Raw genomic sequence first — 57,671 nt, forward strand, 5'->3', positions numbered from 1 at the left:
CAAACAAAAGCGGCAACAAGCAAAAATAGCCTACCTGGAAAGGAAACTCCAACAGCTCAAAAAAGAGATTGCGTGAGATTAGTTATATGGAAGAGATATGCTTTGTCTATGCTTCATTTAAGCTTTAAATATTTTTTAACTGTATGTTCAGGGAGGATTTTCGATGCCATTGGAAAAGTAGGTCCATAACTTTGGATTCCGGTGGGGATTGTGGGCTGCACCCATTTGGTATTAATTCTATCTGGCTTTTTCAAGCGTATAGACTTTAGTTGTTTATTGGACGATATCAATACGAACATTTTTCAAGGTAAAAGATGATGCGTTTTATAAGATAGGGAGAACAGAAGGTGTGGCAGAAGGCGAGGCGAAAGGTGAGGCGAAAGGTGAGGCCAAAAAACAAAAGCAAACGGCCATCAGGATGAAAGAACTTGGATTTGCTACAGAATTAATTTCTCAAGTGTTAAATACTCCTATTCCTGAAGTAGAGATACTTATAAGTGAAGCCGGAGTTTAGTAGAAGAAAGGATTAAAAAATTGGTAAAAGCGGCTGTCCAGGAATTTTTTAATCTTTATCCAAATTTTATGGTTTGAGTGTGATAATCCAAACATATAAACTATTGGGGGTTTACTTGCTCCCTTTTTTATTTTAACTTGATATTTACCCGAACAAGAGTAAAAAAATCATATTTTTGTACCCTACAGAATATGAAGATCTACTCTACATTGCAAATTGGTGAATTTCATCTAAACCATTGCGAAGATTACCTTATTATCGAAGATCCCGGGAAAGATAAAAAGCTCCTGGCTGTTATGGATGGTTGCACAATGGGCCGCGATAGTTACTTCGTTTCTACCCTAGTAGGAAAAATATTAAAGAAGATCTGCAAAACCAGGAATTATAAAGAACTTTACAGACTTTCGCCAATCTTCCCCACAATGGAAGATTATCTGAAATCTATCATTGAGGAATTATTCTTTGAATTGAAAAATATCCGGCAACAACTACTCCTGGAACAAAAAGACCTTTTAACAACGCTAATTATTCTTTTAACAGATAGTAGCAGTCAACAGGGGATTGTATTAGTTATCGGGGATGGCCTGGTCAATATCAATGGAGTAATTGCAGAATTTGATCAGGATAATAAACCTGATTACCTTGGTTTTCATCTGAATGAAGACTTTGAAAAATGGTATGCCTCCTTATCTCAGAAAATATCGTTTCATGAAATCAAAGATATCAGTATAGCAACTGATGGTATTACCATGTTTAAAAAATTCAGGAATGATGTTACTGATCCTGAAATAGATCCGATCAAATTTTTGGTAAAAGATAAAACAGGAACTGATGATGAAGAAATGCTTGATCTGAAATTGAAAAAGCTGGAACATAAATATGGCTATAGGCCAACGGACGATATTGCTGTAATAAGATTAATTAACGAACATGCCATTTGAAAAGCTCGATAATCCTGCGTGGTGGGCACTTACCGGCCCTCAACAACAATTTGCCACAGGTACAGCACATATAAAACGCTACCAGCGTGATATATTATCTTTTGTGGCTTATGACCATTCAATGCCTGATATAGCCAATGAATTGGATAGCTTACTGGAAGCAGGAGAAACTTTTTATATCATAGGAGAGTTACCTCCTCTCCCATCCTCCTGTACACTGGTAAAAGAATTACCTTGTGTACAGATGATTCTTCAGGAACCTGTTGTTATTGTGGAAAATGCCGTAGCTATTTCCCCGCTTACAGCCTCTCACAGTATTGATATGTTTAACCTGATCAACAAAGTGCAACCCGGCTTGTACGTACCAGATACGCGCCGGTTGGGCGATTACTATGGAGTCTGGCAGGAAGATAAGCTAGTCGCAATGGCAGGTGAACGGATCCAGCCGGAACATTTAACAGAAATAAGCGCGGTTGTTACTGACCCTGATTATACCGGAAGGAAATATGCACAGCAGTTAGTCACCCATCTCTGCAATGCCAATCTTAACAAGGGAAATATTCCTTTCTTGCATGTATTACAAAGCAATGAACGGGCTATCAAAGTCTATGAATATCTTGGTTTTAAAAAGAGAAGAACGATTAGTTTCTGGCAACTGAAGAAAACAGAATAGTGCTTAAGATTGGGATTAGAACATACATAAAGCTCCCTTTGAACAAATCTTGAGCACCTGTTTGTGCTCTAAGAATGTTCAAGGAGTGTTCAAGGTGTGTTCTATGTGTGTTTCAACTATAGACTCACTACGAACCTGCTATCAACTCTCCTTAACCTCATCCCTTTAATCTCTGAAGGGTCTTGTTTGAATATATTACTCAGGAACTTTTCCATTATAGCCGGGTTTAATTATGAATAAAATAACAACCAATGTTATTGCAATATAAGCTTTCATTAATTATGATATACGGTAACAGATTATAAAATTTAGTTCATTAATTTGGGCGGATTAATAACCCACACTATGAAATTTCTACTTTTATCTATCTGCCTGATGGCATCGGGCATTTTATCACACCCTTCATCTCCTGCAGCCAAAAATTATACTATGTTTGGCAGAGGTATCTATCCAGGTAATGATACCACTTATAAAATTTTAAGGGAATCAGGTTTTACCACAGTTGTTTTATCAAGTTTTTACATCAAATCTAATGGGGACGTTTTTTCGGGCGATGATGGCAGAACCCCGATCATTCATGATGGTAAATATGTTGGTAATAAAGAATGGCTCAAACGTGTAGCTTCTTTAAAAAACCAGCCTTCTTCCGTTACACGTATTGAAATCTTATTAGAAGGCAGATGGATTAACCAGCCACCTAACACATACGATTTCATAAAAGACTGGTCAGATCCTGCTGCGGTTATTCCTGGAATAGTAACCGGTATTGGTAATAACAGTACCCTGTATAAGATATGTAAAATATTTAAGGAAGAGATAGGCGTGGACGCAGTTAATATCGACGATGAATCCGTATATGATAGCAAATCAATAATAGCACTGGGGAAGGTAGTCGGCAGACTGAACATGCATTTGTCGCTTTGTCCGTATACAAAGTATAGCTATTGGAATGAAATTATTAAGGGATCTGAAAAAGGCCTTGTAGATGCGATTTATGTACAATGCTATGACGGAGGTACAGGTAATTCTCCCGGAGACTGGAATAACCATCTGAAAACTCATATTCCCATTTACCCTATTTTTCTTTGTCGCGGTGCATTTAGCACATGCGCCACTAATCATAACAGTAAATCAGTTGAAGAGATCAAAGCTGAAATGATTACATTTAAAAAGGATTATCCTGGTATGACAGGAGGAGCGATATGGCAGATTGCTGATGTAAGCAGTTATGTTATCAGGGGCTGTGCTGTTCAGGATCCTGCATCAGGCTCTGCCAGATCAGTTACTGAATATCTTAGCCAGCTGAGAAATAGTTTGAAGGCAGGTTTGTAATATATATCCAGCATATACTGGTTTCTAATGAAGTCAGTATATGCTGGTGTTATTTAACTCTCTATTTTATTTCATCATCTTCTCAAAGAAATCAGCACTTGCATGATAACCTTTTATCCAGGTTTTATGCAGTAAGAAATCGTGAATCTCGTCAGGGATGATCAGTTCTTCGTAATACACTTTTCTCTCCCGGATCTTCTCCACCATATTCACGGTTTCGCTAAAAGGTACATTGCGGTCATCATCCCCATGAATAAACAGCACAGGCGATTTCCAGCCATCCACAAAATGTACTGGCGAAGAGGCAAGAGCTGTCGTAGCAAAAGCTGCTCTTGCAGACGGATCATAATCGGCGATCCAGTTTTTCATTTCTTCATTCCAGTTATGTACACCGTGTATATCTACCCCACAGGCAAATACATCCGAATTCCGGGATAAGCCCATCGCTGTCAGATACCCGCCATAAGAGCCACCCCATAAGCCTATACGCCGGGCATTTACGTCTGCTCTGCTGCGCAGGTATAAACCCGCACCAATTACATCATTGTATTCACTGCAACCATTTGCACCATAATGCAGGGCCTCGCGGAATTCCATGCCATAACCTATGCCACTGCGGTAATTCACAGCCAATACGATGTACCCTTTGGATGCATAATACTGGTTCATCGCATAGTCATTGGAATAGTACCCCATATAATGGAAGCCCAGAATCATTTGCCTTCTTGATCCGCCGTGCATAAACAACAGAGCTGGATACTTCCCTCCTTTCTGGTAACCGGGTGGTAAAAACAACTGTCCATATATCTGCATCCCATCTTTGGCAGGAAAGGAAATCAGTTGTGGTACAACAAGTGATTCCTTTGGAAATACAGAAGGGAATAAGGAAGCTGCAATCTTTTCGGTGACACTATCCTTTTTAAGCAACACTGGCCAGCCAGGAGTGGTAGCGGAGGATTGAATAACGGCTATGCCTGCCTCTGTATTTACAGGAGACCATTCAATACCACTGCCTTTTGATAACTGTACCGGTTTGCCGTTGCTTACAGCTACCTTCCAGATATGGCGGCGATGACTATCGTTAATATTGGTATTATACACTACAGATTTACCATCCATTGAAAGCACCATATTTTCCACCTCACCTTCTCCTGGCGTCAACAAACGCGCAGCAGCGCCGGAAAAGATATCTTTTGCATACAAGTGTTGCCAGCCATCTTTTTCCCAGGGAAATACCAGTTGATTATCGGCAGTCCATAACAGCAGATTGTAAGTATCAGGAACTGCTGTATACAGAATACTTCCCACGCCTTCAGACGCTTTCCATAACTCTTTTGCCTGTGCATTTTCCGTGTTTAGCAAACGTATACTCCATGGTAGGCCTTTCCGGCGCTCAGTAAAAGGTAGTAAGTCTTTCCTGTTTGGTACACGGATATAAGCCAACCATTTCCCGTCCGGACTCCACACAGGTTGCATATCAATATCAACAGAAGGGTCCGGGTATTGTACGGATGTATGTGTGATGTCAAAAATACCAAGGAAAGCATGATCTCCCCGGTTGCTGATAAAGGCAAGCTGTTTACCGTCGGGCGACCAGCGAAGATCAGAGATATTACCTCTTGCTTCAAACAACTGAGTTGCCTTCACTGTATCTGTAAGTGAGGCCTTCCATACTTTTCCCTTTGAAACAAATACTACCACCTTATTATCGGGAGAACCCAGGGCATTATCACCTGCAGCAATTTTCCGCAATCCGGAACCATCCGTATTCACTACCCATATGGATTGTCCTGTTTTTTCCTGCAATAAGGCCGGATTAGCAGCTTCTCCTGAACCATTGGCAGGATTACCCTCTGTAAATAAAACACGACCGCCATCGGCCGTAAATGAAAGATTTGTAATATCCAGACCATCATCCGTACTATGATGAGTAACCTGTCGCGGCGTAAACGCAGGAGCATCAGCTATAAAAACATTCCTGGCCCCTTTATCATTAAAGACCCAGCTGATATGTTTACCATCAGGCGAACTTTTCAACTCAGTAGGGAAAGGGACGGAGAGCAGATTTTCAATGGTTACCTGTCCATACGATGTATGGAAAGCTGCAAGGGTGGCTAAAACAGCAATCATTTTTTTCATGTGATTAAATTACTAAAACCACCCGATATTATTTATACTTTATTTATACTTTTTGAATGCTTGATAAATTCAGTTTATATGACTATGGTTGATAGAATCTTTACGGAGATTGCCTAACTATTTCCTATTGCTTTCCAAATACATTTTTCACTGCCTCCAGATAGCCGTATCCAAACATAGTGCAAGGCATCAGGTAACTGGTTTCTGTCCACTCGTTCCAACTATTAATAGTGATTAATGGTGCCTGGTTGGGATGGGCATCCACAAACTTTTTTGCCTCCATAAGTGCATTTTCAAAATTCTTTGGTGTATTATTTTTTACAATACCCGGTTGCAAACCATAAGTGCGGGGGCTGGCATCCCAACCTACTGACACATGGGGATAGTATTTGGCAGCATAGCTGTTGGAAACAGTCTTCCACTCTTTTATCACATCATTTAAAATAACATTATAATCCCTGTCCACATTGGTAAAATGTACAAACTGATAATGGGTGAGCGAATTAAAGCCAAGCTTCTCAACCACATCCTTTTGTGTACCTATGTTGTCCCCCGGTATTGCGGACAATCCTTTGTCTGTTTCTTTCCTCATAGAAAGCTGCAGCTCCAGACCTTTAAATCCCGCTTTAACCGTTTGTTCTCTAAACCATTTAAAGGCATCTTTGGTTTGCTCAACCCCTCCTAAACCCTGGACAAGCTTAACGAGGTCATAGATCATTAAAACCGGTTTGTCATCAATTTTATAATAAGAAGGTTGTTTGAAATACTTCTCAATCCAACGTATGGCAACCCTTTCAAATTCCTTCCGGTCAATATCGGCCCGCCAAATGAGTGACTGATTTTTCCTGGAAAAAGCATCGTCGGAATTACGTTTATCCCATGTCGTGTTTACATCGTGGTTGGCCCACATCAGGTAAAATTTCACCCGGTTGTTGTTCCTTGCCTTCAGATAGCCATCATTTAACTGACCTTCCAGGAAAGGCATCCCGTCATACCAGTACCAGTCGAAAATAAACACATTTACCCCATGATCAGCTGCTGCATTAATTTCCATCTCGGCCACATATGGATCTGCTTCATTGATATATCCCCATAATGGGTAACGGGGCTGTTCATGCCCTGGAAATTTAGGTTTATTGCTGATCACAGTTTGCCACTCGCCAATACCATCGGGCCAAAAGATCTTTGCCCAGTCATCAGGGTGGTAAGATGGCCAAACAAAAGCAGCAACATCATATCTTTTTGTTTGGATGTTTTTTGTTGCTTGAGCAAAAAGAAATCCGGTAGTATACAGAAGCACCACAGTACATAATAAAAAACGTTTGTTCATGTTAAATCCATTACTTATTGTTAACAAAATATTTGCCTTATTACACAAAGGGAAGACCAGATGCCTTATGGAAAGGATATAAATTTACTCATGGGAAATAACGCTACGGATTTCAGTTTTTAATAACAAAAGCCCGGTTTTTTATTGGGTTAACAACATTGAACTCGACTAAAAACTAATACGGAAATTGTCATTCCTCCTAATTATTGGAACAGAAAATATTTACGTATTTCTTCTGAGTTACCGGAAATGTATGATTCTGCTGAACGGCTATATGGGCTATATGGATAGCTGCAAGGGTGGCTAAAACAGCAATCATTTTTTTCATGTGACTAAATTACTAAAACCACCCGATATTTTCTATACCTTTTGAATGCTTGATAAATTCATTTTATATATCTATATCCATGGTTGATGAGCAGACTCCTTTCAGAATCCTCACGGAGAAAATCCTTGCCTTGGATTAATGCTTTCCAATATCAAGATGCGTTCGGAACTCTGGCTTTATAGCTTGTAATCCTGCTGAGCGCACATATAAAAACCGCAGTCAATGCCTGCGGCTGATGGATAAAAATGTATTATTCATTAGATAGAACTACTTTATTCTCATATTATTTTAAAGATTCCATTTTGTCAATGTTACTCGTTTTTATCACATTAACTGCGAGAAAACCCTTTTTTATTGAGAAACAAAAGAACCAAACATTCTTCATCCCAGTAATGTTAACTAATTCAATATCTATTAGTTCTGTGAGCAATTCACTTTTGCCTTTCTTACTCAGATGTTTAATATCATCTGGTTCTAATTTCTCACCCCATAATTTTACGGCGTCTAATAAACGCTCCGCGTAAACTTGACTAATGTAAGTTCCACCTCTGAAAAGCATAAGAAATGTATATAGCTCCATAAGAATTTAATTAATTACTGCCTTTAGCTTTACTATGATTTTCTCCCGTATATCCATTTCTCTTTCTCGCATTTAACCGATTTTCATTTACATTTATAGCTAAATGTAATTTCATCCAATAGATCATACCAGCAAAAATCTTTCCAGTGGCTTGTAAATTGTATTAATTCCTTTTTCCAATCCTTTCTTATACATAGCCAGATATTTTTCAGATAGACTGGGATTATCTTCATAGTGTAATCGATACAATTCAAATTTACTATCATTGATCAACTCTTTAGCAAAGTCTTTATCCAAGTCGCATTTATCAGATTTTGCTCCTTTAATACCTAGTTCTATAATTTTTTCATAGCAATAAATAGCAAGATCATTTTGCCCTGATGATCTTCTAAGCGATCCCATTGTAGATAATACCAATAAACAATTAGAATCAAGTTTAAATGATTTAACGATATATCGTTCAGCCGTTTTTAGTTTTCTCCATTTTAATAACTCTCTTGGAGTTCCATCTTCTTCAAAACGACTTTCATCAAGGTACGTCTGAGCAATATGCGCTAGTAGAAGTGGATCATCATTATAATCCAATTTTTGAATTAATTTTCTTGCTTTAAGAGAGTCAACACTAACAATTTCACTGTATTTTTCTATGATTTCATCTCTATTCATATATTTAGTTTTTCTTTTGATCAGCTGCTGCTTGCTCCCTGGCACTTCTGGCATCTGCTGCTTCATGATCATTCTTTTTTGCCTTGCTGGCATTTTTATCATGTGAGCCTCTTACATCCTTATTACTATTTCCTATTTTGGTTTTCCCTTGCTGAGTAGCATACCTAACACACAACACGTAGCAGGGCCTTTCAATTATAGAATTAACAGGTCTATCGTTTAAATCCATAATAACCGACGAACTTACCATCTTTACTTCTTTTAATCCACCCAATTCTTCTTTTAGTTATCACTAAAGAATCATACCCTGCATAAGGTACAGTCAGATATTTGTAACCCCTAGGCGAATAATCAGGTCCGGTAAGAGTGGTTAATTTGCGGGTATCAAGATATTGCTGCGGAAATATGAAAATTCCTTTACCAGTAGAAAATTCAGGGCTCGTATGCTCTTCTCTCTTAGGAGAAAAAAAGCCATTTTCTGTAGCCCAATCGTAGACACTTATATTTACAGGATAATTAGTCAAAACGCCTGTAAGTTTGTATTTACCTATCCATTTCTCTGCTTCATCTATATCTTCAAAAACGCCACTTGCAAAACGACCATTCGCGCCATTAAAAATCCATATATTTTTCACCATAATAGTATGTTCTTCTTAAATTTAGCCTGTAGATGAATCAAAACACACAGGACATGAAGATCAGGTATATAACATTATTGCTCGCGGTTACCATCTTTTACAAAACGGCTTATTCCCAATCAGCCATTCAAAAATTCGACGACAGAACATTAGAATACCTTGCAGACCACAGAACACCCAACCAGACAAAAGTATGGCTCTTTATTTCAAATACAAACGACTATGTGAATGTAGCCATTCCCGTGGGTGTATTCGTTACCGGCCTTATTAAAAACGACCCGGATATGAAGCAGAATGCGTTGTATATAGCCAGCAGTACTGCCACTACAGCACTGTTGAATATCCTTATTAAGAAGCTGGTTAAACGGCAGCGGCCATTCATTACAAATGTACACCTGACCGCAGTTTACCAACCAGGATCATACTCCTTCCCTTCCGGACATACCTCCTCAGCATTCAGCTCAGCTACCGCGCTGTCAAGAGCGTATCCCAAATGGTATATTATTGCACCTTCTCTCCTTTGGTCAAGTGCTGTAGGGTACTCCCGAATGTACCTGGGTGTGCATAATCCATCTGATGTTGCAGCAGGTGCATTGCTGGGTGCAGGTACTGCCTTTGGGCTTGGGTTTCTTAGGCCGTGATGATTATAACATGTTCATTTGGTTCCTGGCAGTCTCATTTGGGTAGAATATATATCGGGAAAATATACTCTTTTTAGGCTAATCTGGTAGTCATTCCCCTGTCTCTCTCAATCTCGCTTATTTACTGAAAATATCGCGCAAACCCCTCTAGGGGACTTAAAGTTCGTTAATTCCTACAATTCTACCTTAATATTAAAATCGAATCATCTAATTGATTATCAATTAATTTAAATCATACACATTTATAGTAAACATAATATAAAGAGTATTTTTTACAATTTCGGAATCCAATTCCGAAATTGTAAATTTGCTTTATGATCATCAGAACAGCTACAGAAGAAGTAAAATTGTTGGCCAAGCAATTTAAGGCTATAGCCATTGTGGGTCCGCGGCAATCAGGTAAAACTACATTAGCAAGGCATGTTTTTGCAAATAAGCCTTATGTTTCTTTAGAAAACCCTGATATCCGGCAATTTGCAATGGATGATCCACGTGGCTTTCTGGAGCAATATCCTACAGGGGCAATATTTGATGAAGCTCAACGTGTACCGGAACTATTCTCTTATTTACAACAAGTATTGGATGAAAGTTCAGAAAAGGGCCAGTTCATATTAACAGGGTCCAATAATTTTTTGCTACAAGAAAATATTTCTCAAAGTTTGGCAGGAAGGATTGCTTATTTATATTTACTCCCATTTTCTGTAGAAGAGGCAGAGAAAGCAATAGGACGACCTCAGACAATTGAAGATGTAATGTATCAGGGAGGTTACCCGCCAATCTATGATAACCAGGTGGCTCCTGAGAGATGGTTGCCAAATTATATAAGAACTTATATTGAAAGAGATGTAAGGCAGATTAAGAATATAAGTAATCTGAATGTTTTCGAAAGATTTTTAAAACTCTGTGCCGGAAGGACAGGACAATTGCTGAATATGAATAGCCTGGCTATAGAAGCCGGTATTGATAGCAAGACCATAGCATCATGGTTAAGTGTGTTGGAAAGCAGTTTTATCATTCATTTGCTGAAACCTCACCATCAGAATTTTAATAAGCGCCTTGTAAAAATGCCCAAATTATATTTTTATGATACTGGACTTGCATGCTCATTACTCGGTATTACCAAAGCAACTCAACTTACCCTGCATCCACTTAAAGGTAACTTATTCGAGAATTTTGTAGTTGGAGAATTAGTAAAAGAGCGTTTTAACAAAAACCTGCCTCTCAATTTATACTTTTGGCGCGATAGTACAGGTAATGAAGTTGATATTATAATTGATGAAGGAACAGCTTTATTTCCTGTGGAAATAAAGGCAGGTAAAACAATTACAAGTGACTATTTTAAAAATTTCCAATTCTGGAATAAAATTACAGGCACCACAGAAGGGGCCGTTATTTATGCAGGAGACGCATTGCAAAAAAGAAGTAACGGTATTACAGTAGTTCCCTGGAATAACACCAAATTGCTGTTGCAGGAAAAAGGATGACATTTTTCCTTACAATTTGAAATTGTGTCACAGGTTGTGACACTTCACCATGATTCTGACAATAAATAAAAAAACTGATCCGGTCAAAATCAACAAAACTGATTCTATTAAATATCCCCAATTTTATCCATTTTTACATTTAGTAAAACACCCAACAAATGGAGCAACCCTGGATCAAACATCCAACAATTCTAAAAGGTCAGACCGTTGATCTGTTACCCTTGGAAAAAATACATTTTGAAGAGTTATATCTTGCTGCGGTTGATAAAAAACTATGGGAACTTATACCAATAGACTGTTCAGAGCCCGAAAAATTCAGCGCTGCATATACTAAGGCTTTGACAGAGAGGGAAAAAGGAAATCATTACCCTTTTATAATCTATCACAAGCAAACTGAGGAAATTATCGGCTCTACAAGATTCTTTGAGATTTTTCCTGATGATAAAAAACTAGAAATTGGCTGGACCTGGGTAATAAGAAAATATTGGAATACAGCTGTAAATCTTGAATGTAAACTCTTATTACTGACTCATTGTTTTGAGGTTCTAAAAACAAGACGGGTTCAGATAAAAACGGATCAGAATAATTTACGCTCCAGAAAAGCAATAGAAAAAATCGGCGGACAATTTGAAGGAATACTGAGAAAAGACAAGATCAAAGATGATGGCACTTCAAGAAGTGCTGCTTATTACAGTATCTTAGATGATGAATGGGAAGCTGCTAAAGAAAAAATCCAAACGCTGCTTGATCAAAAAAACAAAGCCTGAAAGTATACAACTCAAACATCATTTAATTCTTCAACGCTTCCCTGATTAATGTTATCAGCTGTTTTAACGGTTCTTCTGCGTTCTTATGCGTGCAGGCGTACCAGCGACGTTTACGCAAACTGGTGTCAAGCGGAATAACAGCGAGGTCTTTACTCCGGGTATATTGTTTAACAGCCCAGTTAGCCATAACGGTAATGCCCATGTTTGCTTTTACCATTTCGATAATGGCTTCGGTAAGTGGTAAAGTCATCACTTGTTTGGGTTGTAAAAGACCGCCGGGTACTGGTCCGTCGTTGTTGCCAAAACTATAGAGGATAAGGGTTTCTTCGCTGATATCAGCAGCTTTAACTTTTTTCCTGCGGGCAAAGGCATGCTGAGGGGAAGTAACCACCATTAGTTCATCATCGAATAATACATCGTAGCGGAAAGGACTGCCAGTTACCTGTTTGCTCACGATGGCGAGGTCGAGCTTTCCTTCCTCCAGATACTGCATGGGGCGCTGGGTTGCCTGTACTATGATTTCCACTTTTATTCCAGGGTATTTTTGCTTGAACTTATGCAGGATGGCAGGTAACCAGTTATAACAGGTATAACATTCCGTGCTGATTCGCACGGTTTGATGGCGCCCGTCTTTCAAATGTGTTAGTTCCATCTGGAGACTTTCCATTAACGGTAACACAGTTTCCGCTCGTTGTAATACCTTTCCACCGGCTTCGGTAAGCACCATTTTTTTTCCCATGCGGTGAAACAATTTGAGTCCCAACGATGCTTCCAGATCCCTTATCTGGTGACTAAGGGCTGATTGTGTAAGGTGAAGTTTTTCGGATGCTTTGGTAACCGATCCTTCAGCAATTACCTGATTGATGATTTGTAAATGTTGCAAAGTAATCATGAATAAACCTCATTATATCATCAAAATTAAATCATTTTCTTCATATGTGATAGTGACCTAAATTTGTATTGTCATTAAAAACATACCCTTTATGAAAGTTCAAAGATTAGGCTGGGCTGGTGTAAAAGTAACAACCGGCGATTTATGCATCCTGATAGACCCTGTAGAAAATTTTGCTAACATTAAAACTTTCGTTCTTGATATTCCCGATGCCGATTACCGTTTCAGTCATCTGGGTCAGGCCGACTATATCCTGCTCACCCATCTGCACACGGACCATTATGATGCCGGTTTAATCCGCCGCATACTAAAACCCGGGGGTAAACTTATCAGCTCTGTAATGGTGGCAAACAAACTACTGGAAGATGGCTTTGATAATGTATTGGCATTGGAAACTGACCAAACCTATAATGCCGGTGCTGCATCTTTTACTCCTGTATTTGCAATGGACGGCATTGGCGATAAACAGGTATCGTGGGTAGTGTCCGATGCTGAGCACCGTATTTTACATGGCGGCGATACCATCTGGCACAACCAATTCTGGAGCATAGGCGAAAAATTCTCTCCTTTTGATGTGGTCTTCTTACCGGTAAACGGTGCCGTAATGCATTTCAAAAAACCTTTCAGCCCTGTGCCAGCCACATTAACTCCTTTACAGGCTGTAGCGGCTGCAAATATTCTAAGTGCCGGGGTACTGGTACCCATTCACTACGGATTTACGAAGACAGGGGTATATGAAGAATTCCCCAATGTGGTGGGGGTTCTGCAAAGTAATGCGGAACAATTAAATGTGCCATTGAAATTGTTGCAGGCAGGTGAAGGATTGGATTTGAATTAATTGCTAATTGTTCAGGGATGCCGGTCTCCATTCCGGCATCCTCTTTTCTATATCTATCCCCTTGGTATTTTCAGAGGTTTTAGGTGTTGTACCCTGAAAATCATTATATTTCGAATAACAAGAACTATCATAACCTCCCCCCTTCTCTGGATTCCCTTCCATACCACTTATGCATCATTTTATGCATTTCATGTGGCTTTTTTGCGACACTCATGCATGTTTCCGGAATAGAACATTGAATAGTGATTAATATCGCAATAACGATCAGTTATTCATCATTAAATCAAACTATAATGGGACACAGCTCTTATCATGCTGCCAGCAGTATTTAAAATAACGGCCTGAGTCCATTGGAAAACGCCCCAAATATATTGATTATTATAACGTTGAGTAAACGCCATCCCTTTCACAATTTTTAAATTGTATACATTTTGTATACACCTGTTTTATTGGTTTTAATGCCTGATCATCTTCCTTTACGAAACAATCAGCACAAAGAGATCAGGGACCTGTCCACCGGATTTTTACTTACCCGGTAGGCACTACTATGCCCGAATGAGCAATACATTTCCTGAAATTCTTATAAACCTGTCAAATGAGTTATACGCTATCCTACGAACTTAAAATGGATTTTGCCAATGATCTTGATAAAGATCCAAAGAACCATTTTCAAACATTCATGCGAGGTGAAAATACCAGTTCCAGTTTTGAATTATATAAATCCGTATGCAAGTGGCTGATCGCACAGGCTGGTACTTTTAAATTTATTGATGCTGAAATTGGCGATTTAAAAATAAAATCGGATACCCCAAATGAAGAAATAACGTTTGATCTGACAGATGCTGCAAAGGCGAAATGGACAACAGAGAAAGCTAATGTATTACTCAAATTTGCTGATTTCATAAAAGATCCTACAAGAGTAATAGGAACCAGAGAGATTTTCAAGCCAGATCGTTTTAAGGAATTGAAGGAGATTTTAGATAAACAAGGAGGGATGCCATCCCCAGATCCTTATCTTTTGGCGGCTGAGTTTTTGAAAGTTTATGAATATAATGATGCGCTTCAAAAACTATTCGATAAAACGGTGTCTGAGGAAACACTCAAAGAACGTATTGCCGAATTCCTGAATCTTCCTCCAACAATAATCCACTATGAGCTTAAACGCAATCTCATTATATGCCTCATCAATCCTTTTTTTACCCGTGCCAAAGAAAAATCCGCTGATGGCGCCAGGATCAATCTGCTCAGATCAAAAATAGGATTGCCGGTACTCACAACGCCTTATACTAGCAATTTCGACACTAATCTTACCGACGTAAAGAACCACTTGATCTCTATGGCTTGCCCGGCTTCCGGCGCTTCTACCATACCCCTGGATTTGTTTACATCGAAGGAACTTTTATTCTTTAAGGAGATTGAAAAAGTAATCAGCCCGGCACTAGCTGAATTTAAAATTTTCCTGATGGCCCATACTTATCAGGACGAACTGCTACAGATTAATAGAAACAACTTTGGTACATATGTGGCAGAATCTATAAATAACAATGTAAATGTGTTGTCCGGACTGGTTACTAAAATAATGGACAACATTGAAGTGAGCGTTAACTCTGCATCAGGACCGGCAACTACTTATTACCTCTATTCATTTTATAACCTTAGATCATACCTGAATAAACTGGCTTATGGTAAACAGATCCGCGATAATACAATGTTATGCCAGTATAATACATTAGACATACCCCTCATCTCCCAGGATGGTGATAAGTTATTTTTCTACAATACCGGAAATCATATTTATTTCTATCAAACAGGTACAAATATAGCCAAATTTGATACCCCTATTGCCAAATCACGGCTGGCTAAAAACTTTAACTATCAAATGTTTCAGCCAGGATACACAAGTGAACAATCGGCTATATTAACAGATTGGATGCAGTTCCGTTTTGAATCCAGCAAGTCGAAAGTTGAGTTTGACAGAGGAATGAATATTGTATTCAGCCGCAATTATTACCCTTTCTATGCATATTCCAGCACTGAGAATAAAATATTTTCGCATATCATTTTCCCACTGACATCCGGTTCAGGAAATTCAATGGGAAGGTGCCAGCAGATTGATGAGGCAAATTTTAAGTGGCGTTTTTCCGGCAATATCGATAATCTTATAATAGAAGCAAATACAGTATTACGGAGTCAAAATATTCTTGAACCGATAACATTTACAGATTTTCATCTTGCTGCCTATATAGGAATCGAAAAGAAAGAAAATGAAGCTAATTCTAAGGCCTCATTAACAAGAAACGGTGAAAATTTCATACTTGACGAGTTTGACGAGTTTATCACCCTGCAGTATACTGACGGAAATCTGGAACGCTATTACTTATGTAATCTGCCCTATGTACCCATTCATGGGCTAAGAAAAAAGGAAGTAGCCGAAGGTGACAGGCTTAAAAATTTTCAGTTTTTATATTACCGGTTAGCTAAACTTTCCGATAAGGATCCGGATCTTATTTCCTACATGATTGAAAAACCGTCAGGAGATAAGAAAAAGTATGTTAACCTGCCCGTTGCATTACAATATCCAAATAATTATGCAACTATTAAACACTACAAAGACACAGTTGGTGTTATAAAAAATAAAGGAAACTTCCTTGGAACCAGCAGGAATATGCGTGAAAGCGCAGGTTCAGTGATGGCTGGTATTGTTCCATTTTATAAATTCCCGGTTACAGGCAACCCAAGCAACTTAAGTGCGAACGAGTTTTGTAAAAGCGTGCTGAAATACAGCAATGAGGCACTGACCAGCTGGCAAAGGATAAAATCTGCAGGTCTGGCGGGTAAACCAGTAGAAACAGAACAGGAATGGTGTCATTTACTCGGACATGGGGATGGTGGTGACGAACGCGTCGGAAATTTTGTTTGCGGAAGTTACGATTGTAATACCGAACAACTGGCAATAGAAACCGGTCAGCGGCTTACCACACAAGCGAGTGCAAACAGAAATCTGTATATGCTGAAATCCTCTGCCTATCTCTTAGATGATCGCTCAATGAAAGTGATTGAACCCCAAAAAACATATTTAGGCACAACTATTTTGTCCGTACTTAAAAAAGCATATAACGGTGTTATTCCGGTGGCCTCAAAGGAACAAAATGAAGAAGATGTAAAAAATACTGCCCTAAATGCACCTGTAGTTTCATTTATACGCTACAAAATCTTTAAAAGAACTAAAAATAAAGATAACACCTATACCCCTTTTGTAAAAGTATTCGATTATGTTTTCGAGGGACAAAGTGAATTCTTCGATGTCAACCAATTCAATATTATTTCAAAGACCGTATCCTATGTATTAAATAAGGAAGCATTCTGGAAAGACTTTTATAATTTCTTTTATTAACCCTGTGGATTAACCAACTATAAAATGCCGAATACTGATACAATAGTTTCATTTGCCGAAATTGCCCGACAAATACAATCGAAACAGGATATCGATATATCCGAAAGCCTGATAGGCACCCACGCATTGAATAGCTTTCAGCGGGAACTGCTCATAAAAGACGGTACTTTACAAAACTGTGAATCCCTCTACCAGAGCGATGATTGCATATACCTATCCGGGACTGTTAAGAATCTACTTTCGTACCCGGATGTGAAAGTCAACATACTGATATTTGATACCGGCAAAACCGGTAAAATAAAAAGGAATGTATTGGGATTTTTTAATTTCCCTTCATTCCTTACCCCGGACCTTCTCCTGCAACAATTTACTTCGGTAAAAAATGTACAGGATATTTTTGCCAGTGGAAAATCCTCTTTCCTTACTGCCAAGTTCAGTGATGCCCTCAAACCTGTTCTGCTTTATTCATCAACAGACAGTCTACCGGCTTTTACGAATTATCCTGAAGAGCTCAATAAAATTATGCCCTGGGCAAAAGTAAAAGCTGGCATCACCTGTAAGATTGATGCAAGTCTTGATACAAGCATTGCATCTATAGTTAGTATGTTATCCATACCCACATCGATGGGCATGGAGCTAAACATTCTCAGGGATCAAAACAAATTATCTCTGGCCTACCCCTTAGATGTTTCCAAAAAATTCGGCCCGTTCAGCCTTGGTATTAAAGACTTTCGTGTAATCTATAATTTGTCTCAACTTGGCAAAACAATCCCCTTTGCCGGTGTATCTGGTCATATTGATTTCGGAATCGGATCGTCGGATGTATTTGCCTACGTGGATATCACGAAGAAAGAATTCCGCTTCCGGGCGGAAGACATTCATTTTTCACTGGATTCACTGGATTCATTTACCAACGACTTTGCTGGTGGATCAATAAGTGATTTAATGCCTGGTTCCATTGCTGATTACGGTACCTTTTTCGCTACATATTTCCAGGCGGTTATTTCATTGAAAGACGGTCATATCAAACAAACCGAATTTCAGTTAACAACAGAAAAACCTATCAATTTCATTGATGGTGCTATTGCCCTTACTCCTTATTTTAATTTCAATGTACAGGAGCCTTTTAATAAGGATGAACGGGATACAAGTATAGAGTTCGGCGGGGAATGGCAATTAGGAACATCCTTTTTCGACCTGGTAGTTTTACCTGATTTCTCAGGACCCAAAACTGATTTTAATATCTCAGGTTCCTTACGTCCGGGCAATGTGTTAGATATAGGTGCGCTGACTGATAAAATCATTGGAAAGGATATCATTCCATCAGGACTCGCTATTGCAGATTTGGAATTTGAAGCATCGGTTAATAAGAAGAGCCTCGACATTTCTCTTGATGTTTTATCTGACTGGGAATTAAAACTCGGCGGTGCCACATTTGCTATACAGGAAGTTGATCTGGCATTAGTTTATGCAGATAAACATGTCAAAGAATGTTCAGTACACGGAAGAGTGGAACTATTTAGTCTCGGTTTAGACATTTCGGGAGAGTATGATAAAGAACAGGGATGGGTTATTTCAGGAGGATTAGCTCCTGATGAACGCCTTGTCATCAGTACATTACTGGTAAATATTATTAGCACCTTCCAAAGTACTAAGTCGACCGACCTTATGGATAGCGTTAAGCTACTCCTGGGCGACATGACCGTCAGAAGCCTGATAATTGTATATGCTGTTAATCAAAGTTCTCTTTCTGTATTTGTGGAACTTGATAACGTATTAAGCTTTCCATGTTTATCTATTAACAAGGTAATTGCAAAAGTTGATGTTACCGATAGTGTACTCACCGGGAATTGCCTGGTGAACCTGACTATCGGCGGAGTGGATATTTTTCTTAACACAGAAAAAAAGAAAGATGGATTGATCTTTACCGGCGGACTACCTGCTAACACTACCCTTCCCGCCGGTAAATTAATGGACGACCTGTTTTCAAAGTTTACCGGTGCGGGATTACCGGAATTTCTTTCAGGTATAGAGGTAACTGCTCTTAACATACTCTACAATACAGCCACCAAAGATTATGCTTTCAGTATTAAAGGAACAATGAAAATCGGTTCAAGTAAACCGGTAATTTCTTTTGATACCAGCATGATCCACGGTAAAGATGAATCCTATACAAAAAAGATAAATGCAGTTATAGTAGCCAATACCAGCCTTGCGGATATGGCTGAATCATTTGGATTCAATGGATCTGCCCTACCCGGAATTCTAAAAGGCCTGATTTTCTCAGGTATCAATTTCTCTTATGATAGTACTATCGGCATCACCAAATATTCCGGTGGTGGTGAGATAAATATTGAAGGACAAACAGTGCAATTGAAGCTGGATGTTAACCAGTCAAAAAAGACAGCTGCTTACTCAGGTAATTTCACATGGTTACCTGATACAGGAAATAAAAATAGCGGATTAGACTTTCAACTGAAATCTGTAAAAGACAGTTCTTCATCCTCTCTTGATTTATCCCTTGTATTTACTATTAAAGGTGTAAAGATTGATTTAAAAGCCAGTTCTTCCGAAAAAGAAGAAAAAGGTGTAAAAATATCCAATAAACAATTTAAAGGCAGTACCAGTAATCTGAACTTATCTGTTACTGATGTATTGGATGATTTGCTCAAATATATTTATCCGGATTATAAAGACGTCATTCCTGCTGCTTTCATTCCCGATATTATTATAAAGGATGTATTTATTACTTATGATGGTAGCATTAAGCAGACAAATTTAGCTGCGATTGTTACTGTCAGCGGTAAAGAGATAAAAATCTTCTTCCAATATCAATCAAAAAGTGATTCAGTTCCCGAGAGCCGTTATGCCTTTGGCATAGAGGCTGATATAGCAAGCCTGGATGGCATGCCTCTCATCGGTTCAGAGTTAAAAGATGTTAGTCTTAAGAACACTGGTTTTGCTTATACTTCCGGCGCGGGCGAATTCTTTATTCCGGCAATAACTACTTCGGCGGGCAAGAGTAATCTAGTCATTCCAAAAGCCGGTAAAAAATTCAGTAAAGGCTTTAACCTGATAGGAGAAATCAATATACCGGGGCAGCAACCTTTTCAATTAACACTGCCTCCCAAAGGTTTGAAGGCGTCTGTCCCTGCCACATTATCCGCAGCTGATTCAGAAGCCACCGTAAAATGGTTCGACATTGGTAAAAAGCTGGGACCAGTTACGGTAGGTAAACTTGGATTTGCCTACAACCTTCGTAACAGCAAAAAAATATCCTTACTTATAGATGGCAATGTAGCTGCTGGTGGCCTGGATCTAAGCCTGAATGGAATGGGCGTAAGCATTCTTCCCGGCGATTTATTCAAGGGGAATACAGACTCTTTATCATTCGAATTATCAGGAATAGGACTCAAATTCGAAAAAGGACCGGTTGAAATCAGTGCGTCATTTATACGTACTACGCAAAAAGTGAACGGCGCAGATATAGATGTATATAACGGGGGCGTAATTCTTAAAATGAAGCAATTCATGATTACCGGCATAGGCTCTTATGCTAAAGTGGGTAACAATGCATCGCTCTTCATTTACGGATTATATGAGGGGAATATCGGCGGACCAAGCTTCTTTTTTGTAACCGGTATTGCTGCGGGTTTTGGTTACAACAGAAGAGTTAACATCCCTTCAATTAACGAAGTACACAAATTCCCACTGGTTGCTATGGCAATGCAACCGGATAAGTCAAAGGGAATCATTGATATTCTGAAAGATCTTGAAACAAAAGACAGTACCGGAAAGTTGCCGATAGAAATTGCGATGGGCGAATACTGGCTGGCAGTAGGTATTAAGTTTACTTCTTTTAAGATCGTAGAATCGTTTGTTCTGCTTACTGTAAATTTTGGGACCGATGTGGAGTTTGCAATACTTGGATTATCAAGACTGAAATGGCCGGAGAAAAGTATTGCACCATCACCGATTGTCTATATTGAATTAGCCGTATTGGCACATTTTGGCCCCGGTAGCGACGTTATTTCTGTAGAAGCTATCATCACCCCAAATTCGTATTTATTTTCAAAAGACTGTACCCTTACAGGCGGTTTTGCTTTTTACACCTGGATATCCGGCCGGCATGAAGGAGATTTTGTTGTTACACTTGGTGGTTATCATCCAAAATTCAAGAAACCGGATCATTATCCAACCGTCCCCAGACTCGCCATAGCATGGAAAGTAAGTGATGTATTATCTATCAGGGGTGAAATGTATTATGCGTTAACGCCAACGGCAATTATGGCCGGTGGTAGAATGGAAGTTCTTTTTCAGATCCCTGTTCTCAGCGCATCCCTCACCATATGGGCAGATATGCTGATATCCTGGTCGCCTTTCCAGTATTATATAGATATGGGTATTTGTGTAAAGATTGATGCACATATAAGCATTTCATTTATCAGTATTCATTTCTGCCTGGAAATGGATGCGGAGCTACACATATGGGGACCACCATTTGCCGGGGAAGCTTATGTTGACTGGACCATTTTCTCATTTACCATACCATTTGGTGCTTCAGATAAAACACTGCCCGCTCCCCTGGAATGGAAACAGTTTGCGGGTACTTATATCCCGCCAAATCCGGTTAATACCGTTATCAACAAGGGAATTATCAAACAGGTAAAAGACCCTGCGGATAATCAGAAAATAAAGTATACAATCATTAATCCTCATGAACTGGAATTAACTATTGATTCTCTTATTCCTGCTACCTCCTTATTAGTCAACGGGGCAGAAGCTGATGATACAATTCCAATGCGATCCGGTACAGGCAATACGATTCTCAAAAATGGTATTGCTGTAAACAACACCTATGCGGAAAGGAAAAAAGAACTGGGTATCCGGCCCTGCGGTCTTAGCGGAAATGATGGACTGGATTTCAGTCTGAATGTGACGGTTACACTCGGTAAGGTTGAACAAATGATGAGTGTATCCTGCATAGCAAAAGGCGCTACGGATGCACTCTGGGGAAGTGAAATCAGTACATCCGGGAACCAGAATCCCGGCACTTCCAAAGTGATTGAGAATGTATTATCCGGCCTTACGCTCCGTCCACCTGCCAAACAAAATGTTTCCAGTATCCGGGAGCTTGATTTTTCTCAATTGTTTGATATGTCTGGTACTATGTTCGTCTGGAACCAGCAAATGGCTGAAACTGCGCGGGCCTATCATTCATACGATGTATTTGAAACGATCCAGGCTACATATGTAAAAGATGCGGTTACAAAAGAAAGAAACCGCTTGATGGAAATGCTGAGTATGGTTACGGGAGAAGTATTTCAGACAGACGTAACCGATATGAATACCATTATGACTGGGCCACAGGTTTATTTTAAAGCGCCACCTGTACTTTGCCAGGCCGGACAAATACCTCAATATCCAACCGATACACAATAAAATCATTTGCTTGACATGCCAACAACGGATATAATAGAAAAAACACAGCTGATACAATGCTTCACACCTTCTATGGTGGCAGGGGAATATAATCTGGCTATTACACATACAGTAACAACACCCAAATCTGTTGATAGTAAATACCTGCCGCCGAAAGGGCCAGTTGCCCAGGCATCTTTGAATTTTAATATTGATGCTGCACGATTCGTACTTAACCCGGCGGACATTTATTCCGTATATCCACCGGCAGGACAGTCAGGTAATTTCTCAGAATCCCTGCCGCATATTGTTTTCACAAGGCGCACGCTTCCCTGGGAAAGAACAGTGGATGGGAAACCACCGGTGTTCCAACGTGCTGCGGAAGAAGAACCCAAAGCTGCACCCCGAGATCCTATTTACAGTCAGCCGGTTCCCTGGATGGCAGTCCTTCTTTTTGAAGAGGCCGAAAATCCGGTTATCGTTAACCGAAAGATAGCAGATCTGATTGCTCCGGGTACGGCTATACTGGGGCCCGCTATTAATGGTAAAAATGATGCGCTTAAACTGATGGAATGGGAAGATGCTGCCGATAGTTGCAATACCATTGATATTCCCACTGAGAAATTTTCTGAATACATACCCAAGCTTAGCGCGGCTTCTTTACTGGCACATTCTAAGAAAGTCCGTATCACCAATAAAGATAAAAATGGAATCGTTGATCTTGATGATAAAGATGCGGGCACTGCATTGTTTTCCGTAATAGTCGGGAACAGACTGCCCGCAGGAAATCAAATGAATACAGCTGTCCTTGTTTCCCTGGAAGGCTTCCAGGATTATATTGCAACAGATAAATCCAAGCCGGCATCAAAAGCAATTCCGAAAGAACAAAAGATCGTTAGGATGGTTGCTTTGGCTAGCTGGAGTTTTCATAATTCAGGCGATGCTTCTTTCACTACACTTATAAAGGACCTGTCAATAAAACCATTACAGATCCTTGATACAAAAATTGATGCTGCTCTTTCCAAATATCTGAATACAGGATATACTGCCGTAGAATACCTGACAAGAGCAGGAGCAAAAACAGTTTCATGGTATCATGGTCCATTTGTTCCGCATTTAACTTACCAACCGTCAACAGCCATTTCCTTTTCTTCATCGGATGCTTCTTTGCGCTACGATACCACCACTGGTATGATGGATATTTCATTTGCCGCAGCCTGGCAGTTGGGTAGAATGCTTGGCTTGGAAAGTCAGGCGTTTGCAAAAGCTATACAGGCATGGCGGATCTCTGTGAAACAGGCACAGATCCGGGAAAAGAAAGTGGATGCTATTAATAAACTTATTGATGAATATCCTGGAGACTCCCCAAAGGACAAAGTAATCAGTTATCTGAAAGATGCTCCGCCGGAACAGAAAACAACGACAAAAATTAATGATACAAATACAAATGTCCCAAAAGATGTACAGGAATTTTTGGGCAAGCTGTTTTGTTTAAAAGGAATTCCTTTTAAGTACCTGGTACCCGGTGAAATGTTTCTGGAAAAAGAATCTCTTGCTTTTTTCTATGTTGATTCTAACTGGATATCCGCTTTAATGGATGGCGCGCTAAGTATCGGGCGGAGCAACAGATCGCAGTTAATTATAGATCAGGCAATGGCTGGCAATTTTTTACCTGCGGAATACAATGTTCAGAAAAAAGCTTCTGTAGATGGTAAAGATTTTATGTTACTGAATGTGACAGGTTTCCTGTTACGTTCAGATCTTATTTCAGGCTGGCGCGGTATAGAGATAGAGGCGTATGACAATAGCAACCAACTATTACCGGCTTTCCGTTTCGAACGTATTGATGAAGATATTTTCCTTGGTGTATTCAATGGTACTGTGGCCAGGATCGTTATCACACAGCCATATGAAGGGCTCCATTTCGGAATAAAAATAAATAATGGTGAGTGGGAGAAAAATTTAAAAACAGATGATGGCAAAGGAGGAATAGTCATTAACCCTTCTTTGAATGTAAACAAAGAACTGAACGGACTGATTAATAAGAACAGAATAATGGATGTTAGTGGTCTTGCGGCTTCAATGAAACAACATTTATCCACCGACGTTTTCACCTCTGCAGAATTTGCGTTCCAGATGGTGGACAGTCCTGTGAAACATACCTTAACGATAAAACTATCCTGATAAATGAGCGCTAATCGTACACTTCTTGTACCTATGTTTGCTGAGGCACTTGTTGTTTCGGAAAATAAAAATATAACATACGCCGACGTAAGGCCAAAGCTCGCTTTCTTTGATCAGAGCATTCTCGGAGATAATATCCAGGCTGATGGGAAGCCACTTCCGCCTCCCGAAAATGGAATTCATATTCACTGGAACCTGCCAAAGGCATTGAAACATTCTTTTGTTGATGAGAAAACGGATGCCGACATGGATTTTCCATATGCTCCTAACAGATGGATGGTGATAAGATATAGTTCGGATAATGGAATTGATAATATTCCGGCTAAAGCGTGGATCATTGAAAGTGATTATGTCAACGATATAGATAACATAGATCTCAGTGTGGCAGATCCTAATTTTATATCACTGAAGAATCAGCAATTGGGAGTTCAGAAGATAGGACGATGCCTGCCATATACACCCGGTTATAAAAACACACGTACATCTTCACCTTATCTTACGGCTGTTACCGCGGGTAACCCTTACTTTTCCGCTTTTTATCCGGGATGCCGGAATGTATTCGGATTTTATGATGACATGAAAGATGAGAAGGGCAATCTTTTGACCAGCGGCTCTTTCACTTATGTGGTAACCGGTTGGTATGATGATCCTGAAACAGATCCTTTATTCCCTTTGCCATTTACTGATGCGTTGACCAACGAGCAGAAAATGCAGCTAAAAAAACATAACTGGTTTTCAGATAAATGGAAATATAGTGGCGATAGTTATCCTGAGCAATCCCTCTTTCATGCTGCTGTACACAGTGTTACATGGGCTCCCAATATGCCAGGCGGTGTTCCCTCCGGCCCGGTAAATTTTGCTGCCGGTAGTACGGCTGCTGAAGCATTCAGTAGTAGTGTTGTACAGACTGACGGCTCTCCTAAAGAATTGATGGAAGAATTGCTGAACGCATTACAGTACCAGTTACTGGAAGATGATCACAACCCCGCTTCTATCGAAAGAATAAAAGAAGAAACGCATAGCCGTGGTTTTCATTCGAAAAAAGGAGGTTTTCTGTGGGAGATCAGCAGGTGTGAATCCGACCACGAACTGGGAGAAAAAGATACTGCTTCCAAACAATTCCCCGATGTTCCGGGAATCAGTGATATGCTGCAGGCATTAAATAAAAATCAAAACCTGCTTAACCAGCAACAGTATGAGTTGTCTCGCTGGCAACAGGAATATTATTCATTATGGTATAAGCAGGCGCTCAATACCATCAAAAATTTCAAACAGGATCTTGCTTTTTCAACTACGAAAGAAAATCTGTTAGCGAAAATAAGTGAGACAAATACATTGATATCTCAACTGACAAATGATGTGAACGTTGCTAAAAAGCAAATAAACAGCCTTGCTCCTTTTAGTAAACAGCCTGCGGAGTTTTTATTAAAGCAGATAGAATCACCCGTCTACTGGGAAGCTAATGACCCTGTATTGCTATTCTGGGGAAACGGGACTGGTGATGTAAATAAATACAACCTTTCTTCATCAGGTCAGGAAATAAACTGCCGGACCATTGACCAGCTTCCTGGCGAATTAAATGTTACCATTGAAGATGCACTGACCGTTAACGTAAAAATCCCTTCCAGTCAGGATACATTTAAATCCACATTGCTTAACAGCATTGAGGGCATTGAAATACCGGCTGCAGAGATCCTGGCCATCTGCCGGGAAGCCATGCTTTTTGATCAGTCTTTTTCTACAGATCTGGCACTGGTTGCCTATAATATTGCGGGCATAGGGAAAGGGAAAGACAAAAAGAATCCATCCATTATAGACTTTGGAAAAACTATTGCGAATTTACAGGCAAGTCTTTTACAGACGGAAGAAACGTTATCTTTTTCGATCGTAAAGTGGCAGCAGGCATGGTCCCCCTTGTTCTTATCCTGGCAGGTTGCATTTTATCCGGCGTTCAACGATATTAAATCGCTCGACCTTACCGATCATCCCGACTGGGAGCTGGAGGATTACCTGTTTTACAAAACCAATAAGGCAACTACTCCTGCATCACCCTATCTTTTTAACTCCATTACGCCTTTTTCAAATGCGGTGTTTGCTAATTTAAAACGATTAGTGCCCGATATTAAAAAGTATGACGGACAACATTTAATTGCACAGTCATTAAGCGGCTTTCATAAATATCTGTTAATGCAGCAGCCAGATCTTCAGTTTCCACCACTGAAGTATCGTCCTGATAAAATGTATAATTTCGATTCGGACTATGTGATCGATCAGCAGGAACTGACTACAATAGGATCGCATGGATACAGGCTTGGATCCAATCCGGGACAACCATCAGATCGGGCTAAAAAGTTCTTCCCCTTACGCGCCGGGCAGATGGAAATGATAAATCTTTCCATCATTGATGCATTCGGGCAGGTAAAAAAGGTTCTGATAAGCGGAGATCCGAAAAACCCTGTAGCCGCTACATCGGGCCAGCTTTCTCCCGTTCCGGGAATAAAACTACTACAGAACCGTGTATCACTTGCGCCAAGAATCGTACAACCATCGAGGATAGTATTTAACTGGCTGGATGATAAAGATGAAATAATCTATCCCGGAAGTCATGGCAACATTAATCCTGTTTTTGGATGGGTAGTGCCGAATCTTTTCGATAAAAGTCTGATGGTTTATGATGAGGATGGCGTTGAAGTATTGATTCTCCAGTTGATTACTGATCCCAAAAACAAAGGTGGAATCGGGCTTACTAAAAAACCGTTCCCCGGCTACGATGCAATACCGGCTTTGGGCAACAACAAACATCTATCAGCTTTTATAGATTCCGTAAGCACTGCTACCGCAGTAGCTGGCCTTATTGATCTTGCTATAAAAGTTAACCTTAATGTATCCGGATCAGCGGCATTACAAAATAACAATAGCTCATTAATTGCAGGCCAACCCCTTGCTTTGGCAAGAGCTGGTGTGGGTGTTGAATCTATGGGTTTCCCTTTTAATGACCAGGGCTGGGGGAAGGAACACACTGGGGATTCGGGAGATATAACCAGTGTTACTTTCCCTTTATACATGGGTGATTTTAATCGTGACAAAGATGGATTAGTTGGGTATCTTCTTGAAGGAGATACTAAGCCGTATTTCAGAACTTGTATCAATGCTCCGGATTTTATTAATAATACAGATCCCTATTATAAAAAGAATGCGGCTGTGGGTGTATCACTGAATCAGCCGGCAAAAACGATGACACTGCTGCTGGATCCATCTGCGGGAATTCACATCAGTTCCGGAATACTACCTACTCAATACAGGGAGCTGCATCCATATAAGATGGGTGAGATTCTATCCAGACTAAACACAAGTTTTATGACAGCACCGTTTCTTGCCGAGAAGGTGAGTCCCGGTATTCCCGTTCCATCTGCAATCGGTGCCAATTGGAAATGGGTGCACAAAACAACTGTTTCTACCTGGGAACCTGAATCTATAATACAGGCTAAAAAAGATCAGCCTGACAGGTTTGCGCCAATACAAGCTTATGAAGGATGGTTAAAATTTAAAAACACTACAGACTCTGGGCCTTTATCTACTAAACTTACATTTATGCCTGATATAAAAGTGCAAACTACTCCGGTAAATACCGCGGTACTTGTAACTGAGAACAAACCGGTTGATATTGAATTCCAAATATTTGCTCCTCCGGGTGGAACAATAGCGCTGGCAGGTACTATTGAAATTGATTTGCTTCAAACAATTATCAAGGATTCTGATTGGGCATCTCTGCAGGTTGAAGTATACGGACTGGTTCCTGGTAAAGACAGTTCCAGCCAGATTCCCATTGCGTTATTTAATGTGGGGAAAAGTCCGGGGAAATTATCACACACGCTCAGTAAAAAAGTACGTTTTTCATTAAGTGTGATGATCATAAAAATACAGAAGGCCATCTGTCTTCCTTCTATTCCCCTGCCCTCCTATTCTTTACAGGTGAGTTATTTCGATAATCAGAATCCAAAAAATGTAACCATACCCGTTAATGTGGTGAAACAGGAGGATCTGGATATTAATTTCCAGGCAGATCCGCAGGTGCTGAGAAGTGGTGATAGTACTACATTCAGTTGGGCATTTAAAGATAAAAATATGGATACACGTGATTGTACATTCTCCATATTTGATGTTAGCAATGGGAAGGAAATTTTAGTGGAGGACCATACATCTTCATATTCAACTTCTGTGAGTACCGGCGATCATACTTATAAATTAACAGTAACTAAAAATGGGATCAGTAAAACGAAATCTTTATTGGTCCGCGCATTAAATACACAAACAACTGGTTATATCAGGGGGCCAAGGTTTGAGACTGAAACACTATGTAATATTTGCGTGTCGAAAGATGAGAGCATGCTGTTTGGTTTAACGACCTTGAAAGCGGGCAATGGAATAGGTTCCATTTATTATTCTGCGGATGGTTTTTCGGATGTGTGGACAGAAATAAAACTACTGACCGGCGAGATAACAAAACTAAACGACTTCATGACTTCTCCCCTTATTCATTTGCGGGGAGCTGGTGATACTTTTGGGAAACTGGTTTTCTGTGGAGGAAGTTATTCCGTGCTTACTATGACCTCTTCCCGAACAGCTATTGTGGACCTGGACAGCGGACTGATTAGCGTACAGGATAATAGCTGGACTGCCCGCATGGCTCATAGTTGTGCAATATTCAATCATGATGGAGAGGATAAAATATTCCTTATGGGAGGTTTGGATGAATATGGTAATGCACTGCAGGATATGTGGGTTTCTTCTGATGGATTTAAGTGGGATAATCTTGATGCGTCAGGAATGATTAATACGTTGCCTGACCCGGCCGCAATGCCGTGGAAGGCCAGATGTTTCTTTGGTACAACTGTGGAACGTGAGCATAACACCAAAGCCAAAAAAGCTTTATGGATCGGCGGTGGATTTTCTGAAGAGGGCGGCAGTGCTGTGAGTGATATCTGGAAGTTTGAATCTAAAGGTTGGAAACCTATTATACAATCCAATGATCAGCCACTTCTTTTTCCTGAACCTTATATGAACACAGCCCTGGTGTTCCTTGGAAAAGATACAAAGAAAACCACTGGTGTTAATTGCCTGGGGGTTGCCGCCACAGCGGGCAGAACTCCCTTTTTAAAATCAGTTGATTTAGATGTTAGTGGTAAATATATTCCTATTGACAAGGGAATACCGTTTAGTGACATGAACGATGCTCCTTTCAATAAAATAATTCCGTTTTACTATAAAAACTGCCTGTGGTTCATGGCAATGGCATATCTGGGCGCTGACGGTGTTGAATACACGGGCGTGCTGAGCTGGTACATAGCAAAACCTGGTTCTGTCGTAATACAAACCGATAGAGTTTCGGTTGATGTTCAGTAAACTTATTTACGCTTTAAAAATCTTGATATGTCAATTATAGAGCTTGTTTGTCTTAAAGTAGCTATCTGTATTATTTATATAGCTCTTTCATCACGGGTAAATGCACAAAATTTTACAACCATCTTACCGGATATAGCGGTGAATGCCAGGGCTCAGGGTGATGGCAGAGGAGATGTGAACCTGGAGATAAAGGCAGATCCCAATGGTAAAGAATCTGTGCGATCATTGTTTAAATTCGGATTGGGTGCATTGCCAGACAATGCCAGGGTTAGTTCATTACAACTGCGTTTGTATGTTCAGAAGAAAACGGATACACTAAGTTCTTCGCACCAGACTGTCACTGTTTTACGAAGTCTTTCTTCCAATTGGAAAATCAGTGACGCCACATGGAACAACCCGGTATTTGATACTACAAAAAAGATCGGTATGTTCCCGATTGTTTCAACAACGAGTATCGCGAATATCAAATTGGCCATTCCTGCCAAAGCCAGTGCGGTAACTGATTTCTTAACAACAGCAGATACCAGTTTGTCGCTCGCGGCCCGCTCGCCACAACAAAGCCAGGATAACTTTTTTTATTCGGACAAACCCGAAAGTTTTGGTACGCAGTATTCAAAGAAGCCCAAACTGATTGTTCAATATGCTGTGAACCTTTATCCCAAACTTTCGGATTGGTCACAATTGCGGAATGATGGCCAACACAGCGGGTATACACGTTGGATGTCCAATACATCAGAATCTGCGGCAAACATAATCCCTCTTTATCACCCCGACAAAGGCTTCATCAGCGGGTCCGATCCTCTTGGTGCCATGTTAATATATAATGGCAATCCTGTCATCTTCACGCGTGATTCAACGAATAAAGAACCTATACGTGCTGTTCAACTGGATGCTGCCGGTAAAATTCTATGGAGTGTTCCAATGGCTGAGATCAATAAGTTTTGTCCGCTCATTGATGAAAAAGGCCGGATGTATTGCATTACAACTAACCGGTTGATTGTACTAGATCTTGCTAACTCTGGCAACAAACTTTTTGATGTTCCACTCGCGAGTCTGTTAGGTAGCGATGTTGGTGCTGTTATAAATACGCCGACGCTGGGTTACGATGGTATGCTTTATCTGCCCGCCAGCAATGCTGTTGTTGCCCTTACGCCGTTTCCCAAATTCAAAACACTCTGGCGCTATCCGATTAACAGGGATAATGAATGGACTGGCCCGGTATCTCTGAGTAACAATGAAAGAAATGCATTCTTTATAAAAGTGAATCAAAATTATGGCCAGTTAATAGTGCTTGATAATTCTGATGGTACTCCGCTTGACTCATCTTCCCAAAATCATCTGAAAACGTATGTGTATGATCAATATACTCATTATATACCTGCACCAGTGGTGGCTAATGATTCAAGTGTATTTGTGTTGAACGGATTTGATAACAGTAATGAATTATTTTGTTTCAGATGGTCGTACAATAAACACAGATTGTCTCTTCTGGAAGATATTACTTCGGGGCAAACCGTGAATACAGGAATTTCTCAACCGGTTGTGGATACACGGGGTAATGCCTGGTTTGTTTTGAATAAACACATGACTCGTTATAGTCTTACGGACAGGTCAAGCATTTATAACACCGATCAATCTCTGGACAATGCATCTCTACTGGTAACCAATGATTCATTACAGGTTTTCGCTCTTGATGCGGTAAACAATCTGGTGGCAGGATTCAGTACACGTGATCAACTGATAAAGAAAACTTTTGTCTCAACGTCCGGAGCACAATTTAACTTCAAAAAGAACCTGGCTCTTGCTCCCAATGGTACGCTGTATAATGTTAATAATAATTATCTGATGGCCATCAAAGCGGCTAAGGTCGATGTTGAGGTACTTAACTTATCAGAAGTTAAAAACAATACGCTTTACAGGGCAAATACACTGATTAACATGAGTGGTACTGTTATTAATACCACCAACGCGGTGATCTATTCAGGAGGAGGCATTGCTTTCAAAAATGGCTTTAGAGTTGAGCAGGGAGCAAAATTATCTTTTCAATCGGGCTTTTAATGAACAATGAATTTCTCCCTTTACTTTATCGTCAAACTATAAAATCATCTACTAAACATTCTATATGAATCATTCAATTATAGTATCCTTACACCGTAAGCCAATCCTGGTTATTTTAATAATGTTGTTTATTTGCTCTTTGAGCAACCCCGTATTTTCACAGGATCCCCTATTCATTGACCCGAATGGAAACGTAGGGGTAGGCACTAATAAACCATTGTCAAAATTTCATGTGATTGGCAATGCACAGATCGATGGTAATTTGAGTGTAAAGGGGCTATTGTATTTAAATGGTTCAGCAACATCAGTGCCCAATGTGCAGGGAACTTATTTTTTATGGAACCGTACCTGTCCTACTGGTCCATGTCTTGGAGCTACCAGCTTCATTAATCATCAAGGGGGTGGTTCCGGAGGATTTCAGTTCGAAAACACTCCAAACGGCAATGATATCACCACACTGATGACACTCTCCGGAAGCGGACTGCTTGGTATTGGTACCACTACGCCGGGATATAAAATCACACTGGCAGGTAGTGGTAACGTTTTTGGCGTTGATAACTCGGCTGTATTCGTTGCCAGGAATAAAGATGGTAATCCGGAACAATATCTCTGGCCACGCGGGAGTGATAATGTTACCTATTTCAATTATGGAGCAGGAGGCTTTAATATTAGAAACAACGCAAGTAATTCCACTATGTTTATGACAAACAGCAGTCAGGTTGGAATAGGCAATACCAGTCCATATGGCCCGTTGGATGTGAGCGGGAATATCTATACGAGTATTCATGGCAATCCGGGGAATGAACACGATGCTGTAAACAGAGGATCCAGGAGAATCGGGATGTCGCTTAACTCAGATTTTACCGGTATGGAACTGGTTACAGAAAAATGGGGATGCGGCAATGGTGGAATGATTAAATTTTTAACATGGGGTTGTGACCAGGCTTCAACCAGAGAGGTAATGCGGATTACTGAGGATGCAATGGTTGGTATCAATACCACCAATACTACAGCGCCTTTGACCGTAGGTAATACTATCACCAGAAGTTATGCTATCCAGGACCAGGTTAGCCAGATAGGCTACCAATGGAATCGCGATAGAGGCAACGATTTCATTTGGGGTTTAACAGGACGCAGTGGTGATAAGGCTAACTTTGATCTTTCCATCTACGCAGCTGGTGGTATTATGGGAAAGGCTCTTTATGCATTCTCGGATGTAAGGATCAAAAAAAATATGGTGATATCCAACTCAAAAAACGACCTGATATTACTCAACAAACTTAAAGTAACCGATTATCAATACAAGGATAATATCGCACATGGAACAAGTGTTTCCAAGGGATTTATTGCACAGGAAGTGGAGGCTATCTTCCCTGGTGCTGTGGGCAAACATGCAGATTTCTTACCGGATATTTTTACAATGGCTGATAAAGCAACTGTGAAAGGAAGTGAGCTTACAGTGAGTTTAAAAGCTCCACATAATATGGTAAGCGGAGATGTGGTAAGGCTGATGACTGATGGTACGAATCCAAAAGATGTTATTGTAAATGTTGTTGACGCTACAAGTTTTACTGTTGCAAACTGGAGCGGATCAACTGCTGCATTATTTGTGTATGGTAAAAAAGTGAGTGATTTCCGGACAGTCGATTACCAGCAAATATTCTCTCTTGGTATCAGTGCTATGCAGGAATTATCTCAGGAAATAACCTCTCTTAAAAAAGAAAATGCTGCCAATCAGAAACTGATAACAGACATTCAGGCGAGATTGCTGGCTCTTGAGAAAAAATAAATAGGATTCGCTTTGGATTCAGGTAGGTAATTACGGGCTGAATCCCCCGCTATTCCTGCCTTTCTTCTTATTTCCTGAGTACACCTTTAAATCTATTATTTAACTTAAAAGAGGCTGACCAAAATCCAATTTGGTCAGCCTCTATAATTTTTAAAACAATGTTGTTACCATAAACCTGTAGTGGTACACCAGAATGTGTTAGGCGGAATGGTAGCTGCCTTCATTTTCCTATCTGTTTTTTCACTCAGATTTGAAATTCTCAGTTTACTAATGTCTAATTTTTTCTTGATCTTCTTTTTCATAAAATCGGGTTAATTATGGGGAGAAAAATTGCCTACTCTTTTCTGAAGGTTTTCGGCTATCCCTTTAATTATAAAAGATTCTTGGGTCTCGGCTTTACAAGTTATATTAGGTAGATAACTTTAGTAGAAAACAGGTATACTCTAATTTACTGATTATTCTTGATCTAATTGTAAACTGGTTTAAAGAATAAATCTTCAGACATTTTTTCAACAAATCGCTTAGCTTTCATCTTTTACAGTCAGACTCACCTTTATCACAATGGAAGATACCTATCGCGGTAAGAGAATACGCTGGAGGAAACATAGAAAAGCAATCGAGTATCTTGTATTTATGCTAGTCTGTTAGCAATGTCCTTTGACTTCAAAATAAGACATAGTTTTTCCAGAAATTTATCAAGATCCTCTTTGGCTTTTAATCTGCCAAAAAACAGGCAATTCATGGTATGCTCATCAGCCATAATCTTTATTTTAAACTTTCTTTCAGGTGAAGTATTATAATGGCGGCGGAGAATAATATCCCCTCACTTAGAGAGTTGTATAACCATTCTCAGGTGTCTAAAGCTTGCGGGGTTATTTTCGATTTTGTATGTTTGGCACGTTATTAGGAGTATTCATTAAAACAGTTAGATGAAAAAATTATACTTAATCCTTTGTATATCAGGGATGTTATTGGCAAGTGCCTGTTATGTAGTAAGACCGGTAGGGACTGCCGGTAACAGTGGAAAGGTTCCTCCTGGTCAGGCTAAAAAGGCTGCAGGGGCTAAATCGGCGAAGGCATTTGCACCCGGTCAGCAGAAAAAAAATTGAGCAAAATAAATAAAGGACTGAGGATCGTATCTATCAGAAATCCGAATGAAATAGGGCGTATCAGAGAATGATACGCCCGTTTTTTATTCAGGTTTTAGATGGCGATATTAGGGTACATCTAAATGGATAAAGCACTTTTGCTATTGGCAAGGCTTTTTGCAATCCCCATTTCCAATCCGGTTAATGCGGCCAGCCCTTTCAATCTCCCGATGGCAGAATATCCTGGATAGGTTACTTTCTTTAAATCATCGAGCATCTGATGCCCATGATCAGGCCGCATTGGAATAACATTATTTCTCCTCTTCATCAGTAACACTATTTCTTTTACAACGGCAAACATGTCTACACTGCCTTCCAGGTGATTGGATTCAAAAAAGTTGCCGGCCTCATCCTGCTGTGTATTCCGCAGGTGAATGAAATGAATATGATCTCCCAATCTTTGCACCATGCCAGGAAGGTCGTTTTCTTTTCTTACACCAAATGAACCGGTACAAAAACATAAGCCATTAGCGGGTGATGGTACCGCTTTCAAGAGTGCATTTACATCCTGTTCAGTGCTGAGAATGCGGGGAAGCCCCAGTATTGGGAATGGTGGATCATCGGGGTGGATGGCCATCTTCAATCCCATTTCTTCGGCGACAGGCGCTACCTGTTGCAAAAAATAATGCAGATGCTGTTGCAACTTTTCTGCATCTATTCCTTTGTAAGTTTCCAATGCTTCCAATACCTGCGGTGCAGTGAAGGCTTCCTTACTTCCCGGCAATCCCAGCAGTGCATTCCGGTACAATGCTGCTTTCTCGTCTGCCGACATATTCTGCAGCAACATAAAGGCCTCATTGATCTCCTGTGTGGTATAATCTCCTTCAGCACCGGGTCTTCTCAGTAAAAAAAGATCGAAGGCAATAAAAGCGTTACGCTCAAAGCGCAACGCTTTGCTGCCATCAGGCAGAATATAGGAAATGGTTGTACGTACCCAGTCAAGTACCGGCATAAAATTATAGGTCACTACTTTCAATCCACACTTTGCTACATTTAGCAGACTTTGCTTGTAGTTAGTTATATGTTGTAAATAATTACCGGATTGCCTTTTAATATCTTCACTTACTGGCAGGCTTTCAATAACTGTCCAGCTCATGCCGGTTGCAGCAATCATATCCTTGCGTTTGTTTATTTCTGCTACAGTCCATATTTCGCCTACAGGTATATGATGCAAAGCTGTGACAACACCTGTACATCCTGATTGTTTAATATCCCATAAGCTCACCGGATCGTCAGGACCAAACCAGCGCATTGTTTTCTCCATTAATATCATGGTACTACCGTTAATGATGTTTGATCCGTTTTGTCTGATGCAGTTCCTACCATAATAGTAAAGGTTCCTGGCTCTGTTATCCAGTTCATGTTTTTATCGTAAAATGATAATGCTTCCGCATCTATCGTAAAAGTTACTGTTTGTGATTGTCCGGGTTCCAGCGATATTTTCTTAAAGCCTTTCAACTCTTTTACAGGGCGGGGTACAGAGGAATAATCATCTCGTATATATAACTGTACTACTTCTTCTCCTTTAATACTACCGCTATTCTTTACATCGATACTTACCTTCACCTTTTCATTTGCTTTAATAGTTTTTGCTGATAAAGACAGATTACTATATGCAAAGGTTGTATAACTGAGGCCATGTCCGAATGCAAACAAAGGGCTGGCATCAAAACCTAAATTATATCCGCGACGGGCAGATGGTTTGTAATTGTAATAAGCGGGAATATGTCCTGTAGTTCTCGGGAAGGAAACCGGCAATTTTCCGCTTGGATTGATATCGCCGAACAGGGCATCTGCCATTGCATATCCGCCTTCTTGTCCCAGGTACCAGCACTGCATTACAGCAGGGACTGCATTTACCAGTTCTGATATACATAATGGCGGACCACTGTTTACAAATGCACAGGTAGGTTTATCAAGCGCTGTGATGGCTTTAATCAGTTCGTTCTGGCCGTTTAACAATTCCAGCGTGGGTAAGTCGCCCAGGTGATTGCTTGCCCAACCTTCGCGGCTCATACTTTCATTTTCTCCTACAAACAATACGACTACATCTGCCTGTTTTGCTACGGCTACTGCAGCAGCAATCTTGTCTGCATTATTGCTGGTGGCAAGACGAATAGTATCTGCAAACCAGTTGTTCTTATCTGTTAATGTTACTCCTTCTGCATATAAAATGTTCATCGTTTTACCATAACGTTCCTTAAGCGCCTGTAATGGTGAAATAGAAACACGGGGCTTTCCGGAATATCCACCCAGCAAACATTTATCTGCATTTGGTCCTATCAGTGCAATGGTTTTTACTTTGTTTTTATCCAGCGGTAAAAAGTGATTATCATTCTTCAGTAATACCATTGCTTCCTGCGCGGCTCTGTAAGCCACCGCTCTTTTCGACGGACTGCCAACAATAGTATCTGCTTTGTTAACATCTACATAAGGATTATCAAATAATCCTAACCGGAATTTGTTGACAAGGATTCTCATTACCGCGGTATCCAGTGCTGCCCTGGATATTTTTCCGCTGCTTACTGATTGTTGCAGATTTTTATATCCATCGGGATCCGGTGTTTCAATATCTATACCTGCATTAAAAGCCAGGGCACCAGCTTCATCGAGTGATGGTGTAACTTTATGCAACGTCTGTATATCCCTGATGGCATAATAATCGGATACTACAACTCCTGTGAACCCCCACTCCTTTCTCAGGATATCTTTTAGCAGATAACTGTTAATCGTTGCAGGTACTCCAAATACCTCATTATAACAAGCCATTACATTCATGGCTTTCGCTTCCTGGATACATGCTTTAAAAGGCTTAAAAAATACTTCACGTGCTGTTCTCTCATCAATATTACTTGGCGAAACATTGATCCCTCCTTCACTCTGACCATGAATACCAAAATGTTTTAACGTAGCGGCTACTTTATTCTCACCCAGGTAAAGACCGTCACCCTGATATGCTTTTATTTGTGCCACAGCCAAACGGGAAATCAGGTAAGGATCTTCACCCATTGTTTCCTCCGTTCTTCCCCAGCGCGGATCACGTACAATATCTATTACGGGGGCTAATACCTGCTGTCCTCCTCTTGCTCTTACTTCAGCTGCCACATTGGAATAAATATCCGTCATCAGGTTTTCATTCCATGTGCTGGCCAGGGCAATGGGAACGGGATAGTTGGTAGCATCCTGTGTTTGCTGACCATGCAACGATTCTTCATGCACCATAACGGGAATCCCTAACCGTGTTTTATCTATAAAAAAATGCTGGATCTTGTTGTACAATAATGCCTGCTCTTTGGGATGAAGTCCTTCGCTGTTCGGACCTCTCTTTTCATTCAGTCGTGCCAGTTCCCCTACTCCATCTTTCAATACTGTACTTGCCTTTGCCTCATCAAATTCTCCCTTTTCATTTAACAGTCTTGATTTCTCTGCCCACAAACATTGGGTTTGCATTACCTTTTCCTCCAATGTCATTCTTGAGAGCAAGTCCTTCGCTCTTTTATCGGGTGACAGTTGTTTGTTTTTATATGCAGGCTGCTGACTGTAGGAGAAATGGGTGCCCAGCAGAGCAATGGCTAATAAATAATATCTTCCTTTTTTCATAAATCAATAGTTCGGATTCTGATATTAAGATGAGGTAAATAATAAGAATTGTATTTAAAAAGGGCACTCAGAACTTTTGAGAAGCTCATATTGTTCTTCATTTAACTATTAGCAGCAGCCATCTTTGGATAATAACTCACTTTAATTAATTCATACTCAAAGCATAAATATGAGCTACCCTTCCATTCTGATAGTATTCGTGGAACCCTAAAATGTTTATTTAGTGGAATCGTATCAATCTTTCACAGAACGAATATAATATTTTTTCTAAAATACAACCGATTGTATTTTTCATGGAGCACATTTCTATTTTTAATATACAGGAAAAGCGGTTTTGTTAGATCAGATGAAGAAAAAGAAGTGATACAACAAGGTATGAGTGTATTACTCAATCCATCATAAAACATTGATTAACATTATTTTCCTATGCTTAAAATTAGTCATTCGCAGCTCCCTCCTTTAAAAAATCCTTATATTTAGATTATTTTTGCGACTTTTACGCAACCGATTGTAATTTAGCCAAGCCAATGTCCGTTATGAAGAAAACATTGCTTCTTTTGATGTTATTGCACTGTATACACAATTTACAGGCAGAAGATGGATATGAACTCTGGCTACGATACAAGCCAGTGGAGAATAAAGCGCTGCTGACAGCCTACCGGCAGGCTATCACAGCTGTACAGGTTTCAGGAAATTCAGCTACTACCGTTGTTATAAAAAAAGAATTAGCGCTGGGATTAAATGCATTGTTACAAACAACCATCCCTTTTGTAAGCACCCCTACAGGGAATACCCTTATTGCTGAACGTGGTTTATCGGAAAACTTAAAGGATCTTGGTACGGAAGGGTTCATTATCCGTTCAAAAACGATCAACGGAAAAAAGTGTACTATCATCACTGCGAATACAGATATCGGTGTGTTATACGGTGTATTTCATTTCCTTCGGTTATTACAAACAAGGCAATCTGTTCAATCGCTCGATATCGTTTCAACACCTCAAACCAAACTAAGATTACTGAACCACTGGGATAATCTGAACCGCTATGTGGAAAGAGGTTATGCGGGTATCTCCATCTGGAACTGGCATACTTTACCAGACTATATTGATACACGTTATATTGATTATGCCAGGTACAATGCATCCGTTGGGATCAATGGTACAGTCCTTAATAATGTAAATGCGAATGCAGAAATCCTTACCCCGGTTTATTTGCAGAAAGTAGCTGCGCTGGCAACAATATTCCGCCCCTATGGCATTAAAGTATATCTCAGTGCAAGGTTCAGTGCGCCTATGGAAATTGGTCATCTGAAAACTGCCGATCCCTTAAATGATACTGTACAACAATGGTGGCATGCGAAAGCTAAAGAGATTTACGCATTAATCCCAGACTTTGGAGGTTTCCTTGTAAAGGCTAACAGTGAAGGACAACCGGGCCCTCAGACTTACAATCGCAATCATGCTGATGGTGCTAATATGATGGCTGATGCTCTTGCTCCCTATGGTGGTATTGTAATATGGCGTGCATTTGTGTACGATGCAAAAGCCAGCGATCGCTTTAAACAGGCATACGATGAGTTTACTCCGCTGGATGGAAAGTTCAAAACAAATGTATTGGTACAGGTTAAAAACGGACCGATAGATTTTCAACCGAGAGAACCATTTTCTCCTTTGCTGGAGGCGATGCCGCATACGCCTCTCATGCTGGAATTTCAACTTACCCAGGAATACCTGGGCCAGGGTACTCACCTGGTTTATGAAGCTCCCTTATTTAAAGAAATACTGGAAGCGGATAATGGTATGGTGGAAAATGTAGTGAAGGGAATTGCGGCAGTGGCTAATACCGGTAATGAGCGCAACTGGACTGCTCATCCATTCGGACAGGCAAACTGGTATGCGCTGGGCCGGCTGGAATGGGATCATTCACTCAGCAGCTCCCAAATTGCGGACGAATGGATCAGGCAAACATTCAGCAACGAGCCCAAAGTAGTGAACTCCATTAAAGAGATTATGCTTTCTTCCCGCGAGGCTATCGTAAATTATATGACACCGCTGGGTCTTCATCATATTATGGGCAACGGTCATCATTACGGACCTGCGCCCTGGGGCTATAATACAGGAAGGGCTGACTGGAATCCGGTATATTATCATAAGGCAGATACCGCAGGTATCGGATTTGACAGGACCGGACTATTGCAATACAAACCATCGGTTCAACAATCGTATGCTGGCAACGAGCAATATTTATTGTGGTTCCATCATGTTAGCTGGTTACACAAAATGCATTCTGGTAGAAACTTATGGGAAGAACTTTGTTATAAGTATTACGCGGGAGTAGATACTGTGAAAGCTATGCAACAGAAATGGAATCAGTTGGAAGGATCTGTGGATGAAGAAAGATTCCGGCAGGTGAAAATGCTCCTGGCAATACAGGTTAAAGAAGCTATCTGGTGGAGGAATGCCTGCCTGTTATATTTTCAAACCTTTTCCAGACAGCCACTTCCTGCTAATTACGAACAACCTGATCATACACTTGAATATTATAAACAATTGAATTTCCCCTATGCACCGGGGAATTAATCTTATCTCAATATGCACAAAAGAGTAGCTATAGTAACAGGTGGAGGTTCCGGTATTGGACTGGCTATTGCGGAAAAGTTCACATCAAATGGTATTCTCACTGTTATTGTGGGTCGTGATGAAAACAAACTGAATGCGGCAAAGTCACAATTGGGAGACCTTTGTTTTCCTATCAGTCATGATGTCAGCAACCTCTCCACTATCCCTGTCCTCATTGAAAAAGTAATTCAACAGTTCGGGCAAATTGATATCCTGGTAAACAATGCTGGGATCAATATGAAGAAGGATTTTACTACTATCACTGATGAGGAATTCCAACAGGTAATTACTACCAACCTATGTTCGGTATTTGCGATTTCCAGGGAAGTAGTAAAACATATGCTTATTAAAGGCAGTGGCAGCATTATCAATATCAGTTCTATGGCTGCGCAATACGGTATACCACGGGTAATTGCCTATAGCGCCAGCAAAGCTGCTGTGGATGGAATGACAAGGGCGATGGCTGTTGAACTGTCTCCTAAAGGCATCCGCATTAATTCCATTGCTCCTGGGTTTATAGAAACCGCCATGACGGCTGTTGCTCTTAACACAGATCCTGAAAGGAAAAGTAAAGCATTGGGCAGAACTCCAATGGGATACCTGGGTCAGCCGGAAGACGTGGCTAATGCTGCTTTATTCCTGGCGTCAGATGCTGCGAAATATATTACAGGTGTGATATTACCTGTGGATGGAGGGAATGCGATCGGGTTTTAGCTACTTTGCCGGTATGGCTAGTAAAGGAATTTCTGTGTGATAGCTCATCCGTTTTGTATGACTGGGATGAAAGATCCTCTCCAGGAAACTTCTGTGATGGATAACCATTGCGAGTACATCTACTTCGGTTTCTTTAATATGCTTCTCTAATGTTTCACCGAACTCAGTACCATAAAGATGAGCCGTAGTAAGGGTATCCTCATTATACTGCTCTTTTAGCATTTTTTCGTATTCCGGAATTCCACGGTTGTATTCCAGGAAAGTTATGGCTATATCCTCATTATCATCAGTAAACAGTGCTACCTGGACCTGCGACATATATAAATCTGCAAGTTCAAACAGGGTATTCAGAATGGCGGGTTCTTTCTCCAAATGATTGGTGGCAAACAGAAATGTTTCTGGCTTCTTCCATTCATAATCATAAGGGATCACCATTACAGGTACCTTGCTTTTGCCTAACAGGTCGGCCGTTCTGCTGCCCCACAATTTTTGTTTTATACCACTGACGCCTAATGTTCCTACTACGACCAGATTAATACCTCTTTCGTCTGTTACCTGGAGTACTGCTTCATTCAGGCTAGCTTTGATTATCTGCGTATTTACAACGATCCCTTCCGTTCCTTCAATGCTTTGCTTTAGCTGATCCAGTTTAGTTTGTTCTTCGTGCACCAATGATTGCGTAAACTCCTTATTAACGCCCATATAATCGATGTACATATTACTTTTCATTTCAAAAGCATGCATGATAGTGAGTTCTGCGGGAAGAATTTTAGCTGACTGGACTGCAAAATTAACGGCATTATTTGCGCAGGTGGAAAAGTCTGTGAGTACTAAGATCTGTATCATAATGTGGAAGAATTATGTTGGGGTAAAGTTATTATGAAGTTAACCCAAAAGAACTGAAGATTGTTATTAAATCAGCGAAGGGGGGTATAGATTGTTATTGGGGGATAAGATTGTTATTGAGTGCGAGGGGGTATAGATTGTTATTGATCACAAATACACTGCGCCTGCCTGTTTAGTATCTTAATTTAACTTTGGAATAAGATTATAGATCAGATGTTTATTAAACTTCACCTTAACTTCACGGCAGACAAGGTGTATTTATAATCAATAACAATCTCACATTTTCAGATGTCGGACTAGAGCTCGACTTCGACTTCCTGTTACAATTTGTATTACTTACTATATATCTGGTTTCCCAATGTTCGATTTCCTGTTATAATTCAAGATCCATTTAGGTTCCCTTCCTTTCAGGATCCTTTCCCTTTAGGATCCTTTCACTTTAGGTTCCTTTCCATTTAGGTTCCCTTCTCTTTATGATCCGTTCCCTTTAGGATCCTTTCACTTTAGGATGCCCCTTCAGGATGCCTTTAGAATCCCTTCAGGGTTAGAATCCCTTCAGGATGCCTTATTACATATTAGGTCTAACCTCTCCTGAAGTGTTTTTTGTTCCTCTTTTATTTTAGTGATAATTGCTTCATTATAACAATATTCTTCGTCCTGTAAAACCAGCTCTAATGCATGGATGGCGAGTTTCAGATCATCTTCCAACTCGCTTACCGGCCATACGTATATATGGCCCAGTTGTATTAAACACCATGCTGCGGCCCGGAGTAAAGGAGTGGTTTCTTCATCCGGTCCTTTATTTGCAAGGCGCAATGTATGCCGTACTTTATCCGGAAGACTGGTTTTTTCCATCAATCCTCCAAGCCAGTCAGCGGCCTGGTCGTTATCCCATGGTCGTTCTCCCCACATGATGATAATTTTAGTGACCGTATTGATCAAGTTCTGAAAAAAGTGCATCGGCAGAGTCTTTTATACCCTGTCTGTATTTCACATTTATCTTACCTCCACAGCGCTCGAACCATCCATAAAAGGATTCCTTCCATTGTTTTACTTCGGCCCGTTTAATGCTGAGATTCGCATCATTCGGATATTTCCTGCTTAACAGTAATAATATATCGATATGCACCAGCATTACCTGAACAGGGCTATCTGAGGTTTTAAGATATTCTGCGCTGCTGTTAATTTGTTTCAATGCCAGGTTAAAATAACGTGCATTTTCCAGGTCTGCAGCTTCGTTCCCTTCGGGAGCTATGCTATAAATCTTCATTTTCTATAGTCGTTTAATTGTTTATTTACACTTGGCTGTTGGAATTACTTTCCTTGGTTCCTCTAGTTTTGGTACATCACTCAATGGATTCTTTGGATTCCAGCGTTCTATTTCACGTCCCCGGTTCTTATTGAGCAATCCTGATCTTTCAAGTTTCTCCTCAATACTATCGGTGGGATTGTAATCATCAATTCTCTCTCTCAAACGCTGACGAATTAAACCGCCTTCCAGTGATCTTGCCTGATCATGTGTAAGATCTTCTGCCAATACCTCCATATGAACAAATTCCTTACCATCTCTTACATGCTCATTTGCTCTTTCCAATGGTGTGCGGTCAGTAATACCGTAATATACAGTATTTCCATCTTTATCTATCAGTTGATAAACTGATTCTGCTAATCCGAAAATGTCCAGCCATATATTGGGGTCATGTACATATGCATATAACCTGTGCCCTCCATGCAGCCGGATCGGGTCCTGATTTATATATATTCCATCATCAGGACTATAATACCGGAAACGGTTATAGCATAATCCTGTTTCTACATCTTCATATTGCCCCTTATAACGGAAAGGTATAAATGCTTTGTCAGAACTTGATTTACGTACCTTTCCATAAATATCCAACTCACATTCCCAAACCTTTTCCCCGGCTTCATCATATACCTCACAGGGGGTGCCCAGGTAATCTGTAATAATAGAATATTTCCGGCCATTAATAATCTTTGCTGCGGGTGTAAATGTACTTTCCTCAAATACCCAGGTGGCAAGTGTTTCAGCTGGTACTGGTTCCGGATCACTTTGTAAATCTCCTGATTCATCGAGGGTGATGGCAGGTTTGTCTGCAGCCGGATAATTCCATTCGTGCAGCAATATATTTCCATCCCATAAAAACCGGGTCAGCTTTCCATTGTATTGCTTTTCAATTCGACGGCCTAAAGGATCATAACGGAACTCTACCGTTTTACCATCGGGACGAATTACTTTTCTAAGCATACCATTGCCATACCACTCATATTCCCAGGTAGCACCGCCAACAGGTGTTGCGGTCATTATTTTTCTTAGGAGATTGCCTTCTTCATCATAAATAAAACGGGTGTCGCTGCTTTCTTCCAGTTTCCCGCCCGGTTTGTATTTACGGTCTTTCCGTTCCTGTGTTTTATGAAGGTTACCTGCTTTGTCCGGCATACGATAATCATACTCCCCATTCTCATATTGTGCCCAGGCAAGATTGCCAAAATCATCATGACCAAATTTTACAGCACCGCCGTTAATGCCATTAATAATTTGTTTCAATTGCTGATTGGCATCCCAGCGATAATGACGGTTCCGGGTACTGTGTTTACCACTGCTCACCGTATGACCAGTGGGCATTCCGGCTTTATCATAACTCCAGCTGCTTTTTACATTACCGGGCAGGGTGCGTTCTATTTCCAGTCCTAATAGATTGCGCTCAATATGTGTAGTCCAGGGATCATGCAAACCTTCAATGCTTGCCTGGATATCTATTACATTTCCTGCTGCATCATGCTGCATTTGTATATTTGCACCAAGGCTGCTTTGAACAGCCTTACGTTTTCCATTGCGATCATAAGTGCTGGTAATTGTGTAACCGTTTTGCGATTCCTGCACCAGCCGGCCCATAACATCGCGTTGCAGTTTAACGGTACTGTGTTCATTCACCGCTTCTATGAGTTGACCGTTACGGTTATAACTATACGTTTCCCAGCTTCCATCACTATATTCAGCACGGGTTAACCGTCCGTTGTAATCATATTCATATTCTGTCCAGCGTTTACCAGGACGATGTACTTTAATTATTTTACCGGTGGCATCTCTTTCATAATCCCGGGTGAGGCCATCAAAGCCTGTCTCCTTGATAATATCGCCTCTTTGATTGCGGGTAAAACGATACATTTCTCCATGCTCATTGACTATACCTATAAGCTGCTCATCCTTGTTGTAAACGTAATGTACTTTTGCTCCGTTCTCTTCCCGCATTTTCAAACTGCCTAATGGGGTATATTCAAAATGAACATTGTGATGTTTATCCCGGATCTGGATTATTTCTTCATAGGCATTGTACTGAAACTGAATATGGTTGCCATCCGGCAGCCTCACTTCCGTTACCCTGCCTAGTGAATCATAATGGAAATACTGAGCTTGTTTCAGTGGATTCGTTGTGCTTATACAATGGCCCCAACTATCATATTTCCAGGAGGAATGTCCGGCATCGGGAAGTGTAATACCGGAAAGATTAAAGTCTTCATCATATTCCAGCAGGGTTTCTCTTCCCTGCGCGTTTTCCACTTTAATGAGCAGATTCTGGTCGTTATACCGGAAAACGGACATGCTGCCATCGGCTTCTGTAATAGTATGGAGCAGTCCTGCATGTTTTTCTCCTTTATAATAGATATAAGCCCTGCTGCTGCCTTGTGGATCGGTAGTTAATATCAGCCTGTTGTCCGCATCGTAATTGAAAGTACAGGCACTACCATCAGGTTGTACCACGCCTGTACGGTTACCCTGCTCATCATAAGTATATCCGGTTATATTGGCATCTTCATCTATTTCCCTGTAAACTTCAAAATCGTCTGTATAATCAATGAAGCTGGAGTTGCCCAACGGATCTTTGATTTGTGTAACCACAAAATCAGGAGTGTAATAATAGGTAGTAATGCCACCTTGAGAGTTGGTGATCAGATTATAACCATCTTCAGGATGATATTCTATCCATCCTTCCAGTATTCCTCCATTACCCCAGGTATGTTTGCAACGGCCTTTACTGTCATATTCCCAGTAAAAGATCTGGCCATCACGATCCGTTTTTTCCACCATCAGATGATTACGGTACCGGATATGCGTAGTTTGCCCCAGTGCATCAGAGATCCGGGTAAGATCGCCATCATCATTATAACCATATTGTACCAGCAACCGGGTAGCTCCCCGGTGATGAGCTGTTATTTCAGCAATTCGTCCTTCAGAATCGTTACGCAAATGTAAATGCCTGCCGGCGCTATCAATCACCCGCATCAGCTGGCCCTTACTATTGTAATGGAAACTGATCATAAAACCAGCTTCATTAAGGATAGTGTAAAGCCGGTATTGTTCATCCAGCGGATGTAACTTTCTGAAATGATAGCGTAATCTTTCTTTGTGATTGAATAACTGGTATTCATCGAGATCGGTCCGGGTCAGCGTCATTCTTTCATGACGATTGTAATCACTCTGCCCCGTATAAGGCAGGGCTTCAAACAGAATACCACGCCCATCGCCCAGTAATACTCCGGTGAGATCTCCTTCCAGTGCTTCCACTATACGCATATCATAACTGAGCTGGGTACCGTGTCCCAGCAATCCATTATGAGCGCTATCGCTGTTCCAGCAGCGTTCCCATTTGAGAGGTATAGGTCCTGGCAGTTCGAAATCAGTGCCCTCGTAAATCACAATTCCCTGCACCAGATCTACCGGTTCAAAACCCAGCTTACAAAGAACTTTACTCAGTTTATTGCTCTCTCCCAGTTTCCCTTTCAGATGCCAGTTTGCTTTTTTGAGTCCTTTACCTACACTTTTCAGTCCCTTGCCCAGCCCTTTCATAAGTGCGCCAAAACCAAAGGACATCACCAGATTTAACAACGCTCCGCTCCAGTCCGGCACAAAAGGTCCTCCTACCATAACCGGTTTGCCAAAAGACAGTGGAATGGAAAAAGATGTAGGCAAATACATACTGGGAATAGGTTTCATCTTTTTACCCGGTTGCAGGGAAAGCGGGATACCTATATCATTACAGGTCATAAGCATATGACCGGAAGGGCTCATGAGATTTCCTTCCACCTTTACCTTTTTGCTACCGAAAAAATTCACGGAATCGTGGCCTATCATGGGGGCCAGCAGGAAAGGTCCACCCATAGGAATATGGAACAGAATAATAATAAGGCCACTTGTATCACTTTTACCCCGGGGTACATGATTGATTTTAGTTGTGGCACCAATAAAAGGAATGTAATCCATAGGGTCCAATACAAAACCAATATATGGATGGGGTAAGGGCACGGGGAATCCGAATAGGATAACTATATGAATGTCCAGCCCTATAACCGGCGTAAAATGCTTGTTACTTACCAACATGGTAGCTGTTAATTTTTGAGGATCAATAGATTGGCAAGGGCTAAATAAAACCGGGTTACACTAATGGGTTAGGATATTAGTGTGATACAATATAAGAATTTTTTTTTCTCCCCAGGCAACCTTTTCCTGTAACCCCTCGTATTACTACAATATAAGAGCAGCAAACTGTGGAAAGCACTAAAAAAATTGTCCCGCTAAAGGGATATAATCTGTCCGCCATCCTGGATGGGTGCCGGCAGGGAATTCCTACCTGGCAAAATGCCTTATATGAGCATTATTACGGCTTTGCCAATTCAATCTGTATCCGGTATGCATCTACAGATGAAGATGCGCTGGAAGTAATGAATGATGGCTTTCTGAAGGTGTTTAAAGGCGTTTTGTCATTCGTAGTTTATGGTGATGAAAGTACCTTACCGGTCGTTTTTATGGCCTGGTTAAAGCGGATAATGATCAACACCAGCATTAATCATTCAAAACTTACGGCAAGACGTATTTCATGGACAGTTGCAGATAATACTTTGAATAGTGTTGCATCTCACATGGAAGATCCTATGGAAAACATGGCCTATAATGATTTGGTAAAACTGATCCAGCAACTCAGTCCGGCTTATCGCAGCGTATTTTGTCTTTTTGCAATTGATGGCTTTACGCACGAAGAGATTTCCAGGATCCTAGGTATTTCCGTGGGTACATCCAAGTCTAATCTATTGAAAGCGAGGAGGAATTTGAAAAGAATGCTTGAGCAGCAAATGCAAATGGTAATGGCATCATGAGAGAAATGACCACTGGAAAAATATTTTTTATGGGAGCATTAAGGGCAGGCAGCACTAATTACTCACTTCCGGTAAGCGATGAGCTTGTTGATTCTGAGATCCTGAACCTGATGAAATACTTCAGCTTGTTCAGGCATCCGCTTAAACTGAGTGAGATCTATAAATTGTTGCCGGATAATATTACCGAACTGTCTGTTAAACTGGCGCTGAGAAAAATGGATATTTCCGGCACAATCAGAAAGATCGATGAATATTATCTATTGGCGGCAGATGATGATGCAATTATTGAAAAACGCATTGTAGGCGAGGCAAAGGCTACCTATTTATTCCCCAAAGCAAAAAGAACTGCCCATTTTATTTCACTTTTCCCCTTTGTGAAATTTGTGGGCATCTCAGGTTCCCTATCAAAGAATTATGCTGATGAAAATACTGATTTCGATTTTTTCATCATTACTGCTAATAATACTTTATGGATTTGCCGCACTATCCTGCACCTGGTAAAGAAACTGAGCTTTCTAATTGGCAGGCAACATCATCTCTGTATGAATTACTTCATTGATGAACATTACCTGCGACTGGATGAAAAGAATCTTTTTACCCGTATAGAATTAAGTACGCTTATTCCTGTTTATAACGAGAGTATTTACAAAACTTTCTTATTAAGAAATCAAAGTAATCTCTCTAACATCCAACATCTGGATGTTGATTTCGAAGGTGCGGTTCAATTTAACATGAGAATGCTGGGGAAGAAGAACCTGTTTCTGAAATCACTGAATCTTTTTCTGATGGACCTGACCGACAAGATGTGGAAACATAAGTGGAGAAAGAGAGGTTTCCCAATGGAAGATTATCAGCTGGCCTTTAAAACCACGCCTTATGTTTCCAAGAACCATCCGGCCAATTATCAGAAAAAAGTATTAGAACAATTACAAAAGAAATAACTTGAAAGTCTTATTCAGTCATTCTTATTTTCTTCAGTTCGATCCTAAGCAGGTCGCACATGCAAAGCCTTATCCTCCATTAGGTACAATACTGGCTGCGGCTGTTCTGAGAGAAAACGGATACGAAGTTGCTTTGTTCGATACAATGTTCGCTAACGCGCCGGAAGAGCTGATACCTGTCCTGAAAGAATTTAAACCGGATATCTTCGTTATCTACGATGATGGTTTCAATTACCTTACCAAGATGTGCCTGAGCAATATGCGCGAGGCGGCATTCCTGATGCAGCAATATGCGAAAGCTTATGGTTGCAAAGTAATAGCTACAAGCTCTGATGCGGCCGACCATTTCGATAAATATTTAAACAATGGGGCCGATTATGTGATTTCCGGGGAAGCTGAATATACACTGCTGGAAACGGTTCAACAGTTAGAGAATAAGATCCCTTCCGTTGAAAATATAAAAGGCCTGATTTATTCAGAAGCAGATGTTCCGAAGAAGAATCCGTTAAGACCAATCTCAAAACATTTGGATGAACTGCCGCTGCCTGCCTGGGATCTGATAAACATTGAACCGTACAAAAAAGTATGGCTCAAAAAACATGGGTACTTCTCTATCAATATTGCGACTACCAGGGGATGCCCTTATAAATGCAACTGGTGCGCCAAACCAATTTATGGCAACAACTACAATATGCGTAGTCCTGAAAATGTTGTGAAAGAAATAGTACTATTGAAACGGCTGTTTAATATGAACCATATCTGGTTCTGCGATGATATTTTCGGACTGAAACGTAGCTGGGTAAAGGAATTTGCAGACCAGGTTAAAGCTGCTGGTGTAAGAACTCCTTTCAAGATTCAATCACGTGCCGATTTGCTGGTACAGGAAAAATATGTGACAGACCTCGAAGCTGCTGGTTGTGAGGAAGTATGGATGGGGGCAGAAAGTGGTTCACAGAAGATCCTGGATGCAATGGACAAAGGAACAACCATTGAGGAAATTAAGCAGGCCAGGAAATTGTTACAGCAATATGGTATCCGGGCTGCCTTTTTTATTCAATATGGCTACCTGCACGAAACCGTACAGGACATAAATAAGACGATCGACTTAATTACGGAAACATTGCCCGATGATATTGGTATCTCTGTTTCATACCCATTGCCGGGTACAGCGTTCTATGAGAATGTAAAGCAGGATATGATAACGAAAGAGAACTGGACAGATTCCGACGATCTGGATATCATGTATTCAAATACGTACGACAGTCCGTTCTACAAAAAGCTGCACCGGTATACTCATTACACTTACCGCCTTGAGATGTTAAAAAGTAATGAAAGTGTATTTCCGGTAAACCTCTTTAAAACGCTGAAATATTCCTTTTTAAAACGCAGGCTTAAACAGGAACTAAGCGTATACACAAAAGAAATTTCAACAGGGTATGTACAGCATTAAACCAATCTGACTATGACCAGCAACGACCAATTGGTAAGCCAGGCATTTTCATTACAGTCTGCGGTTTTCGACAAACTAAATAATGAAAATAAATTAACAGCGCATCTGCGCGCTATATACCGCGAAGAGATCCTGAAACAGGCGATGGAAGATACCTGTTTTCTGGAATTAAACTGTGGTACTGGGATCGACACGCTGTTTTTCGCAAATCAGGGATTCAGATTATTATCTACCGATATCGCTGCCGGTATGCTGAATGAACTGGACCGTAAAATCCAGGAGCAGCATTTAGAAGATGCTGTAAGCACCCGGTTATGTTCTTTCAATGAACTGAACAAATTAGGAAATCAGAAATTCGATTATATTATATCCAATTTTGGCGGTTTAAACTGTACCGGCAGTCTGGACCAGGTGCTTGATCAATTCAATACCATTTTAACGAAAAAAGGGAAAGCTACATTGGTGATAATGCCTAAAGTTTCGCCCTGGGAATTGATTATGGCACTGAAAGGAGATTTTAAAACCGCGTTCAGAAGGTTTAAAAAAAATGCTACGGCACATATTGAAGGGGTGCATTTTCCTGTGCACTATTATAATCCTTCTTATGTAAAGCGGCATCTGAAAAAGGATTTTGATGTGCTTACCTTAAAAGGGATCTACTTTGCTGTGCCCCCGGAATTTTACCAGGGATTTGTAGAAAGGTATCCCCGTTTATATAAATTCCTGCAAGTGGTAGAGCAGCGCTTAAGCAATTATTTTCCTTTTAACATTTTCTGCGATCATTATCTGATTACAATCCAAAAGAAATCCTAGTCTGTCTATGCAAGAAGAAAGAGCACCAAATGATGAGCTAACGATTAATGAATTTAATGAGCAAATAAAAATATTAGTCCATTTTATTCGGTCAATTATTTATCAGTACTGCAAAGGGTTCAAGCGCTATTGGTTTGTAATGACATCCCTGTTGATAGTGATAACTGCGGGAGGATTATTATATTTTTCCCATGCAGAAAAGAAATTTGAAGGTAAGGCTTCGTACGAGTATACTTCTTTAAAAAGAAAATTGTATGGGGAAGCAATTGACAATGTGAATGCACTTATTCAAACGAAATCCTACCTTCAGTTACAGGATATATTACCGGTAAGTGTAGATCAGTTAGAGCACATCCGGGAAATAAAAGCTACCAACAATTATGGGAGTATACTGTCGGATGATATGACGGAGAATAATAGCAAGATCTTTTATATCTCTGTGAAAAGTACAGATCATGCGGTATTTGATAGCCTGGCTATTACATTGGAAAACTATCTTAATAATATTGTTGCTGTGCGGGAACTCCAGCAACAGAGGATAGAAAAGTTTAAAAGGGCTATTACATACAGGGAAAAAGAACTGATAGCCCTGGATTCCCTGATGCATGCATATACCAATAGTTTGAGCAGCAATACACAATCAGTTTACCCGGTCCAGAAAAGCCAGATTAATACAGAAGCACTTTTTGAGAAAGGCGAAAAGATTACGGAGGAAATTGCGGATATGCAGTCCTTCCTGCAAGACCCACGAGCCGTAAAATTACAGGAGCCGTTCCTGGTAAGTCAGATTCTCCTGCGAAAGTCTGTGCTGAAAATTGCGGCGGTAATTATAATAATGTACATTGTAGTAAGTGGACTACTCCTTTTTATTTTATTAAATATTACCAGGCCAGAACATGTTCCGGAATAAAAATATCATCAATAGCTTTTGGAATATAGCGGACATTTTCCTGTATCCGGTGCTTTTTTTCGTGAGCACCTCTTTCTTTATCAAACACCTGGGACAGGCACAGTTCGGGATATGGATGCTGGTAAATACCATAGTGGTATCTATGCAGCTTTTTAATCTGGGTATAGGCAGTATGGTATTGAAAAATATCGCCTTGTATACCGGAAAGCGGGATGAGGAAGGGAAAACTGGTACAATGAATAACGCGCTGAGCATTACCATTGTGCTGTTTGTATTTTCTATATTACTCTCACTTACAGGGTTTTTCCTGGTATCTCAGCATCATTTGTTTGAAATAGGAGAAGGTTACAGGCAGTTGTGCGCTAAAAGCTGCGGCCTTGCGGGATGTATAGTTGGGATAAAATTCTTCGAACAAATATTCACCAACTACTTCAAAGCATTAGAGCAATACAAAATTGCGGCACTGCTGGGAAGCGGGAACAGGTTGGGCGGATTATTGCTAAATGTGTTACTGCTTGCTATCTTTCCGCTTGATATTACGCAACTCCTGCTGGTAATAATAATTGTAAACGGTTTATTTATCCCTTTTGCATTTGTGCTAATGAGGCGGAGTTTGCCGGGTTATTCATTTAAGTTCAACCTGAAAATTCCTAAACACGAAATATCATTTGCCGTGCTCACATGGCTGCAATCACTTGCTATTATTCTTACTTTCCAGTCGGACAGGTACTTAATAGTCAATTACTTCGGATTGATAGTATTGAGTTATTATGCACTTATTGCTACAATGTTCAATCATTTGCATATGGGACTCAGTGCTATTCTGCACTGGATCTCTCCCAAGTTTACAAAAATGCATGCACAGGAGCTGGATAGCCTGGACCTATATATGGCTGCAAGAAATGTAGTAACCAGCTGTGCTGTCATTTTCCTGCTTGTGCTCTATATTATCTATCCCTATATCTTCAAAATTATCCTGGGAACGGAAACCGCCAGTGAAGTGCATGAATACACTAAGTATTTCATTTCATTTGAATCATTCTTCGCCCTTAGTATTGTGCCTACCTACTATTTCAATGCAGTAGGCCATGAGCGGACTTATTTATATTATGTGTTGTTTTTCTGCGTGCTTGCATTAACAGGCATGTTTGCCTGTATACATATATTTCATCAGCCGGTTGCTGTACTATACGGACTGATTGGGGCCTGTGCTGTAAGTATGATAGTATTGGAAATGATTCTGAACAAAATACTCACAGGCAGTTTCATGGTGCTGTCCTGCATTGTTCAGATGCTTCCCTCCTTTTTCCTTTCAGCATTTATATTCTTATCCAATCCTTTATTACAATGCGTGAGTATCCTGTTAGCGATCCTGACACTCTATCTCACACATTTAAGAGGTAACAGAAGTAAAATTTTATTATTGGTAAAATCGTGAGCAATTACAAAACATATCCTCTCTTTCTTTTCGTTGCAATTGTGTATACGTTCTTTAACAGTGTACTATTGCCCGAGGGACTATATTATACTACCTTACTAACACCTTTCTTTTTTATTAATTTAATAAGACAAAAGTATCTCAAATATTACTTTCACTTCCTTATCATTTCATTACTGTTTGCATGTATACAATTGCCAACTGTAGAATATCCGAAGGATTATATCGTATCGTTCGTGTTATTACAAACACTGGTTATGTTTGTACTCAATGCTTACCTGTTTTTTAAAACAGCGCATGCCACAGGCAACGTGTTTAAAAGTCTTGCTACCATAAATATTGTATTGGTTCTGGTAGCTTTAATAACGCTGTTTATTCCATTCATCCGTCCTGTTCTTTGGTATTTACTTCCCATAAGTCCGGACATACCCATTATCCCGAGGTTAAAACTGTTCACTTTCGAAGCGTCTTATTATTCTCTGGTCATGTTTCCCATTGCCGGATATTATGCTTTAAAGAAAATACTGCTGAAAAGTGAATATAATATCCTGTTCTTTACACTATGCCTTTCCTTATTGCTCAGTTTCTCTCTGGGGGTAATGATCACATCCTTTATCGGGATCATATTTGTCCTCTCGTTAAACATGGAGAAATTAAAGGGCAGGGTGAATATTACATTTTTAATGATAACATGCTGGGGAGTACTGGCAAGTTTGCTGGTGCTTTTTCTCTTTTACCGGCATAATCCGTTATTTGGAAGACTTCAAAATATTTATACAGGGAAAGACACTTCTGCAAGGGGGCGTATAACTGACTCATTTTATATTGCCTGGAATGTTACGAAAACGAAATCGATATGGTTTGGTGCCGGATTAGGACAGTTTAAACATATAGGGAAGGAATTCTCCAACTACTTTTACTCCTATTCAAAAATCCCTGTAACAAGAGTTTACAACTCCGTGGCAGAAACATTTTGTATCTATGGAGCGCTGGGAGTAATACTCCGGTTTTATGCCATCATATATCTTTTCATAAAGACAAAAGTCTGGGAAAACTACTACCGGCAATTGCTGTTCATATTTATTTTCATCTATCAGTTTACCGGTAGTTATCTTTTCAATCCTGCGGAGTACGTGATCTGGATCCTGGCATTTAGTCCGGCTTTATTCCCTCAGTTTAACAGAACAAATTTCATTCTTAATACAAAGCAGCTATGAGAGTGTTGTATATAAGTAGGGCCACATTATATTCCGCAAGAGGAGGCGATACTATTCAAATTGAGAATACAGCCAATGAACTGAGAAAGCTGAATATAACTGTTGATATTAAACTTTGTAATGACAGGCATATTGACTACAGGCAATATGAGCTTATTCATTTCTTCAATATTATCCGTCCGGCAGATATTATTTTCCATATAGACAAGAGCAGGCTCCCCTTTGTCATCTCCCCTATCTATATGGATTATGCACAGATTCCAAAAGTGTACAAACAATTCATGTACAGGTTCCTGTCATTCTTCAAAAAGAATACACAGGAGTATTTTAAATGTTTAGCACGAAGTTTAAAAAATGGAGAACGGATTATGTCCTGGAAATACATATTCTATGGTCATAAAAGATCCATTGCATATATTTTGAAAGGATGTGCCTGTCTTCTTCCCAATTCTTTTAGCGAATATGAACGCCTGAAAAAGGATTTTAAAGAAGCCGGCACATTTGCAGTGATTCCCAATTCCATCGATACGTCTATTTTTAATCAATTAGAATCTTTACAACGGGAGGATGCAGTAATATGTGTGGCGAGAATAGAACCCTCCAAGAACCAGCTGAATATTATACGGGCACTCAAAGAGGTGGATATACCATTGACCATCGTGGGTGATGCGGCGCCCAATCACCATGCCTATTACAATGAATGCCGGGAAAATGCTTACGATAAAGTAACCTTTATCAACTACCAGGATCAGGAAACAATTGCAACATTATACAACAAACATAAAACCCATATTCTGGCCAGCTGGTTCGAAACAACCGGCTTAAGTTCCCTTGAGGCAGCGGCTTGTGGTTGCACACTTGTAATAAGTGATAAAGGGGATACCAGGGAATATTTTTCAGACAATGTTGAATACTGTGATCCGGGCGATTTGCAGAGTATAAGAACAGCGGTTCAGTATGCATTGAAAGCACCGGCGAACAATTCCTTCACGGATAAGATTGTTCTTCAGAACAACTGGACCGAAACTGCTATCAAAACGCTGGAGGCGTATAAAAAAGTTTGTTATGCAAGTAATTGAATCCAGGAAAGAAATCATTTTCAATAAACTGTATTTAATATTTACGGGGTTATTGCTCATTTCCGCTATCCTGGGAGGGCGATTCGGCAGTATTAACAGCATCAGCACTATTGCTTTATTAGTGGTATGGATAGCTGAAGGAGATTTCAGCACAAAGTGGAAACGCTTAAAAGGCAGTCCTCTTGTATATTTTACTACCTTTTATTTCCTGTTGTATGTATTGAGTATCTGGATTTCCAAAGATAAAAACCAGGCGTTCAATCTGGTGCAAAGAGAATTTGTTATTCCGATAATATTTGCTTCTAAAAAAACATTTAAAAAGGAGCATATTTATTTCCTGCTAAAGCTGTTTGTGTATGGAACATTTGTATGGATGAGCCTCGCCAGCATTCTGGCAATGAAACAATATTTTACGAGCGGTGATGCTTCTGTATTTCTATATCATGCGCTGGCATATAATGTTGAATCGTCTGCCATCTTCGCATCTATGTTATGTGTGATAAGTGTTGCGGTCATTTTATTTGTTCCGGCTTCTGCCAGATGGAAAATAGTCATGTATGTTTTCTTTACCATCTGGCTGCTCCTGCTTTCTTCCAGAATGTTCCTGTTCATACATCTTGTAATTTCAGCAGTTAATTTGTTCACTTACCTTCCCAGAAAGTACAGGGCCATTCCTGTTGGCGGCATTTTCGCTATCGTAGCACTTTTAACCTT

At 40.2% G+C, this 57,671-nt stretch carries 42 protein-coding genes (1 of these 42 running past the window's edge); 27 read left to right on the forward strand and 15 right to left on the reverse strand.

Going from position 1 to position 57,671, the window contains the following annotated elements; all coding sequences use genetic code 11:
* The 5 genes from BM176_RS32815 to BM176_RS30800 form a co-directional block, all read left to right on the forward strand.
* On the forward strand, positions 1 to 189 hold a 189-nt coding region (locus BM176_RS32815; RefSeq protein WP_218162318.1), incomplete at its 5' end, for a hypothetical protein.
* 160 nt (positions 190 to 349) lie between these two features.
* Positions 350 to 514 (forward strand): hypothetical protein, encoded by a 165-nt coding sequence (locus BM176_RS32650; RefSeq protein WP_177230604.1) that lies wholly within the window; start codon positions 350 to 352, stop codon positions 512 to 514.
* Positions 515 to 705: 191 nt separating this feature from the next.
* The gene (locus BM176_RS30790; protein ID WP_090108257.1) at positions 706 to 1,455 is read left to right on the forward strand and encodes a protein phosphatase 2C domain-containing protein; all 750 of its coding nucleotides are present in this window, start codon (positions 706 to 708) and stop codon (positions 1,453 to 1,455) included.
* Positions 1,445 to 2,128 carry a GNAT family N-acetyltransferase gene (locus BM176_RS30795; RefSeq protein ID WP_090108258.1) on the forward strand — a complete coding sequence of 228 codons (684 nt, stop codon included), beginning with the start codon at positions 1,445 to 1,447 and terminating at the stop codon, positions 2,126 to 2,128. The genes BM176_RS30790 and BM176_RS30795 overlap by 11 nt, the downstream gene beginning before the upstream one ends.
* Before the next feature lie 345 nt (positions 2,129 to 2,473).
* Positions 2,474 to 3,460 (forward strand): hypothetical protein, encoded by a 987-nt coding sequence (locus BM176_RS30800; protein ID WP_143097960.1) that lies wholly within the window; start codon positions 2,474 to 2,476, stop codon positions 3,458 to 3,460.
* Positions 3,461 to 3,526: 66 nt separating this feature from the next.
* Here BM176_RS30800 and BM176_RS30805 read toward each other — a convergent pair whose 3' ends face one another.
* The 6 genes from BM176_RS30805 to BM176_RS30825 all read right to left on the reverse strand — a co-directional run bounded on the left by BM176_RS30805 (position 3,527) and on the right by BM176_RS30825 (position 9,141).
* Complete coding sequence (locus tag BM176_RS30805; RefSeq protein WP_090108260.1) at positions 3,527 to 5,599, reverse strand: S9 family peptidase; 2,073 nt, start codon at positions 5,597 to 5,599, stop codon at positions 3,527 to 3,529.
* A gap of 124 nt (positions 5,600 to 5,723) precedes the next feature.
* Positions 5,724 to 6,929, reverse strand: a complete 1,206-nt coding sequence (locus BM176_RS30810; protein ID WP_090108261.1) for a glycosyltransferase WbsX family protein — start codon at positions 6,927 to 6,929, stop codon at positions 5,724 to 5,726.
* A 199-nt stretch (positions 6,930 to 7,128) separates the two neighbouring features.
* Positions 7,129 to 7,257 carry a hypothetical protein gene (locus BM176_RS33025; RefSeq protein WP_255373620.1) on the reverse strand — a complete coding sequence of 43 codons (129 nt, stop codon included), beginning with the start codon at positions 7,255 to 7,257 and terminating at the stop codon, positions 7,129 to 7,131.
* Positions 7,258 to 7,540: 283 nt separating this feature from the next.
* Entirely contained in the window at positions 7,541 to 7,837 is a 297-nt protein-coding gene (locus BM176_RS30815) for a hypothetical protein (protein ID WP_090108262.1), read from the reverse strand.
* A gap of 123 nt (positions 7,838 to 7,960) precedes the next feature.
* Positions 7,961 to 8,569: a hypothetical protein gene (locus tag BM176_RS30820; RefSeq protein ID WP_143097961.1), complete on the reverse strand. Its 609-nt coding sequence runs from the start codon at positions 8,567 to 8,569 to the stop codon at positions 7,961 to 7,963.
* 146 nt (positions 8,570 to 8,715) lie between these two features.
* On the reverse strand, positions 8,716 to 9,141 hold the full coding sequence (locus BM176_RS30825; RefSeq protein ID WP_090108264.1) for a DUF7710 domain-containing protein: 426 nt from the start codon (positions 9,139 to 9,141) through the stop codon (positions 8,716 to 8,718).
* 32 nt (positions 9,142 to 9,173) lie between these two features.
* Here BM176_RS30825 and BM176_RS30830 point away from each other — a divergent pair, with 32 nt between their 5' ends.
* The 3 genes from BM176_RS30830 to BM176_RS30840 all read left to right on the forward strand — a co-directional run bounded on the left by BM176_RS30830 (position 9,174) and on the right by BM176_RS30840 (position 12,033).
* The gene (locus BM176_RS30830; protein WP_255373621.1) at positions 9,174 to 9,782 is read left to right on the forward strand and encodes a phosphatase PAP2 family protein; all 609 of its coding nucleotides are present in this window, start codon (positions 9,174 to 9,176) and stop codon (positions 9,780 to 9,782) included.
* A gap of 314 nt (positions 9,783 to 10,096) precedes the next feature.
* On the forward strand, positions 10,097 to 11,266 hold the full coding sequence (locus tag BM176_RS30835) for an ATP-binding protein (RefSeq protein WP_090108265.1): 1,170 nt from the start codon (positions 10,097 to 10,099) through the stop codon (positions 11,264 to 11,266).
* Between the two features lie 158 nt (positions 11,267 to 11,424).
* Complete coding sequence (locus BM176_RS30840; RefSeq protein ID WP_090108266.1) at positions 11,425 to 12,033, forward strand: GNAT family N-acetyltransferase; 609 nt, start codon at positions 11,425 to 11,427, stop codon at positions 12,031 to 12,033.
* Between the two features lie 22 nt (positions 12,034 to 12,055).
* Here BM176_RS30840 and BM176_RS30845 read toward each other — a convergent pair whose 3' ends face one another.
* Positions 12,056 to 12,925: a LysR family transcriptional regulator gene (locus BM176_RS30845; protein ID WP_090108267.1), complete on the reverse strand. Its 870-nt coding sequence runs from the start codon at positions 12,923 to 12,925 to the stop codon at positions 12,056 to 12,058.
* A gap of 91 nt (positions 12,926 to 13,016) precedes the next feature.
* On the opposite strand from BM176_RS30845, the gene BM176_RS30850 reads away from it, so the two are divergent.
* Positions 13,017 to 13,763: an MBL fold metallo-hydrolase gene (locus BM176_RS30850; protein WP_090108268.1), complete on the forward strand. Its 747-nt coding sequence runs from the start codon at positions 13,017 to 13,019 to the stop codon at positions 13,761 to 13,763.
* Positions 13,764 to 13,766: 3 nt separating this feature from the next.
* Here BM176_RS30850 and BM176_RS32655 read toward each other — a convergent pair whose 3' ends face one another.
* A complete protein-coding gene (locus BM176_RS32655) occupies positions 13,767 to 13,925 on the reverse strand; it encodes a hypothetical protein (RefSeq protein WP_177230605.1) in 159 nt (52 codons plus the stop codon).
* Positions 13,926 to 14,358: 433 nt separating this feature from the next.
* On the opposite strand from BM176_RS32655, the gene BM176_RS30855 reads away from it, so the two are divergent.
* From BM176_RS30855 to BM176_RS30880, 6 genes are all read left to right on the forward strand, one after another.
* Positions 14,359 to 17,157, forward strand: a complete 2,799-nt coding sequence (locus tag BM176_RS30855; RefSeq protein WP_090108269.1) for a hypothetical protein — start codon at positions 14,359 to 14,361, stop codon at positions 17,155 to 17,157.
* 24 nt (positions 17,158 to 17,181) lie between these two features.
* Positions 17,182 to 22,599, forward strand: coding sequence for a DUF6603 domain-containing protein (locus BM176_RS30860; protein WP_090108270.1), 5,418 nt, complete (start codon positions 17,182 to 17,184; stop codon positions 22,597 to 22,599).
* An 817-nt stretch (positions 22,600 to 23,416) separates the two neighbouring features.
* Entirely contained in the window at positions 23,417 to 23,542 is a 126-nt protein-coding gene (locus BM176_RS33190; RefSeq protein WP_177230606.1) for a DUF3953 domain-containing protein, read from the forward strand.
* A 1,223-nt stretch (positions 23,543 to 24,765) separates the two neighbouring features.
* Positions 24,766 to 30,165, forward strand: a complete 5,400-nt coding sequence (locus tag BM176_RS30870) for a hypothetical protein (protein ID WP_090108272.1) — start codon at positions 24,766 to 24,768, stop codon at positions 30,163 to 30,165.
* Positions 30,166 to 30,192: 27 nt separating this feature from the next.
* Positions 30,193 to 32,223 (forward strand): DNRLRE domain-containing protein, encoded by a 2,031-nt coding sequence (locus BM176_RS30875; protein WP_090108273.1) that lies wholly within the window; start codon positions 30,193 to 30,195, stop codon positions 32,221 to 32,223.
* A 64-nt stretch (positions 32,224 to 32,287) separates the two neighbouring features.
* Complete coding sequence (locus BM176_RS30880; RefSeq protein WP_090108274.1) at positions 32,288 to 34,012, forward strand: tail fiber domain-containing protein; 1,725 nt, start codon at positions 32,288 to 32,290, stop codon at positions 34,010 to 34,012.
* A gap of 164 nt (positions 34,013 to 34,176) precedes the next feature.
* Here the strand turns inward: BM176_RS30880 and BM176_RS32660 are convergent, their stop codons facing one another.
* A complete protein-coding gene (locus tag BM176_RS32660; protein WP_177230607.1) occupies positions 34,177 to 34,314 on the reverse strand; it encodes a hypothetical protein in 138 nt (45 codons plus the stop codon).
* A 627-nt stretch (positions 34,315 to 34,941) separates the two neighbouring features.
* Here BM176_RS32660 and BM176_RS30885 point away from each other — a divergent pair.
* Positions 34,942 to 35,121: a hypothetical protein gene (locus BM176_RS30885; protein WP_090108275.1), complete on the forward strand. Its 180-nt coding sequence runs from the start codon at positions 34,942 to 34,944 to the stop codon at positions 35,119 to 35,121.
* 118 nt (positions 35,122 to 35,239) lie between these two features.
* On the opposite strand, the gene uxuA is transcribed toward BM176_RS30885, so the two are convergent.
* Entirely contained in the window at positions 35,240 to 36,424 is a 1,185-nt protein-coding gene (uxuA, locus tag BM176_RS30890; protein WP_218162319.1) for a mannonate dehydratase, read from the reverse strand.
* Positions 36,425 to 36,429: 5 nt separating this feature from the next.
* Entirely contained in the window at positions 36,430 to 38,760 is a 2,331-nt protein-coding gene (locus BM176_RS30895; protein ID WP_090108277.1) for a glycoside hydrolase family 3 N-terminal domain-containing protein, read from the reverse strand.
* 536 nt (positions 38,761 to 39,296) lie between these two features.
* Between BM176_RS30895 and BM176_RS30900 the strand changes: the two genes are divergently transcribed.
* Both BM176_RS30900 and BM176_RS30905 read left to right on the forward strand, forming a co-directional pair.
* Complete coding sequence (locus BM176_RS30900) at positions 39,297 to 41,339, forward strand: alpha-glucuronidase family glycosyl hydrolase (protein WP_090108377.1); 2,043 nt, start codon at positions 39,297 to 39,299, stop codon at positions 41,337 to 41,339.
* Positions 41,340 to 41,351: 12 nt separating this feature from the next.
* A complete protein-coding gene (locus BM176_RS30905; RefSeq protein ID WP_090108278.1) occupies positions 41,352 to 42,092 on the forward strand; it encodes an SDR family NAD(P)-dependent oxidoreductase in 741 nt (246 codons plus the stop codon).
* Here BM176_RS30905 and BM176_RS30910 read toward each other — a convergent pair whose 3' ends face one another.
* The 4 genes from BM176_RS30910 to BM176_RS30925 all read right to left on the reverse strand — a co-directional run bounded on the left by BM176_RS30910 (position 42,093) and on the right by BM176_RS30925 (position 48,336).
* Positions 42,093 to 42,938 carry a universal stress protein gene (locus BM176_RS30910; RefSeq protein ID WP_090108279.1) on the reverse strand — a complete coding sequence of 282 codons (846 nt, stop codon included), beginning with the start codon at positions 42,936 to 42,938 and terminating at the stop codon, positions 42,093 to 42,095.
* Positions 42,939 to 43,493: 555 nt separating this feature from the next.
* Positions 43,494 to 43,850: a hypothetical protein gene (locus BM176_RS30915; RefSeq protein WP_090108280.1), complete on the reverse strand. Its 357-nt coding sequence runs from the start codon at positions 43,848 to 43,850 to the stop codon at positions 43,494 to 43,496.
* A 10-nt stretch (positions 43,851 to 43,860) separates the two neighbouring features.
* A complete protein-coding gene (locus BM176_RS30920; protein WP_090108281.1) occupies positions 43,861 to 44,208 on the reverse strand; it encodes a hypothetical protein in 348 nt (115 codons plus the stop codon).
* 21 nt (positions 44,209 to 44,229) lie between these two features.
* Positions 44,230 to 48,336, reverse strand: coding sequence for an RHS repeat-associated core domain-containing protein (locus BM176_RS30925; RefSeq protein ID WP_090108282.1), 4,107 nt, complete (start codon positions 48,334 to 48,336; stop codon positions 44,230 to 44,232).
* 167 nt (positions 48,337 to 48,503) lie between these two features.
* On the opposite strand from BM176_RS30925, the gene BM176_RS30930 reads away from it, so the two are divergent.
* The 9 genes in view from BM176_RS30930 to BM176_RS30970 are tightly spaced (at most 29 nt apart) and all read left to right on the forward strand, a layout consistent with a single transcriptional unit that may run on beyond the window.
* Positions 48,504 to 49,109, forward strand: coding sequence for an RNA polymerase sigma factor (locus BM176_RS30930; protein ID WP_255373622.1), 606 nt, complete (start codon positions 48,504 to 48,506; stop codon positions 49,107 to 49,109).
* A gap of 29 nt (positions 49,110 to 49,138) precedes the next feature.
* Entirely contained in the window at positions 49,139 to 50,050 is a 912-nt protein-coding gene (locus BM176_RS30935; RefSeq protein WP_143097962.1) for a hypothetical protein, read from the forward strand.
* Between the two features lies 1 nt (position 50,051).
* Entirely contained in the window at positions 50,052 to 51,500 is a 1,449-nt protein-coding gene (locus tag BM176_RS30940; RefSeq protein ID WP_090108284.1) for a B12-binding domain-containing radical SAM protein, read from the forward strand.
* A gap of 12 nt (positions 51,501 to 51,512) precedes the next feature.
* Positions 51,513 to 52,313 (forward strand): class I SAM-dependent methyltransferase, encoded by an 801-nt coding sequence (locus tag BM176_RS30945; protein WP_090108285.1) that lies wholly within the window; start codon positions 51,513 to 51,515, stop codon positions 52,311 to 52,313.
* A gap of 7 nt (positions 52,314 to 52,320) precedes the next feature.
* Entirely contained in the window at positions 52,321 to 53,223 is a 903-nt protein-coding gene (locus tag BM176_RS30950; RefSeq protein ID WP_143097963.1) for a hypothetical protein, read from the forward strand.
* Positions 53,210 to 54,661, forward strand: coding sequence for a lipopolysaccharide biosynthesis protein (locus BM176_RS30955; protein ID WP_090108287.1), 1,452 nt, complete (start codon positions 53,210 to 53,212; stop codon positions 54,659 to 54,661). The genes BM176_RS30950 and BM176_RS30955 overlap by 14 nt, the downstream gene beginning before the upstream one ends.
* Complete coding sequence (locus BM176_RS30960) at positions 54,658 to 55,878, forward strand: O-antigen ligase family protein (protein ID WP_143097964.1); 1,221 nt, start codon at positions 54,658 to 54,660, stop codon at positions 55,876 to 55,878. The genes BM176_RS30955 and BM176_RS30960 overlap by 4 nt, the downstream gene beginning before the upstream one ends.
* Positions 55,875 to 56,957: a glycosyltransferase family 4 protein gene (locus BM176_RS30965; RefSeq protein ID WP_090108289.1), complete on the forward strand. Its 1,083-nt coding sequence runs from the start codon at positions 55,875 to 55,877 to the stop codon at positions 56,955 to 56,957. The genes BM176_RS30960 and BM176_RS30965 overlap by 4 nt, the downstream gene beginning before the upstream one ends.
* A protein-coding gene (locus BM176_RS30970; protein ID WP_090108290.1) for an O-antigen ligase family protein crosses the window boundary here: on the forward strand, positions 56,944 to 57,671 show its 5' portion. Its footprint extends 550 nt past the window's final position; 728 of the gene's 1,278 nt are visible here — the first part of the coding sequence; it begins with the start codon at positions 56,944 to 56,946; its stop codon lies off the right edge, out of view. The genes BM176_RS30965 and BM176_RS30970 overlap by 14 nt, the downstream gene beginning before the upstream one ends.

Origin of the sequence: Chitinophaga sp. CF118 (genome assembly GCF_900112615.1) — a bacterium.
In the GTDB taxonomy this organism is placed as follows: Bacteria; Bacteroidota; Bacteroidia; order Chitinophagales; family Chitinophagaceae; genus Chitinophaga.

Excerpts from the sequence above, each read along its gene's own strand:
- BM176_RS32655 (WP_177230605.1), bottom strand. The coding sequence starts at position 13,925 with ATGGAAGGGAATCCAGAGAAGGGGGGAGGTTATGATAGTTCTTGTTAT.
- BM176_RS33025 (WP_255373620.1), bottom strand. The coding sequence starts at position 7,257 with ATGAAAAAAATGATTGCTGTTTTAGCCACCCTTGCAGCTATCCATATA.
- BM176_RS30920 (WP_090108281.1), bottom strand. The coding sequence starts at position 44,208 with ATGAAGATTTATAGCATAGCTCCCGAAGGGAACGAAGCTGCAGACCTG.
- BM176_RS30840 (WP_090108266.1), top strand. The coding sequence starts at position 11,425 with ATGGAGCAACCCTGGATCAAACATCCAACAATTCTAAAAGGTCAGACC.
- BM176_RS30895 (WP_090108277.1), bottom strand. The coding sequence starts at position 38,760 with ATGAAAAAAGGAAGATATTATTTATTAGCCATTGCTCTGCTGGGCACC.
- BM176_RS30860 (WP_090108270.1), top strand. The coding sequence starts at position 17,182 with ATGCCGAATACTGATACAATAGTTTCATTTGCCGAAATTGCCCGACAA.
- BM176_RS30945 (WP_090108285.1), top strand. The coding sequence starts at position 51,513 with ATGACCAGCAACGACCAATTGGTAAGCCAGGCATTTTCATTACAGTCT.
- BM176_RS30820 (WP_143097961.1), bottom strand. The coding sequence starts at position 8,569 with ATGAAGCAGCAGATGCCAGAAGTGCCAGGGAGCAAGCAGCAGCTGATC.
- BM176_RS30810 (WP_090108261.1), bottom strand. The coding sequence starts at position 6,929 with ATGAACAAACGTTTTTTATTATGTACTGTGGTGCTTCTGTATACTACC.
- BM176_RS30875 (WP_090108273.1), top strand. The coding sequence starts at position 30,193 with ATGTCAATTATAGAGCTTGTTTGTCTTAAAGTAGCTATCTGTATTATT.
- BM176_RS32660 (WP_177230607.1), bottom strand. The coding sequence starts at position 34,314 with ATGAAAAAGAAGATCAAGAAAAAATTAGACATTAGTAAACTGAGAATT.
- BM176_RS30835 (WP_090108265.1), top strand. The coding sequence starts at position 10,097 with ATGATCATCAGAACAGCTACAGAAGAAGTAAAATTGTTGGCCAAGCAA.
- BM176_RS30805 (WP_090108260.1), bottom strand. The coding sequence starts at position 5,599 with ATGAAAAAAATGATTGCTGTTTTAGCCACCCTTGCAGCTTTCCATACA.
- uxuA (WP_218162319.1), bottom strand. The coding sequence starts at position 36,424 with ATGGAGAAAACAATGCGCTGGTTTGGTCCTGACGATCCGGTGAGCTTA.
- BM176_RS30950 (WP_143097963.1), top strand. The coding sequence starts at position 52,321 with ATGCAAGAAGAAAGAGCACCAAATGATGAGCTAACGATTAATGAATTT.
- BM176_RS30855 (WP_090108269.1), top strand. The coding sequence starts at position 14,359 with ATGAGTTATACGCTATCCTACGAACTTAAAATGGATTTTGCCAATGAT.
- BM176_RS30850 (WP_090108268.1), top strand. The coding sequence starts at position 13,017 with ATGAAAGTTCAAAGATTAGGCTGGGCTGGTGTAAAAGTAACAACCGGC.
- BM176_RS30790 (WP_090108257.1), top strand. The coding sequence starts at position 706 with ATGAAGATCTACTCTACATTGCAAATTGGTGAATTTCATCTAAACCAT.
- BM176_RS30825 (WP_090108264.1), bottom strand. The coding sequence starts at position 9,141 with ATGGTGAAAAATATATGGATTTTTAATGGCGCGAATGGTCGTTTTGCA.
- BM176_RS30800 (WP_143097960.1), top strand. The coding sequence starts at position 2,474 with ATGAAATTTCTACTTTTATCTATCTGCCTGATGGCATCGGGCATTTTA.
- BM176_RS30910 (WP_090108279.1), bottom strand. The coding sequence starts at position 42,938 with ATGATACAGATCTTAGTACTCACAGACTTTTCCACCTGCGCAAATAAT.
- BM176_RS30955 (WP_090108287.1), top strand. The coding sequence starts at position 53,210 with ATGTTCCGGAATAAAAATATCATCAATAGCTTTTGGAATATAGCGGAC.
- BM176_RS30925 (WP_090108282.1), bottom strand. The coding sequence starts at position 48,336 with ATGTTGGTAAGTAACAAGCATTTTACGCCGGTTATAGGGCTGGACATT.
- BM176_RS30815 (WP_090108262.1), bottom strand. The coding sequence starts at position 7,837 with ATGGAGCTATATACATTTCTTATGCTTTTCAGAGGTGGAACTTACATT.
- BM176_RS30845 (WP_090108267.1), bottom strand. The coding sequence starts at position 12,925 with ATGATTACTTTGCAACATTTACAAATCATCAATCAGGTAATTGCTGAA.
- BM176_RS30915 (WP_090108280.1), bottom strand. The coding sequence starts at position 43,850 with ATGTGGGGAGAACGACCATGGGATAACGACCAGGCCGCTGACTGGCTT.
- BM176_RS30870 (WP_090108272.1), top strand. The coding sequence starts at position 24,766 with ATGAGCGCTAATCGTACACTTCTTGTACCTATGTTTGCTGAGGCACTT.
- BM176_RS30795 (WP_090108258.1), top strand. The coding sequence starts at position 1,445 with ATGCCATTTGAAAAGCTCGATAATCCTGCGTGGTGGGCACTTACCGGC.
- BM176_RS30830 (WP_255373621.1), top strand. The coding sequence starts at position 9,174 with ATGAATCAAAACACACAGGACATGAAGATCAGGTATATAACATTATTG.
- BM176_RS30935 (WP_143097962.1), top strand. The coding sequence starts at position 49,139 with ATGGGAGCATTAAGGGCAGGCAGCACTAATTACTCACTTCCGGTAAGC.
- BM176_RS30900 (WP_090108377.1), top strand. The coding sequence starts at position 39,297 with ATGAAGAAAACATTGCTTCTTTTGATGTTATTGCACTGTATACACAAT.
- BM176_RS30905 (WP_090108278.1), top strand. The coding sequence starts at position 41,352 with ATGCACAAAAGAGTAGCTATAGTAACAGGTGGAGGTTCCGGTATTGGA.
- BM176_RS30965 (WP_090108289.1), top strand. The coding sequence starts at position 55,875 with ATGAGAGTGTTGTATATAAGTAGGGCCACATTATATTCCGCAAGAGGA.
- BM176_RS30885 (WP_090108275.1), top strand. The coding sequence starts at position 34,942 with ATGAAAAAATTATACTTAATCCTTTGTATATCAGGGATGTTATTGGCA.
- BM176_RS30880 (WP_090108274.1), top strand. The coding sequence starts at position 32,288 with ATGAATCATTCAATTATAGTATCCTTACACCGTAAGCCAATCCTGGTT.